The sequence below is a fragment of the Trinickia fusca genome, from assembly GCF_003628145.1.
GTDB lineage: Bacteria > Pseudomonadota > Gammaproteobacteria > Burkholderiales > Burkholderiaceae > Trinickia > Trinickia fusca.
The window spans coordinates 21588-72921 of record NZ_RBZV01000004.1 but is presented as its reverse complement, the minus strand read 5'-3'; the positions used below and the strand labels follow the sequence as shown (position 1 = coordinate 72921).

Below are 51334 nucleotides of genomic sequence, written 5' to 3'. Positions count from 1 at the left end.
ATTGGCGCGGGCATTGAGCTCCGCATAGGACAGGCGCTCATCGCCCGAGATCACCGCGGTGCCATCGGGCGTGCGCTCGACCTGCGCCTCGACGAGTTGATGCAGACACGCATGTTCGGGATAGGGCGCATCGGTCGCATTCCATGTTGCGAGCAGCAACGCTCGTTCGTCTTCGGGCACGACCAGCAGGTGCTCGAGTGTGACCGGCTCAGCGCCCGTCTCCGTTCCCGTGCGCTCGAACGCATCGGCCAGTTGCTCGAGCGCGCATTGCATATACGCGCATATCCGGTGCGGATCGATCGGCTCGACGACCTGAGCGGTCAGCGCAAGTGCATCGCCATAGTCTTCGACGGAGAGCGTCAGCGGATAGTTGGTGCGCTCGTGTGCGGCCAGCAGTTCGACGCCGAACAGCTGCGGCCCGTTCTCGGCTTGAGAGACCGGTGCGTTATGACGGTAGTTCAGCAGCGCGCTGAAGAGCGGATCATTGGTGCCCACCCCGCTACAGCGTTGGGCCAGCACGAGAGAAGCATGCTCATGCGCGAGCAGGGCCGCCAGCCGCATTTGCGTTTCGCGTACAGCTGCCCGCACGTCTATAGCATCGACGTCGATCCGCAACGGCAGCGTATTGATGTAAAGACCCATCGCGCGGTCGGCACCGGCGCCGGCCTCCATGCGCCCGAACAGCACGGTGCCGAACACGACGCGCCTCTGACCGCTCGTGCGGGCGAGGACGAGTGCCCAGGCGAGATGGCACAGCGTGGCCAGACTGACGCCGGCATGGCGCGCGTGCGCGAGCAGCCGGGCATGCAAGGTAAGCGGTAGCCTGCGCTGCGCCTCATGCACTTGCGCTGCGCCGCGATGATCAGGGGTGAGGCCGTATGGCAACGTGGGTGCGTCGATGTCCTCGAGCATCGATCGAAAGAACGTCTCATGTGCCTGAGCGGGCATCCCCAGGCGAGCCTGAGCGACGAGGTTGCGATACGGCTGCGGTTTGGGCAGCACGTGTTCCTGTCCATTCTCGATCGCCTGAACTTCCTCGTGAAGGATCTCGAGCGTCGTGTGATCCCCGACGAGGTGATGCAGCAACATCAAGGCGTGCCAGCGGCCGTCGGGCGCTGGGGCGATGGCAAAGTGCAGCAGCGGGGCCTGCGTCAGATCCATTCTGTAGCGCTGTGGATCGAAGCGGCCATGCAATTGCCGGGTGACCGGGGAGATGAGTTCATCGAGTGCCAGCTCGGTCACCTGTAGGCGGGCGCGTCGCCACACGACCTGCGCGGGCGTGCCGACATCTTCCCAGACGACGGCCGTGCGAAGGATGTCGTGTCTCTCGATGACGCGCTGCACCGCTTCAAGGTAGCGATCGAGGGCTACGCGATCGCGAAATGCCAGGTGCGCACTGAGCAAGTACGGGTCGCCTTCGGTACTGATCGCATGGTGAAAGAGGATGCCGTCCTGCAGCGGCGAGAGCGCATAGATGTCCTGAATATTGGCTACACCTTCAGGGACACGCGCCACGATGCAGTCGATATCCGCTTGCGAGAGATCGATGAGCGGCAACAACGCGGGCGTGAGCGCGGTTGTATCGTGTTCGATCCGGTTGGCCGGGATGACGACGTCGGCGGATTTGACGAGTGTGCGTGCGAGCGCCGCGAGGCCCGGATGCTCGAACAGATCGCGGATGGCGAGGGCGAGGCCCATGCGCCGCAGACGCTCGATCAACTGAACGGCAAGCAGCGAGTGTCCACCGAGGGAGAAGAAGTTGTCGTGTCGGCCGACGCGGTCCAGGGTCAGTAGCTCGCACCAGAGGCTAGCGAGGGCCGTTTCGATTTCGCCTTGCGGTGCTTCGTAGTGGGTGTGTGCTTGGGCGAAGGCCTGATCGTCGGGTTCGGGTAGTGCGCGGCGATCGAGCTTGCCGTTGGCCGTCAGCGGCATGGCGTCGAGCACGACGAAGGCGGCCGGCAGCATGTACTCGGGCAGGCGGTCGGCAAGATGGGCGCGCAGGTGCTGGGCGAGGTCGGCATCGGATGCGCTCGTGCGTGCGTCTTCCCGCATGGCGACGTAAGCGAGCAGACGCGCCTGGCCGCCCGCGTCGTAGCGTGCGACGAGGACTGCTTCGCGCACGGCTTCATGCGCGGCGAGTTGCGCTTCGATCTCGCCCAGCTCGATGCGAAAGCCGCGGATCTTCACCTGGTCGTCGTTGCGGCCGAGGAACAGGAGATTGCCGTCGGGCAGGTAGCGAGCGAGGTCGCCCGTGCGGTACATGCGGGCATCGGCATCGGCATCGGCGTCGGCATCGCCCGAGCCCGAGCCCGAGCCCGCTGCGCGTGCGAAGGGATCGGGCAAGAAGCGCTGGGCGGTGAGTTCGGGACGGTTCAGATAGCCGCGAGCGACGCCCGCCCCGCCAATATAAAGTTCGCCAACCGCGCCAATGGGCACCGGCGCGCGATGCTCGTCAAGCAGGTAGAGGCGCGTGTTCGCAATCGGCTTGCCGATGGAATGCACGGCCTCGCCTGGGGTGATCACCCCTGAGGTTGCGACGACGGTCGTCTCCGTGGGGCCGTAGTTGTTGACGATCTGCACGGAGGGCGGGAGGCCCGCGGGTAAGTTCGTGACGCGATCGCCGCCGATGAGCAGGTGCTGTAGCCCATCGGGTAGTCCAGCCTCCATCGCAAGCAAGGCCAGCGGGGTGACGAGGAACGCCGTCTCCATCGACTGGCCGCGCCACCACTGCAGCAAGGCAGCGGAGTCGAGTGCGCATTGAGCGGGAGCGAGCAGCAAGGTCGCCCCGCTGGTCAGCGCGGGCCAGATTTCCCAGGTGCAGGCGTCGAAGGCCAGGCCCGCTGCGGAAGGCACCTGGCACCCGGGACGCAAGTGAAAGCGCGTGATGTGCCAGGTCACGAGATTGGCGAGCTGGCGGTGCTCGACCATGACGCCCTTGGGGGTGCCGGTGGAGCCGGAGGTGTAGATGACGTAAGCCAAGTGCTGCGAAGTAAGGCGCAACGTGTGCGGCCCGATGTTGCTGGCAGGCTGTGCGGCCCAGACGCTCGCGTGGGCATCGAGGTCGATGAGCGTGAAGGTCGTGGGCGGGGCTTCGTCGAGCGGGCTCAGTAGCTCGCCCAGAGCATGGCGTCCGGCCGGATCGACGAAGATGACCGCAGGGGCGGCGTCGACGAGGATGTGCGCCAGGCGTGTGCTCGGATAGGCGGGATCGAGCGGCACATAGGCGCCACCGGCCTTCAAGATGGCCAGCAAGGCGACGACCATCGCGGGACTGCGTTCGAGGCAGACGGCCACACGCGTATCGGGGGTGATGCCGAGCGCGAGCAGATGGCGAGCGAGGCGATTGGCCTGAGCATTAAGCTCGGCATACGAGAGCCGCACGTCCCCCGAGATCAGCGCGATCGCCTTGGGCGTGCGCTGCGCCTGCGCCTCGACGAGTTCATGGATGCACAGATGCTCGGGATAAGGCGCATCGGTAGCGTTCCAAGTCTCGATCAGCAATCGACGCTCCTCGGCATCGAGCAGATCGATCTGACCGATCGGCAGCCAAGGGTCGGCGAGCGCAGCCTCGATGAAATGCAACAGGCGCCGCTTATGCGCCTCCACACTCGCTTCGTCGTACAGCTTTGCGTTGCCGTCGACGAACAAGGTGCAAGCAGGGTGGCCGGGGATGCCGTTCACGGTCACGGCGAAGTCGTTGACGAGGCCGTTGGCGAGCGAGTGAATGCTCGATGCGCCGCCGTCGAAGGTCCATCCGTTCTCGAACGGAATGATATTGATGCGGGGGCCGAAGATCGGTCCAGCGGCGATGCCCCACATCTGCTTGATTTCCTTCACGCGAAACTGCTGATGCTTCAAGTGCTTGAAGATCTCTGCGTTCGCAAGCTGCGTGAGCTCGGCAAGCGTGTGCTCCCCGGTCATGGGCAGCCGCAACGGCAGGATGTTCGCGAACGTCCCGGGCAGGGCGCGCGTCTCCTTCGTGCGGGCCGCGACCGGAAAGTCGAACACCGTTATCCGGCCGTTGCTCACGCGGAACAGATAAGCCGCCACGATGGCGGTGAGCACCTGCGGCCACTTGTGGCCGAGCTGTGCTTCGAGCGCTGCGAGCTTGTCGCCTAAAGCAACGGGAAGCGATGCGGAGGTCCGCCTGAAGAAGCCGCTCGAATCGGCTGGTGCACCCGATACCGTTTCAGCAGCCGGCAGCGTAGCGACGTAATCGTGCCAATAGAGACGATCGTTTGCGTAGCGCTGCGACTGCCGGTAGGCCGGATCGCCTTGCAGCATCGGCTCGATCGACCCGAAGTTCGCGGCCGGAACCGGCTGTTTGCACATCAGCGCCGTATAAATCTGTGCGACCCGGTCGATCGCGATCGACACGCTCGCGCCGTCCATGACGATGTGGTGATAGCGCTGATACCACACGTAACGCTCGTCGCCGAGCTTGAACAGCATGTGACTGAAAAGCGGCCCGTTGAGCAGGTCGTAGAGCTTGCTGGCCTCGGCCTGCATCGCATCCCAGCAAGTTATGAAAGGATCGGCTTCGCCCGATACGTCCACGAAGCGCAGCTCAGGCAGGGCGGGCTCGCCGAGCAGTTGCATGGGGCCCTTGGATGTTTCGACGAAATGGAAATGCAACGCCTGCGCATCCATGATGAAGCGGTGCAGCGCCTGCTCAAACACGTGTGAATCGATGGAGCCTCGAATATCAACATAAGCGCGGCTGTCAAAGAGTGGGTTCTGCGGTTCGAGCTGCTGAGCAAACCACATTTCCAGCTGGGGCGCGGTGAGCGTCTGGAGCTCATCGATTTTCGGTTTGTTCACGGATGCCACCCTCCGAACGGAGTCAGTCGAGTTGTCCTTGAATGGGGTGCGTTGCTTGCGGCGCGCCATGGCGACAGCAGCGAAAGGCCGAGCGCAAGCAGCCGCCAGCTTGGCGGCGGGTACGGCACTACGTAGCAGTAAGCAGAACGGCTAAATCGGTGCGGAGACGTTCAGCCGCACTGAGCCCGGTAAAAGGCTGTGTTGCGCGACGAATCGGCGCTTACGGGGTGAATTTCGTTGCAAAGAATGGAATATCGATCGACAGCGGAGGAATATAGCTGTTCCGCATCGATCAGGTTACGCATTCGATGTGACGAATCGATGATCGAATGCGAATCGTCATCTGATAAGGCGAGACAAATCCTTTCGATCGTTATTGTCTTTTCGCTGGGTTTTGTGGGCATGGATGCCTCCTGCCGGATAATGGGCTGCGGCAATTTTTTGTTCTGGCGTGAATTCTCCATAACCTAGCAAATGCGCAGCGTATAGGCAAATATGAAGAATAGTAGTGTCGACCGATAAAAGCCGCTTGCCTCGAAATGCTTGCTCTGCCTGTGCGTGCACGCACTACGGCGCGTCGTAGTAAGACAGACGTGTGCGTGCGTTATTGGGTGTTGATGTTGCGGAAAAAATGACTAACAAAAAAGAATGAAAATCGCGAAGGGTCAAATTTGCAGGTGTGGGCAATTTTTTATTGAATCGGGTTGTTGGGTGGGCGTTGAAAATTGAGTGTCGTCGATATTTTGATTTTTAGGAAATTGATATTAGCCATATCGGATATGAGGAGTGGGTTTCATTTCGGTGGTCGATAAAATATGCGTGACGCGTAACGGGGGATTTCTATGGGGCATTGATAGGAAAGCGGAGCCTGGTCGCCTTCCCGACGAATATTGCCTTTGCGTTCGATGACAAATTCGCACCGAGGACGGCCGCCGTATCTGGCTCTGCCTTCCTGACAGGTGATGGGCCGGCGCATTGACGCCGAGCCTCCGAGCTTGTGTGGCTCAAGGCGCTTCAATGGCTGACGCGACTGGTAACATGCGCGCCCACGAGGGCAGTTCGAGGCCAGGCCGATGATGCCGCACCCGGAGCCCTCGTCAGTCATTCGAACCAGCGCTTGGCGTCCTCACCATGCAACGACCCGCATTGCCGACCATCACCGCATACTTTCAGCTGTTGTCTTCGACAACGGTATTCCTGTTGTTCTACCGCATGCATGTCGCAGGGCGTTTCGCTACCGCCCCCCTCCTGCTTGGCTCTTCGCTCCCCGTAAACGTTCAATGGATCTGGCTCGGTATCGGGGCTGCCGCCAACGTAACGATCGCACTCGGGCTCATGCGCGGCTATCGTTGGGCAAGGTCTGGCCTGTACGTATCGACCGTCGCCAACGCATTGCTTGCAGCGATGACGTCCCACTCCACTTGGTCATGGCAATTGCTGGGAATTGCCATGGCAGCCATCCCGTGCGTCATGGCGGCGATATCTGCGCGACAGGTCGTGCAAAAGCGCGCGGGAGTCAACCGAACCCCATGGGAGGCCGTCAGGTACGTGGCCGGCATGAGCCTCTACTGGGCTGCTGCCTTCGTGATGTTCGTTGTTCTGACTTCGATGTTCGTGGGGGGCAGCGATCGGAATGCTACGGGAGGAGAAAACAACGGCCTCTTCATTGCGTTCGCACTGGTCATCATGCTGGCTGGTGCGGCACTGATGGGAAAGTGGGCGGGGGCTACACGGGAGGCCGCGTTGCTGCTCATTTCCCTGTCGTCGTTTCTGATCGTCTACTGCGTCTGGGAATTTCTGTGCTTCAGGCTGGCTACTCCGCGGTCCGACTGGCATTTCCAATGGGACCAGACATGGGCATGGCTGATGATGCTCGGCATGGGTGGGTTTGCGCTCATGGCAGCGGCGGATCGGATGCAGACGAAATAACTGCCGTACCGCGACCGAAGGGCTTTAGCCAAGCCTCGACTTGGCAGACAGTTGGAGATGTTGAGCGGAGCCCTTGAGCGAAATCCAAACAAGCGGAAACGCAGCCACAATCGCCCCTCCCATCATGTAGGCGCAATGCCGGCTGCCGTAGCGATCGAACAACGGGCCGGCCAACGCGGTACCCGTGCCCACGCCCAAGAACGTCACGACGACCGTTCGCGCGACGAGCGAGCCGTCCGGATCGATCTCCGACAGCAAGCCCGTGAGGAATGGAACGATCGCAAAGAACGCGCAGTTCAGCACGAGCTGGCTGACGAAGTACGACGTGGCGCCCGTCGATGCGAAGAACACCGTGATGCAGACGATCATGACGAGCTGCGCGAGCCCGATGATGGTGAGCCGATACGGGTGACACGCGCGTTGCATCGGCACGATCGCACCCGCGAAGCCAAGCAGAGACGAGACCGAAAGCAAAATGCCGATGGTCGTCTGCGACAAGCCTGCCCGCTCGCCGACGATACCGGCCACGGCCCATTGCGACGCCTGCGCGCCGTAGATCAGCACGGTCACGATCCAGAGCGCGACGACGAGCCGCTTCGGCAGTCTGGCCGGCGTGCCGGCGAGCGATAGACGACTCGTTTCGGCAAAGCGATCGATGCGCACGACGAAGGGCGCCAGGATCGCCACGATACCGGCGAGCAACGCGAACAGCCATCGGCCGAACCAGATCGGCGGCAGCAGCGACACCGCGACGAGCACACTGCCATTGATGCCGCCCGCGAGCACGTTGATCTTCCCCCAGATGCTGTCCGCACAGGCGCGGTGCGCGACGCTAGACGCAACCACGACGAACAGCATGCCCTCGAACACGCCGCTGACGGCGCGCGCCGCGCTCATGAGCGCGATGCTGGGCGCGAGGTCGCTGGCCACCTGTCCCACGATCGTGCCGACGGCGCCGGCGACGGCGAAGGCGTGTGCGCCACGCGCAATCCAGCGCGGCAATACCGCACAAGCGAGCGCGACGCCAAGGATCTCGACACCGGCTATCTGCGTCGCCATCCCTTCGTCGACATGAAGCCGCGTCATGATGGCGGTCACCAGAAACGGCATGAGGATCGTTCCGTTGATGGCGATCGCATAAGCGAGTGCGAGCCGCGCGGTGGCGTAGCCGGTCAGTTCGGGCCGTAATGTGGCGTCCGTGATCTCGGCGGGCGAATGCGTCGTATGCGTATGCGTCATGTCACGTCATCTCACGGTGTAGAAGAAGAGGCGGCATCGACCAATGCATCACGCCGTGGGCCGCGCTCGTGCTCCAAGCCGAACAGCGCGCGCAGATACGGCGTGAGGAACCTGCCATGCGGATCCATGCGCCGACGCAGCGCCAGAAAATCGTCCCAACGTGGATAGAGCTTGGCAAAGTCGCTACCGCGCAGCGAATGAACCTTGCCCCAATGCGGCCGGCCCTCGTAGCGCAGGCAGATGGCTTGTACGGCGTCGAAGTATTGCTCGAACGGCATGCCACGGTACTGGTGGACGGAGATGCGCACGCTGTCGCGTCCATAGTCGGGGCTTAGCCAGATGTCGTCGCCGCGCACCCAACGGTACTCGATCGGGAACATCAACGGAAACGTCTTTTTTGCAATCAGCGCGCCGATTTCGCGTAGCGCTTGCTCGCCCTGTTCGGCCGGCACCGACCACTCCATTTCGTTGAAGCGTACGCGGCGCGCCGTCGACAGCATGCGATGGCTCGCATCGACGTGCTCATCGTGCCCGAGCAACGACGCGCACAGGCGGCTCAGCGACGGACAGGTCGACGGCAAGCGCCGGCCGATGCCGCACAGCAAGCCGAACGCGGTGTTCTCGAGCAGATCGTCCGTGACGCGGCGTTTCCAGCTTCCGCGTGTCGGTGGCTCGTCAGTGATGTCCCATGCCTTGGTGAGGACGGCATCGGTATGGGGCAACCAGTAGAACTCGAACGAGCGATGACGTTGTACGAGCGCCGCGGCCTGAGCGAGACATTCGTCCAGCCCCATCTTGCCGCGTTGCAGCTTGAGCCGGAACGACGGCACGACGTTGAGCGCGAGCGCGGTCACGATCCCGAGCGCTCCAAGGCCGATGCGGCCACCTCTGAAGAGATCGGCGTGCTGCCGCGTATCGGCGACGATCTCGTTGCCGTCGGCGTCCATGATCGTGAAGCTCGCGATTTGCGTGGCCAGGTTGCCGAGCGTGATGCCCGTGCCATGCGTGCCGGTGCTGGTCGCGCCGGCGACCGATTGCACGTCGATATCGCCGAGGTTTTCCATCGCCAAGCCGTATCGGGCCAGCATCGCGCCGAACGTCGACAATCGGGTGCCAGCATGCACGCGCGCGATGCGCCGCGTCGTATCGACGTCGATGAGGCCTTGCAGGCGATCGAGCGACACGATCGTGCCGTCGGTTTGCACGAGCGGCGTGAACGAGTGACCCGCGCCGGCTACGCGTACGGACGTGCCGGTCTGCGCGGCGTTGGCCAGTAGTGCTGCCAGCGCGTCGCGCGAGTCGGGATGGGATACCGTCGCGTGCGGACAACTCACGTACCCGGACCAGTTGCGCCACATGGTGTAGGCCTCCTTTCTTCGGCGGTCAAAAGAAACTCTTGCCGGCGCCGCGATAAGTCGGCACGCGGTCGACAACGGCGCCGTCGGCGATCAGCAGCAACGTATTGAATCGCTCGCATAGCTCGCCGGCCTTCGCGTGGCGGAACAGCATCGGCGCGCCGATCTCGAACTTCACCGAAGGCGGATGACGGACGGGTGTCTGCACTTCGCCTGCAGCCTCGTTGGCGAGCAGGGCGCAGCCGCGCGGCAGCCACGGTTGCGGCAAGCGGCTTGGGTCGGGCGGGCCCGACGCGATGTAGCCACCACCCGAGCAGGTCACGATGCCGGGCCGCGGCATACGCGTGACGGGTAGTGCGAAGCCGGCCGCGGGCATCACGCGAAACGCGTCGTAGTGATCGAACAGCGTCGGCGCATAGAGCCCTGAGCCGGCTGCCAGTTCGGTAATCGAGGCATCAATGCGCGTCGACTCGAAACTGCCGGTCCCGCCGCCATTCACGAAGCGTAGAGGGAAGCCGGCCGCTGCCAGCGCGTCGACGACGCGGCGCCGCCGCTGTGCGACTTGTGGGATCGAGCGACGCTTCAGGTAGCGGATGACCGCGCTGCGCAGACGCGCGCCCGGTATGCGGTCCATCAATCCGGCGATTTGTCCTTCGTAGCCCATGACGCCGTCGAGCCGGACGCCGGCTCGGCTGGCGATGTGGTGCGCCAGCGCGAGCGCAGCGGTGGCATCGGCAATCGGCGAGCGATAGACGCCGAAGTGCAGGCCCGGGAATGCAACCGACATGTCGACGTCGATCGCCAGTGGAAACACGACGCGCTCGGCACGCGCGACGGCATCGATCGCGTCGACGTGCGCGGCGCAATCGACCATCAGCGTGATCGAGCGGCCGGCTCGCAACTGGGCGGCGACGGCACGCAGGTCGACGGGCTCGACCGACGGGTAGGCAACGACGATGTCGTCGAAGCCTTCGCCGGCGAGCCAGGCGGCTTCTGCCGCGCTATAGCACAGCAGACCACGCATGAATGGCGCTGCTTCGAAGATGTGCCGCATCACGGGCAGCGAACGAATCGACTTCGTGGCGAGCCGCACGGGCGCGCCGCCGGCGCGTGTGCCGAGGGTGGCCAGGTTCGTGTCGAGGCTGTCGAGGTCGACGAATGCGGCAGGCAGATGCTGCCCCTTCAGCACCTCGCGGTAGTAGGCGTAGTCGCGTGACTTTGTGGCAACGCGCACGGGTAAGGCCATTTCGCTCATGTCAGGGCTTCCGGGGAAGTGAGGCCGAGTCGCAGTTCGATCGCCGTTTTGCTCGCCAAGGCTATCGGGGGCGCTGGCGCGCTCCAAGGTGGAAGTTGGCCGTTCTGAGGGTCTTTTTCGGCCACCCCATGCGACTGTCGGCAACACGATGCCGCATGCCGCGCGGAACGTTCCGTTATGCGCAATCGCACCGACATGGCCGCGACGCACTCCGAAATGGCCGCTTTTGCCTTGGTATGCCGGAATTTGGCTCCGTAAGTTGTCATCGATCGCATGGCGACCATGCCGTCATGGTCGCAACGAGCCGACGAAGCCGAACCTCGAGGGGTACGCAATGGGGCGTGACAGGCAATGGCGGGTGATGCGCAAGGCGGCAGCCGGTGCGGGCCTGATGCTGTGTGGCGTCGGCGTGGCGCTCGCGCAGAGCAGCGTGACGCTGTATGGCGTGATCGACGTCGGCGTGCGCTATGAAACCCGAGGTGTCTCGTATGGTTCGGACGGCACGCCGGTCTCGACCGGCAACCGTGTCTCTATGACCGACGGTGGTGGCCTCGCCGAAAGCTACTGGGGCATCAAAGGGCAGGAGGATCTCGGCGCAGGCAATCAGGCGGTGTTCGACATCGAGAGCCATTTCGATCCGAGCAGTGGGACCGTCGTGCCGCAAGGGTCGGTCAACTTCTTCGAGGTCTCGTACGTCGGCCTGCTATCGCCCCGATTCGGCGAGCTCACGCTGGGCCGCCAATACAACGTTGCCTTCGAAGGTGTGACGCTCGCCTATGGGTCCAATATGTGGACCGGCGATCAGGATCCCTACGTCAATCTGTTCAAGCCTGAGCAGACGCTGCTGGGCGGCTCGCGGACGAGCAACATGGTGCAATACGACGCGCAGATCGGCCCGCTTGCGATTCTCGCGCAGTACGCGCCGGGCGGACAGGCCGGTGGAGGCGGAGCGGGCAGCCAGGCCGGCTTGGCATTCGCGTGGCTGCCGACCGATGGCCGCTACAAGCTCGACGTGGGCTTCTTGCGAACGCGCGACATGTTCAACAACGCCAAGTTCGACATCTATACGGCAGGCGGATCGGTCAGCATCGGCAAGCTCACGTTCAATGCCGGGTTCATCGGCAACTCGCGCGACAACGACTTCACGTCGTTCGACAACGGCCCGTTCTCGGCGACCGATCTTGCCGGGCTCGGCATCATCTCGCCGGCGCAGGTCGTCGACCCGACGGTGCCTGGCGGCTTCGAGAAGCGGCGCATGGTGCTGGCCGGCATCACGTATCGCGTGAGCCAGGCGTTCACGGTTGCCGTCAACGGCTGGTGGACCAGACAGACCGGATACACGCCCGATTTCGACGGCACGGCCCGGCAGTTTCAGGTCGTCGCCGGCTATAGCCTGTCCAAGCGCGACATGCTGTATGCCGAAGCCGATCGTTCGATCTATCACGGCGGGTTCGTCGGCGCGCAGCTGGTTGGCATTAACGGTCTGTCTCCGTCGACGAGCGTCACGCAAACCGGCGTGATGGTCGGGCTCAGACATTACTTCTAGCTTGCCTGCCAGGCGTGCGGTGGCCGGCGCATCAAGCGTCGGTCGACTGTCGTTTTCACCAAGCGACGCACCCGGCATCGTCCTCCTACACTCGACGTTCGACGGAACATCGAAGGGGCGATCATGCAGAACGGCACGCGCTATACGATGGCGAACTTGCAAGCCTATATGCTGCGATGTCTGGCCGACGTGAGTCCCGGATTCGGCATCGATCCCGAACGATTGTGTCTGGGCCTCGGGTTCGAGGTGGCGGACCTGGCCGACCCCGATTGCCGCCTCTCGTTTCGGCAGGCCAGCGAAATGATTCGCCGCGCCGTGACGCTGGCACCGGGGCGAGGCATCGGGCTCGAAGTCGCCAACCAGGAGACGATCAGCTCCATCGGCCTCGTCGGCTATGCGTTGATGACGAGCCCGACGTTCGGCGACGCGGTGCGTCTCGGCATGAGCCTGCAAAACCATGCGGGTGCCATGCTCGAGTTCGACTGCGTGGAAGAGGGAGCAACCATGTCGGTCGTCGCCGCGAATCGCTTTCACGAACCCGACATCGAAGTCTTTCTCGTGGAAGAGGCGTTCGGCAGCTTCATGACGATTGCGCGCACGTTGGCGGGCGGCGAGTTCAGGCCGTCGAGCATCGATTTCAGCTATGCGTGTCCCGCTTATGTCGCCCAATACGAGCGCACGTTCGACTGCCCGTTGCGTTTCGGGCAGAAGGACAACGTATTCTCTTGCGACCTGGCCTGGGCCAAGCGGCCCATTCCGACCTACGACCCATTGAGCCACCGTCAAGTCTTGAGCTTCTTCGACGAACTGCGGGCGCAGGAGGACGAGGATTCCGAGCTGATCGAGTCGGTCGAGCGCATCGTGCGGCGGGATTTGCGCCGGGCGCCGACGCTCGAGGCCGTCGCCGCTCAGTTGTGCATGAGCGAGCGCACGCTGCGAAGGAGATTGGCGCGCAGCGGCGTGTCGTTTCAGGCGCTGCTCGACGGCGTGCGCCAACGTCGGGCGACTGCGTTGCTGAGCAATCCGAGGCTATCCATCGAGGAGGTCGCTTACGAGGTCGGGTTCAGCGACTCTCACAACTTCCGGCGTGCGTTCAAGCGGTGGACCGGGCATGGGCCGAGAGGCGTGCGGTTCGCGGTATAGCGTTCGAGCAACCTTCTATACAATGCGTGGTTTTTGGGGCCGGCAATCGGTTCGCCAACTTCGAACCAGGGGAATCCATGATCATCAAACCGCGCGTGCGTGGCTTCATTTGCCTGACGACTCATCCGGCAGGCTGCGAGGCCAACGTCAAGAAGCAGATCGAATACGTGACTGCCCATGACCCGATCGTCAGTGGTCCGAAGAAAGTACTCGTGATCGGCGCATCGACGGGCTATGGCTTAGCCGCGCGCATCACGGCCGCTTTCGGTGCCGGTGCCGATACGCTCGGCGTCTTCTTCGAGCGAGCCGGCACGAGCGACAAGCCGGGCACGGCTGGCTGGTACAACACGGCGGCCTTCGAAAAATTCGCGACGGCGAAAGGTCGGTACGCGAGGAGCATCAACGGCGATGCATTCTCGAACGAAGTCAAGCAACAGACGATCGACGTCATCAAGCGCGATCTGGGGCAGGTCGACCTCGTAATCTACAGTCTCGCGGCACCGCGACGCACGCATCCGGTAACGGGGCAGGTGTTCGCGTCGACGCTGAAACCGATCGGCAAGGCCATCGACGTGCGCAGCATCGATACCGACAAGGAAGTCATCAAGGAGACCGTGCTCGAACCCGCTACGCAAAGCGAAATCGACAACACGGTGGCCGTGATGGGCGGCGAGGACTGGCAGATGTGGATCGACGCGCTGCTCGACGCCGGCGTGCTCGCCGAGGGGGCGAAGACCACGGCGTTCACGTATCTCGGCGAGGCGATGACGCGTGACATCTACTGGAACGGGTCGATCGGCGCAGCCAAGAAGGATCTCGATCTGCGGGTGCGTTCGATTCGCGAGAAGTTGGCGGCCAAGGGGGGCGACGCGCGCGTGTCGGTGCTCAAGGCGCTCGTCACGCAGGCCAGCTCCGCCATTCCGATGATGCCGCTGTACCTGTCGCTGCTCTTCAAGGTCATGAAGGAGAAGGGCACGCACGAGGGCTGCATCGAGCAGGTGTATGGGCTCTACCAGGACAGTCTCTACGGCGGTTCGCCTCATATCGATGAGGAAGGCCGTTTGCGGGCGGATTACAAGGAACTCGATCCCGACGTGCAAGCGCGCGTGAAGCAGTTGTGGAGTCAGGTCGACAACGACAACCTCTACGAGACTACGGATTTCGCGGGGTACAAGTCCGACTTCCTGCGTCTGTTCGGGTTCGAGATCGAGGGTGTCGACTATGAGGCCGACGTTAATCCCGAGGTGCCGATTCAGGGCCTCGTTCAGGTCTGAGTTCCGATTGGACTGATTGGGCTGATCGGGCCGCGCCGTTCGCTACCGTTCAGGTACGGGCGCGGCCCTCGCTACGCTTCATTTGGCGAACAACGAGGCCATGTCGGCAAACGCCTTTATCTCGATCGCGTTGCCCGACGGATCGAGGAAGAACATCGTCGCCTGCTCGCCAACCTCTCCCTTGAACCGGACGTGCGGCTCGATGACGAACTTCACGCCGGCTGCACTGAGCCGGTCCGCTAGACCCTGCCACTGATCCATCGACAGCACCACGCCAAAGTGACGCACAGGTACGGCGTCGCCATCGACGGCGCTGGTGCTGTGATGTCCGGCTTCGTCGGGTGCCAGATGCGCGACGATTTGATGGCCGTAAAAGTTGAAGTCGACCCAGTCGTCCGTGCTGCGCCCTTCCGGGCAGCCGAGCAAGTCACCATAAAACGCGCGCGCGGCAGCAATGTCGTGAACGGGGAATGCGAGATGGAAAGGCGGGAGGTGGGTGGGGGTATCGGTCATCGTTCGAACTCTTGCGGAATGGAATGCGAAGGAGGGGCGAGCGTACGCAGGTCCCACTGAGCCAAGTCTATGCTCGACGGAAATCGATGAATAGCGATATATTTTTGTCCTTGGTAGCAAAATTTTTGATCAATGCTCATAGGCCATGTTGCGAGAGCTCAGGACATTTCTGGCAGTGGTGCGTTTCGGCACATTCGCGAGCGCGGGCGCTAACGTCGGTTTGACGCAGTCCGCGGTCAGTGCACAGATCCATCGTCTCGAGGAGGAACTCGGGTTTCCGCTGTTCGATCGGACGGGGAGGGCCGCGACGCTCAACGAAGCGGGGCGCCGGACGGCGGACGTCGCCGAGGAGTTGTTGTCGGTGTACGAGCGGCTTCAGCAGCAAGGTGGTGAGACGCAGCGTTCGGGGCTGCTGCGCGTGGGGGCGATCGCCACGGCGCAGACGTCATTTCTTATCGATGCGATCGCGCGGTTTCGCCGCGATTCGCCGGGGTGGCAAATACGTCTCGTCCCCGGCGTCTCCCTGGACCTGTTGGCCAAGGTGGATGCCGGCGAGTTCGACTGTGCCGTTATCATCAGGCCTCCGTTCGCGTTGCCGCCCGAGTTGAAGTGGCACACGCTGACGACCGAGCCCTACGGATTGCTCGTGCCGCGTGCGTTGCGCAATCGTCCTTGGCGGGAGCTGTTGTCGAGCGAGCCGTTCATTCGTTACGACCGCCATTCGTTCGGCGGCGGTCTCGTCGATCGCTTCTTGCGCAAAATGCGCGTCACGGTGCACGATGCCATCGAGCTCGACGAGTTGCAGGGCATAGTCGGATTGGTCGGCAAGGGTGCTGGTGTCGCGCTGGTGCCGCTCTCGCAAGCGTTGAACATGCCGCGTAACGTCGCCACGTTGTCGCTCGGGACTGATACGTTCGTGCGCGAGATCGGCGTGCTCGAGCGCAGCGCGACGACGCAACGCGATGCGCTGACGAAGCTGCTCGCTTGCATCGAGGACGCAGTCGATCAGGCATGATGGTGGCGATCTTTATGGAATTACCGAAGGAAGCCGAAATGGCGTACTTTCAACCCGTGGCGCTCGAACATGCGAGCCGACTCGTCAATCATGGGTCGACGGTGCACTTGCGCGCCCGATAGTACGTGTTGGAACTGGCCTTCATGCCGATCAGGCACCCGCGTAGATACGAACGTCGTCACTCGAATGCGCTTGAGTTCGATATTTATTTTGCGTATTCGTATTCCACGGTTTATTTTTCGTTGTGCGGCGCAGCGAAAGCGGGGGCAAGTGGTTACCGAGGTGACGCAAAACGGCCGGTTTGCGACACTCGCTGGCGTGCTCTGAGGGACGCTCGAGCGGCTGCTCTGCATTTGCCAACGGACCTTCGAGCGTTGAGTCGAAAAAGCCGACTGCACTGGAGATTCGATCACCCGTTGCACACTCGCACTCAATGGCGAACGTCTTCGAGGTTGCATCACTGTCAAGCCGCCATTTTTCACATCAACAGTACGCTCATCCCTGGGCCATCATCTGAATCCACAGGTTTTCCATCCGATAGTCGATGGGCAAAGGGACCGCTTCGGTCGAAGGTTGCTCGTCCATCTTCGTGGCATTTTTCTTGTGATTAGGTCAGCTACGCGGTGGCCGCATTCGCCGCGTCGCGGTTTGCCAGCATTGATACCAGCAGCGTGTTCTGGTTATTTTCGAGTTCGCTGCGTACCAGTTTGAGCGCGTGTTCCTGCCTGTCGAAGAATTCTCGTGCGCTGCTGAGCGTAGGATGCCGGTGCAATGCCTCCAGAAACGTTGCCAGCACGGTTTTCAGATAGAACTCGAGGTTCGCACACAGCAGCGTCGCGTCGACCATGCGTTGTCCGCTATGCACGATGTCACACCGCGCCCGATAGATCCGCTGCACGTGCCATCGCATCCGGCGCTCGTGGTTCGACAGGGTTTTCAGCAGGGTACCTTTGTTGGTGAACGCCTCAAACAGCCGACGAAGATGAAGTCGCACAAATGGTGAATCCGCGCACGCATGTTCGATCGCATCGCGGTGTACCTGGTCCTGCAGCAGCGTGTAGAAGTCGGCGAGCCCCATGGCCTTGATTTCAATGGGCTTGCCCTTGGCATCCACAAGCGTGAGTTTCAGTTCGTTGACGAGAATATCGCGCAAGGCCACGAGGTGCTTGGGCAGGTAGGAAAGCGTCACAGTCGGCGCGAGCGATTGCTCGACGCCGTTGCCGATGCCGTCACTCCCACTTCCGCTGCCTTTGACCAGATATTCGACAGCCGTCCACCAGTTGACGAGTTTGTTCTCAAAATTTGAGGAGTCTGCCCCAGTCCGGTAGAGCCGGAACGCCGAGTAAATCCTATCCTTCGTCTCGGTCGCAAGCGTTCCGCTGGCCACCAGTTCCTGGAGCCGCCGCATGAACACCTCAAGTTGTGCCGCGCTGAGCGACGAGTCAGGATTGGGCACGCTGCCAGGCAATGGCAGCAGAATATGCTTGCCTGGCTTTTCCACGAGGAACGTGTCTGCGAGTTGGACGTTCTTGCGTTCATAGTCGTAACGGACGACATCCAGCACGCCGGCGATGTGATCGCTGGCAATCGAACCGGCAATGCGGCCATCCTGTGCTTCGACGGTCATCGTCGCAAAGAGCCTCCCGCCAAACGCGCGAGCATACCGCTGCACATAGCCGCTCGACGCGGCGCCGATTGGGGGCGGAGCCGTGGTGAACGCGATTGCGCCGACGTTTGGCGGAAAACTTGTCGGCTTGCTTACGCCATTGATCTGGAACGTGATGCGATAGGGCTTCGGGTCGCCGGTCAACCGCTTGAACACATCGCGCAGTGCATCGGCAAACGCATACGGCCTGCCTGGCGTTCCTGCGGCGGCAGGCAGCAGCATCTCACGGTATAGTTTGAACAGTGAGGGGAAACTCCACCCTTGGTTAACGAGCGTGCTCAACAGGGCTGACAGCACGTTTTCGACCTCCCTGAATTGCGACCCCTGTGCGTCGAACGTCGCCCCGTTGTCTGGAATCGCCAACTCAGTGGTCAGCCATGCGATGCTCCTCGGCACGAAATGCAACTCAAGCGCATGAGCTAGTTCTCGGCCGAAGGCATCGACCAGGAAACGGTTCTTCATTAACTGCGTTCCGGCAAGCTTCGCCGCGTCTGTGCTCTTCCCCCCGTCCTCTGACGCGGTTTTCACAGGCTTGCTGTTGGCCGCTTCCCTGAGCAGCGCAAGAAGCTGAGACGCGACCGGCTGAAAGGCCGAGTCTGTGAGAATGGAAGTGGTCGCAAGAACCTCGCACGCTTCCAGCGCGATCCGGCCGATGTCGGGTTCCTTCGCGTGCTCGACGTCGAACATGCGAAGCAGTTCGCGCGTGACATTTAGCGGGTTCATCGCACGGACGCGGAAGGCGTCCAACGATGCTTCGTGCACGAGGTTGAACCAGCAGTCGCAAAAGAAACGCTGGCGCGAGGACAATGCCTGCACGGTGCTAATCCGGCGGTCGGTGCGCATCAGTTGCCCGAGATGTGGAAAATGGCTATTCTATGCATACAGTCGGCACCCGATGGCGCCGGCGACAGAAAAAAGGGGTCAGGGTTTGTTGGTCTGGACGTCGTTCCGCGGCATTCTCCGCCCCGCCTATACTACGGCCTGCACGCGCAGGCCTTTTTTTGCATGTCTTCGACCGGCGCGCCAACCTGTGTGAAGTTACCTTGCGGCGATGCAGCACGCGGCGCAAGAGGCGCGTTGCCACGCGGCCAGTTGCAGCCGTTCGCCTGTGCGCACAGAGATGCACTCAAACGGCGGCTTCACACAGTTAACTGCCATTGAAGTGTCGCTGGGGTCGAGTGACGCTTGTGGGTCGAAATGAGCCCGCCGAGCAGCGCACGGTTAGCATGCCAAACTTTTGCTATGCAGCAGAGACCGCCGGTATCAACCACCGAATACCGATACCCTTTATTCTTTGACCCGCGTGGCCCCGAAAACATGGCAATCCCGCGCCTCCGGACCAAAAGCCGGGAGAACTGCCCATTTCCTTAGAATTCCCTCGTGCGTCAACCCCAACTTTTCGAGGACTCGTTTGGATCCAATATTTTCCGGATCGCAAAAGGTCCAAATACGTTGCGTATTAGGTGACTTCCACAATGCTTCTAAAGTGGCTTTTCCAGCTTCGGATGCCAAACCTTGTCCCCAAAAACGCTTTCCGATCCCGTAATGAAAATCCGTCTTGTGTCCATCGGGAAACGCCAAAAATAAGCCAATTGGCTCATCTGTTTCGCGTTTTGCTATCACCCAGGAAAATGGTGTCCCGGAGACATTCCACGCCTCGTCACAAAACTTCTGCAGCATGCTGTCTGTTTGAGACACCGTTGAGTGCGGTTTCCGCTGCAAAAAGTGGGAACAGTCCACATCGCTAGTGTAGTTGGAGAACAGAGTCTTGGCGTCGCCTCTTTGGGCTCTGCGTAGATGTAGGCGCTCTGTTATAAGTGCGGTCCGTTCAGGCAAAGAATATTTGCTGGCGGGTGCCTCACTATTATCGGCGGTCGAATTTTTTCTGAGGGTTAGGTCGCGCATCGACTTCTCGGTGAGTTTTTCCAAAGCCCCCCCCCTGTTTGGAATGCATGTTGAGCCTGCGCTTCTGGTGGCACCCTAGCGAAGGCTGTCTCGAGCATGAAAGCTCGTTAAATTATTTACCATAATCAGGCGTCGCGCAGCCTGTTTGTCGCGCGGGGCCGATACGTTCATGCGCTAGATCGGCGTGCACGCGTGCAGCGCGACGACGCAACGTGAGGCGCAGACGAAGTGGCTCGCTCGCATCGAGGGCGTACCCGATCAGGTACGATGGCCGCCATCTTTACCGAATTACCGAAGGAAGTTCATATGGCGTACTTTCAACCCGTAGCACTCGAACACGCGAGCCGACTCGTCAATCATGGACCGACGGTGCTCGTGACGAGCGCGAGTGACGGCCGACGCAACGTGATGGCGGCGGCATGGTCGATGCCGGTCGAGTTCACACCGCCGCGCATCGCGGTGGTCATCGACAAGAAGACGTTCACGCGCGAACTCATGATGGAGAGCGGCACGTTCGGCATCTGCGTGCCGGGTTCGGCGTTGATGGACATCACCTATGCCGTTGGCTCGGAGAGCGGGCGCGACGTCGACAAATACGCCAAGTACGGCATCACGCCGACAACAGGCCCGGTGCTGGGACTGCCGCTCATCGAGACTGGCTGCGCGGCATGGCTGGAATGCAAGCTGATCAGCGAGCCGCATACCGAAGAGGCGTACGACACCTGCTTCGGCGAAGTCGTGGCGGCTGCCGCCGATAGCCGCGTGTTCGACCGCGGACACTGGAAATTCGACGATTCGAACGCATCGCTTCATACGATTCACCACCTGGGCGCGGGCAACTTCGTGCGCGTGTCGGGTATGGTGGCGGCGAAGCGTTTGTAAAGTCGCGATACCGCGGTACATTCCCATCCCCGCAACCAGAAAGATAGAGAACAATGCGTCGTTTCCTGAGCAACCGCCCGCGCATCTTCATCGGCGTGATCTTCGGCATCCTCGTCTACCTGCTCGAGCCGTGGCACCTGCGGCCCATTCAACGCGCACTGCTGGGCTGGGACGCCGGCATGTGGCTGTTTCTGGTCATGATCTGGTTCAGGATGGTGACGGCCAGCCCCGACGAAGTGCAACGCGTGGCGGAGCGCGAAGACGAAGGCGCGACGACGGTGCTCACCCTCATCACCGGCGCCGCCGTCGCGAGCATCGCGGCAATCATCGTCGAGCTCGCCACTGCAAAGGGGCTGGGCCCGCGCGCGGCAAGCATCAACTATGGGCTGACGGCCGCCACGATGATCGGCGCATGGCTGCTGATTCCGACTATCTTCACGCTGCAATATGCGCGCTACTATCACCAGTCCGGCGATAAGACGTCGCTCAAGTTCCCCGATCAGGACGAGCCGCTAGACTACTGGGACTTCCTCTACTTCTCGTTCACGATCGCGGTGGCCTCGCAGACGTCCGACGTCTCGCTCTGTTCGCGTGAGGCGCGCCGCACGGCGCTCGTGCAATCGATCCTGTCGTTCTTCTTCAATGCCGCGGTGCTGGGCCTGTGCGTCAACATCGCCGCTGGCCTCGTAGGCTCGTAATGGCAAGGCCCGGCTGTGCGCCGCCTCGTATCATCGCGTCGCTGCTCCGTTTATCCGACGACACGCCACAGCGCATCCATATCGACACTCGCAGCGACCTCGTCGGCAAGCCGTTCGATCGAGGCGAGCCGGCGCGCGTCGTGGTCGATGCGCTCGGCCTCACGCAGCCCGGCCCAGCTCAGCAGCGCCTGGCATGCATCGGGCGCATCGAAGAGGCCATGCAGGTAAGTCGCGAGGATCTGGCCGTCGTCGGACAACGCCCCTTCGGCGCGCAGGGTGCCGTCTCTAGCACGCAGCCACATGGCTGGCCGTGCGAGGGCCGGGCCGTGCGTCGCCCCCATGTGGATTTCGTAGCCACGTACCGGCGCATCGTCGAACGCAAGCGTGCCTTGCGTCGTGACGAGCTGCTTCTCGGCTTCGAGCGTCGTCGTGAAGTCAAGCAAACCGAGCGCGCGCGCGCGTTCGACGCCGCTCTCGATGCCGTGCGGGTCCAGCAATTCGCGGCCCAGCATCTGCATGCCGCCGCAAATACCGATCACCTTGCCGCCGTAGCGAAGGTGGCGATAAAGGTAGGGTTCCCAACCCTGTTCTCGCAGCCAGGCGAGGTCGCGCTGCACGCTCTTGCTGCCGGGCAGCACAACGAGATCGGCGGCGGGCAGCGGCTCGCCGGCCCGCACGTAGCGGAAGTCGACTTGCGGGTGGGCGCGCAAGGCGTCGAAGTCGGTGTGGTTGCTGATGCGCGGCAACGCAGGCACGACGACGCGAATGGCATCTTCGCGCTGGGCTTGCGTGCGGCGCGCGGCGGGCAGCATGTCCTCGGCATCGAGCCACAGGCCGGGTACGAACGGCACCACACCGAACACGGGCTTGCCCGTGCGTGCCTCGACCCAGTCGATGCCGGGCTTGAGCAATGCGACGTCGCCGCGGAACTTGTTGATGACGATGCCTTTCACGCGCGTGCGCTCGGCCTCGCTCAAGCACGCGAGCGTGCCGACGATCTGTGCGAACACGCCGCCGCGATCGATGTCGGCCACGAGCACGACGGGACAGTCGGCGGCTTCGGCGAAACCCATGTTCGCGATGTCGCCCTCGCGCAGGTTGACCTCGGCGGGGCTGCCGGCACCTTCGACGACCACGAGGTCGCTCTTGGCGCGCAACCGTTCGAACGATTCGAGCACGGCTTGCATCGCCACGGGCTTGTACGCGTGATAGGCGCGGGCATCGAGATTGCCGCGCGCGCGGCCGTGCACGATGACTTGTGCGCCGATGTCGCTGTTCGGTTTGAGCAGCACCGGGTTCATGTCGATCTCGGGGGCGAGCCCTGCAGCGAGCGCTTGCCAGGCCTGCGCGCGACCGATTTCGCCACCGTCGACGGTGACCGCGCTGTTGAGCGACATGTTCTGCGGCTTGAACGGCGCCACGCGTTTGCCGGCACGCACCGCAAGCTTGCACAGCGCGCCCACGAGCGTGCTTTTTCCCGAGTCGGAGCTCGTTCCTTGAATCATCAATGCGCGGGACATCGAAGCATTCCTGGTGGTGTGGCGAGTGCGGCACGGCGCGCGCACGGAAGCGGGCACATAGCCCGCGCGAATGGGCCGCATTATGTCATCGTCGCGCATGAGCAGGAGGCCAAGCGATGATCGGAACGCTTTCGATCGCGGCCGTCTGCGCGCTCGCGTTTGCGGGTGTGGCGCTCGACAGGTTGTGGGGCGAGCCGCGTCGCGCGCATCCGCTGGTCGGCTTCGGGCGCGTGGCAAAGCGTCTAGAGGCGACGATGAATCCCGATCACGATGCGGGCCATGCCGATCCCGATGACGATGAGAACGGCGTGCCTGCCCGGCGTGCGTCATCGGTTGCGACACGCGTGCGTGGGGTCCTCGCTTGGCTCGTCGCCGTGGCGCCGCCCGTTGCGCTGTCGGCAATCGCCGTGCATGTGCTGCCTGTTGCGCTGGCCTGGGCACTGCACGCGCTGTTGTTGTGGTTTGCCCTTGGCGCACGCAGTCTTGCCGATCACATCGCGCCCGTCGAGGCGGCGCTCATCAAAGGCGACCTCGCCGACGCACGCATGCTGACATCACGCGTGGTCACGCGCGATCTGTCCGATGCCGACGAAGCAGCCGTCGCGCGCGCAGCGATCGAATCGGCGCTCGAGAACGGCAACGACGCGGTCTTCGGCGCGCTGTTCTGGTTCGTCGTCGCGGGCGGGCCCGGTGCGCTCGCGTTTCGTCTCGCAAACACGCTCGACGCGATGTGGGGCTATCGCACGCCGCGTCTGCGCTATTTCGGCTGGGCTGCGGCGCGGCTCGACGACGTTGCCAATTACGTGCCCGCGCGTTTGACAGCACTCACTTACGCCTTGTGCGGCGATGCGCGCACGGCGTTGCGTTGCTGGCGTATGCAGGCGCCAGCATGGGACAGCCCGAACGCTGGGCCCGTGATGGCGAGTGGCGCCGGGAGCCTCAACGTTGCCTGCGGCGGCGCGGCTCGCTATCACGGCGTCGACGAGGCACGGCCAATGCTTGGCGCTGGCGCGCCCCCGCTTGCGCGCGACGTGGGCCGTGCGCTGACGCTCGTGAAGCGCTCGCTCGCCGTCTGGCTGGCCGTGCTTGCAGTCGCGGCGGCTGCATCCGCTTTCATTTGAGTTGAACAAGAGATCATGTTGGACACCGCTCATCCTCCTCTAGTGCCGCACGGCGGCAATCTCGGCTATGCCGTGCGCCGCTATGGCATCGCGCGCGAGCACTGGATCGATTTGTCGACGGGTATCAACCCGCGCGGTTATCCGGTACCGGCCATCGACCCACAGGCATGGTTGCGTCTGCCCGACGACGACGACGGCCTCGAAGACATCGCCGCGCAACACTATGGTGCCTCGCGCGCACTGGCGGTGGCCGGCACACAGGCGGCCATCCGCATGTTGCCTGCGATACTGCCGGCCGGGCCGATCGGTGTCGGCTTGCTGACCTACGGCGAATACGCGCCGGCCTTCGCGCAAGCGGGGTTTCGTGTCGAACGTTTCGTGACCGAGGTGCTTGCCGATAGCGGCGCGCAAGCGGACTTCGTGCTCGAGCCGAGGCGTGCGCTCCCGACACACCTCAAGCACCTCGTCATCGTGAATCCCAACAATCCCGGCACGGAACTGTTCGAGCCGGAAGTATTGCTGGGCTGGCATCGGCAATTGGCCGCGCGTGGGGGCACGTTGATCGTCGACGAAGCGTTCGTCGAAGCGGTGCCGGGTTTTAGCGTGGCCTCGCAGGTCGACGTCGAAGGTCTCATCGTGCTGCGCTCGATCGGCAAGTTCTTCGGCATGGCCGGTGCGCGTGCGGGGTTTGTGTTGGCGAGTGCGTCGGTCGATCGAGCGATGCGCCACGCACGTGGTCCGTGGACGGTCGCCGGCCCCGCGCGTGCGGCCGTGCGCGCGGCGCTGCTGGACGGGGGCTGGCAACGCGAAACGCGCACCTATCTGGCCGAGGCCAGCGCAAGGCTCGCAAGTAGGCTCACGCAACATGGATTGAGCGTGCGTCATACGCCGTTCTTTGCGTGGGTATGCGATGCCGATGCGGAGCGCAGACAGGACGCGCTTGCGCGTCACGGCGTGTGGGTGCGTCGCTTCGACGTCGTGCCGGGCTTGCGGTTTGGATTGCCTGCCGATGAGCTCGCATGGGACAAACTCGATGCGGCGTTGCGCGCGGCATGTGACAAGGAGAACGCACGATGATCGATGACAGCTTGGAAGCGCTGTGCGCCGCGCGAGCGCGTGCCGTCGCTTTGGCGACCGAGTTGCGGCCCATCGGCTCACCGTGTTGCGGCGTGTGCCGGCTCGATCGCGAGACCGGCTACTGCGAAGGCTGCCTGCGCACGCGCGACGAGATCAAGGCATGGAAGACGATGACCGATGACGACAAACTGCGCGTCTTGAGCGTGCTTTCGGCGCGCAGCGATTGAGCCACACAGCGAGCCATCAAATCACGCCTTGCGCCTTCAGTTCGGCAATCTTGTCGGCGCTCAAGCCGAGCCGTGCTTCGAGGATCTGCTGGGTGGCATTGCCGAGCGGCGGCGGCGCATGACGGATCGGCATGCGCATGCCGTCGAAGCGGTAGGGCGGCGCGAGCACGGGTGTGCTGCCGGCCTCGGGGTGTGGCTGCATCGTGACGAGCCCGCCCGCCAGCGCGCGCGGCGAGGTCAATGCTTCATTGAGGCCGGCTACTTCGCCGCACGGGATGCACGCTGCGCTCAAGCGTGCCAGCAATTCTCGGCGTGGACGGCTTCTCAGTTCGCGATCGATTTCGGCCACCAGCACGGCCCGGTTCGCCGAGCGCTCGAGGTTGGTCTTGAAGCGCGCGTCATCGGCGAGATCGGGGCGTTCGATGACCTCGCGGCAAAACCGCTCGAACTGGCTGTTGTTGCCGACCGTGATGACGAGCGGACCATCGGCCGCATCGAACACGCCATAGGGGATGATCGACGGATGCGCGTTGCCGTAGCGCGGTGGGTCTTCGCCGCCCACGAGCGCCTCGAGGCCGTAGTAGGCCGTGATCATGAGACCGCAATCGAACAGCGCCATTTCGATGTGGCGTCCCTTGCCCGTGCGTTCGCGTTCGTATAACGCAGCCAGTACGGCTTGAGCCGCGTACATGCCCGTGAACAGATCGACAGCCGCCACGCCGAATTTCAGCGGCGGCCGGTCGGCTTCGCCGTTCAGTGCCATGAGGCCCGCCTCGCCCTGCACGACGAGGTCGTAGCCGGGACGTGCCGCTTCGGGACCGGTGCGGTCGTATCCCGAGATCGAACAATAGATGAGTCCGGGATGGTCGCTGCTCAGTTCCGCGTAGCCGAGGCCCATCTTCTCTGCGCCGCCGAACTTGAAATTCTGGATCACGACGTCGCTTTGTCGTGCCAGTTCGCGCGCGATCTGCTGGCCCTGCGGCGATTGCAGGTCGAGCGTCATCGATTCCTTGTTGCGGTTCACGCTGTTGAAATAGGTCGTCTGCGTCGAGCCGACCCGGATGCCCCAGTCGCGCGTATCGTCGCCGCGCTCGGGATGCTCGACCTTGACAACCTCGGCGCCGAGATCGGCCAACACCATTGCGCACCACGGCCCGGCCAGGACGCGCGACAAATCGAGGACTCGCACACCGGCGAGCGGCAGGGCGCGTGGCTGAACGGTGTCGCTCATTGATTGATCTCCGGGATCAGTAGATATCGAACAAGGCGGCGGCACCCATACCGCCCGCGATACACATGGTAACGACGGCACGCTTCGCGCCGCGGCGGCGGCCTTCGAGCAGCACATGGCCCGCCAGGCGCGCACCCGTCATACCGAATGGATGGCCGACGGAGATGGCCCCGCCGTCGACGTTGAGCAACGCTTCGGGAATGTCGAGCTGCTGCCGGCAATAGATGGCCTGCGACGCAAACGCCTCGTTGAGTTCCCACAAGTCGATGTCGGCCACCTTGAGTCCGTGGCGCGCGAGCAGCTTCGGCACCGCGTGGATGGGCCCGACGCCCATTTCGTCGGGCTCGCAGCCGGCGATCGCGAGGCCGCGGAAGGCGCCGAGCGGTTCGAGGTTGGCGCGCTCGGCCGCTTTCGCTTCCATCAACACGCAGGCCGATGCGCCGTCGGACAGCTGAGACGAGTTGCCGGCGGTGACGAACTGATCGGGGCCCCTGACGGGGGCCAGCTTGGCGAGCGTTTCATAGGTCGTGCCGGGGCGGTTGCAGGTGTCGGCCGAGACCGTCACCTCGCGCTCGTGCACGTCGCCGGTTTCCTTGTCAGTCATGGCCATCGTCGTCGTGACGGAGACGATCTCCTCATCGAAGCGGCCTGCCAGCTGCGCTTGCGCGGTCTTGCGCTGGCTCTCGACGGAGAAACGGTCTTGCGCTTCGCGGCTGATGCCGTAGCGACGCGCGACGATGTCGGCCGTTTCTATCATCGACAGATAGAGCTCGGGCTTGTGCTCGACGATCCACGGGTCGATGCCCGTCAGGCCATCCTCGCGCGTGCGGATGCCCGAGATGCTTTCGACGCCGCCTGCGATCATGGCCGGTGCGCCGTCGATTATGATGTGGCCCGCTGCGATCGCGATCGCTTGCAGGCCCGACGCGCAGAAGCGGTTGACGGTGGCGCCCGCGATCGAGATCGGCAAGCCGGCGCGCACGACGGCCTGCCGCGCGACGTTGCGGCCGGTCGTCCCTTCGGGATAGCCGCAGCCGAGGATCGCGTCCTCGATCAACTGTGGGTCGATGGCGGCCCGTTCGACCGCGGCGCGCACGGCGAACGCGGCGAGCGTCGGGCCCGGCGTGATGTTGAATTCGCCGCGATGCGCTTTGGTCAGCGGCGTACGGGCGGTGGAGACGATGACGGCTTCGCGCATGATGAGGTCCTCGGATGAGCGAGACGATGCGAAGCAGTGTCGCCGTGCGAACGTTCGTTGACAATCCCATTGCTCATTGACAGACTGTCAAAATCTATTTGACGGTCCGGATGCAATGGACGTAAACGCCTTGACCCTGCTCGTCGAGATTCTCGATGCGGGCAACCTTAGCGAAGCCGCGCGCCGGCTCAAGATGACACGTGCGAACGTCAGCTATCACCTGAATCAGCTCGAACGGTCGATCGGGCTGCAACTGGTGCGGCGTACCACGCGCCGCGTCGAGCCGACCGAGGTCGGTCTGCGGCTCTACGAGCATGGCCGCACGATCCAGAATGCGCTGCTGGCGGCGCAGGAGTCGGTGTCGCAGCTGGGCCAGAGCTTGCAGGGGCGGGTGCGGCTCAGCGTGCCGAGCGGCTATGGGCAGCTCGTGATGTCGAAGTGGCTGATCGCGTTCAAGCGGCTCTATCCCGACATCGTGCTCGACGTGATGTTCGAAAACCGCGTCGATGATTTGTTGCGCGATGAGGTCGACATCGCCGTGCGCGTGATGTCGGAGCCGCCGCAGAACGTCGTGGCGCGTGATATGGGTTCGGTCCGCTACGTGGCCTGCGCGTCGCACGAGTATGCGAAGGCGCACGGCATGCCGGAACAGCTCGACGCTTTGCGGACTGCACCGCTGATCACGTCGGCCGTGGTGGGCCGGCAGTTGCGCGTGGCGGCTTATCTGGGGGGCGAGCGGCATGAGGTACTGCTCGAGCCGTCGATCATTTCGGAGAACTTTCTTTTTCTTCGTGAGGCGATTCTTGCCGGGCTCGGCGTCGGGATCGTGCCCGACTACGTCGTGCAGGAAGACCTGCGGCGCGGCGAAGTGGTGACGACGCTCGATGCATGGCGACTCAGCATCTTCGGCACTCAGATGTACATGCTTTACATGCCCAATCGTCATCAGACGCTGGCCGCATCGACGTTCATCGAGTTCATTCTTGGTGCTGCGAGTGAAGCGGGGCGTGGTGAGGGGAAGCGTGTGGGGGGTTCATCCGTCGATTGACGAAGAAGACGGTCTGTGGGATTTGTGGCAATCCAATCATCGCTCCGCTTGATTCGCCCGTTAGACGGGCGCTTTCTGGGCAATACGGGGACGGGACTGCTTGTGATGGAGGCTAGGAAAAGATATGGCAACGCGTTATCGACACTACAAGGGTGGCATCTACGAACTCGTGTGCGAGGCTACGATGGAGGCGGACCATACGCCGATCGTCGTGTATCGGGCGGCTAACGGCTCGATTTGGTGTCGACCGAAGGCGGTGTTCTTCGAACTTGTAGACGTGGACGGAGTGCAAGTCCAACGTTTCCAAGCGATACCCGATCTCCCTGTGGGCGACGACTGAACAACGGCCGTCGGCCTGGCGTGATACGCGTATGGGTATATCGACGCAGCGTTGAATTTGGACAAGGAAAAATGGAAAGCACGCTATGGTGAAGGGCAAAATTCCAGACGAAGAGGCGCGCGAACGGCTGATCCTCTGGATTCGGCGTCGCATGGCCGAGTTCGGGATCACCCCGCAAGCCCTTGCCGACTCGATCCAGCACGATCTGGATCACCGCCCCCTGTACCGCGACGCGCGCGGGAACGAGTGGAACGGACAAGGAGAGATGCCCGATTGGCTGCGCGCCGCAAAGAATGCGGGTGTGAGTCCCGACTTCTTCCGCATCGACCCAACGCGCCAAGATGCAGCCGCCAGCAGCAAGATAGACCCGCGCCAACTCGACCTTTTCTTCTAGCCGTCGATAGGATGACAAACGCGTCCACAAAACCTATCGCGCTGTGCAGCCTGGCGGCGTCGTGCGGACGTCTGGAGAAGCAAGCAATAGCAGAAAAAGGCGATGGTCCGCTAAATCGCCCTAAACCTAAAACGCCGCCCCGCTGAAAAGCGCCGCAGCCAACGCGGGATTCGACGGCCAGTAGCCGTGCATGTAGGTCGCGACGATCGAGCCGTGACGGAACACCGCTTCGCCGGCTGCGCTCGTTTGGGCACGTTTGGCCGTGGTCACGGGCACGAGCGGCGTGTGCATCTGCGAGTAATGGAACGTGTGGCCCGTCATCGATCCGTGCGCACTATCGATCTGCTGCATGCCGAGCGCGGCCAGCCTCGTCAGCATCGTCGCCTGACCGGGCATGAGGCCGAGCATCGGCGTCGTCGTGCCTTCGACGTCGGTTAGTCGCTCGAGTAGATACAGCATGCCGCCGCATTCCGCGACGACCGGCTTGCCGTCCGCCACATGCGCGTTGATCGAGCTGGCGCTGCGTGTGCAGCGCGCGAGTGTGGCCGCGTGTAGTTCAGGGTAGCCGCCTGGCAAGTACAGTGCATCGGCCGTGCCGGGGACCGGCTCGTCGGCGAGCGGCGAGAAGAAGCTCACACGTGCGCCGAGCGCTTCGAGCAGACCCACGTTCGCCGGGTAGATGAAAGCGAACGCAGCATCGCGTGCGATGGCGACATGCCGGCCTGCCAGCAAAGGCCGCAATGCCGCGGGTGCAGGCGCGGCGAATTCGATCGCCGGCGGCAGCTCGGCCAACGCAGTGCCGGCGAGCGCATCGGCTGCGCGCTCGATGCGTGCGTCGAGGTCCGCGATTTCGTTGGCTTGGTGCAGGCCGAGATGGCGTTCGGGCAGTTCGAGATCGTCAGCACCTTCGACATGCCCGAGCCAGCGGATATCGGAGGGCAACGCATCGACGAGCATCTGCGCATGGCGCGCGGAACCTACGCGATTGGCGAGCACGCCATGAAACGGCACGTCGGGCCGGAACCGCGCGAGGCCGAATGCGATGGCGCCGAACGTTTGCGCCATGGCTTTGGCCGAGATCACGGCCGCGACGGGCACACCGAACGTGCAAGCCAGATCGGCGCTGCTCGGTGTGCCGTCGAACAGCCCCATCACGCCTTCGATGAGGATGAGGTCGGCTTCTTGCGCCGCTTCGGCGAGCAACCGGCGACACGCCTCTTCGCCGACCATCCATAAGTCGAGCGACTCGACCTGCGCGCCGCTCGCGCGCGCGAGGATCATCGGGTCGAGGAAATCGGGGCCCGTCTTGAACACGCGCACGCGCCGCCCTTGCCGACGATGCAGCCGCGCAAGGCCGGCCGTGATCGTCGTCTTGCCTTGTCCCGAGGCGGGCGCGCTGATGAACAGGGCCGGGCATGACGCCATCGTCAGAACTCCACGCCGCGCTGCGCTTTCACGCCTTGCTCGCGATACGGATGCTTGACGAGACGCATCTCGGTGACGAGATCGGCCGCGTCGATCAACGCGTCGGGTGCATGGCGGCCCGTGATTACCACATGCACCATCGGCTCGCGGGCTTGCAGGACGGCGAGCACTTCATCGAGCGGCAGGTACTCGTACTTGAGTACCGTGTTCAGCTCGTCGAGGATCACCATGCGGTACTCGCCGCTTTCGATCATGCGGCGCGCTTCGTCCCAGCCCTTGCGGGCGGTGGCGATGTCGGCTTCGCGGTTCTGCGTGTTCCAGGTGTAGCCGTCACCCATTGTGACGAAGTCGCATTGCGCGTGGCTGCCGAGGAAATCGCGCTCGGACGTATGCAGCGCGCCCTTGATGAACTGCACGACGCCGATGCGCTGGTCGTGCCCGAGCATGCGCACGGCCATGCCGAATGCCGCCGTGCTTTTGCCTTTGCCGTTGCCCGTGTGCACGATCAGCAGGCCTTTCTCGACCGTGGCGGCGGCCTGCTTCTTGACGTGGCCTTCTTGACGCCGTTGCGTCATCCGTTGATGCGATTCGGGATCGGTTTTCATGAGGTCCTTTGTGGAGCGTATTCGCCGTCGCGTTGGGTTTCGTCGACTGTGGGGTTCGTCATTCGGATAGCGGATGCTGCGGCGATGTCCACCGCCGCCGCGACCGTCACGCCGTCGTGCGCATGTTTGCGGACCAACAGATGGCCGCCGGGAGCCGCGAGCAGTGCGCACGGCTCGCATACGCCGTCGACGTGTGCATGGGCATGCACCGTGGCCGAGCGGGCTAGCGTTTCATGTCGGGCCAGACATGCTTCGATATCCTGAATGCCGAACGTGACGAGCGGCAGTGCCCGGCGCGCACAGTATTCGATCAGTGCCGGCTCGTCCGCCTTCGCGGCGATCGTCGCGACTCGCACGATGCGGTGCGTCGCACGCGCGCCGAGCGCGGCATGCACGGCTGCCTCGATTTGCGCGACCGTCACGCCGCGTTTGCAACCGATGCCGAGCGTCAGGGCGAATGGCGCATCGTGCGGGCTCCCGACAGAGGGCGCTGCATCGACGCTGCTGGCCAGCGACACGACTTCACCGATCACGACAATCGCGGGCGCGCCGAGCTGGGCATCGGCGACTGCGCGCGGCAGCGCTTCGAGCGAAGCGAGCACATGACGCTGAGCGGGCAGCGTGGCTGAAGCGATCGCGGCGCATGGGGTGCCGGGCGTCATGCCGGCTTGCAGTAGCTGTGCGACGATTGCATCGAGCCGCCGCATGCCCATATAGATGACGAGCGTGAGCCGAGTGGCCGCAAGTGCGCGCCAATCGGGCTCGTCTTCACCGGCACCGTGGCCCGTCACGAACACGGCGCCCTGTGCGAAACCGCGGTGCGTGACAGGGACGCCGAGTGCGGCCGGCGCTGCGATGCCGGCTGTGATGCCGCTTACGATCTCGACCTGCACGCCGGCCTCGCGCAGTGCTTGTAGCTCTTCGCCACCGCGGCCGAACACGAACGGGTCGCCGCCCTTCAAACGCGCCACGCTGCGGCCCGCGCACAGGTGCGTGAGCATCATCGCGACGATGTCGGCCTGTGGCGTTGACGGCTGGCCGCCGCGCTTGCCGACGTGCACGATCTGCGCGTCGACGCGCGCCCATTGCAGAACGTCGGGGTTGACGAGGTCGTCGACCAGTACGACGTCAGCCTGAGCTAATGCACGAACGGCCTTCAGCGTCAGCAGCTCGGCGTCGCCGGGGCCGGCTCCGATGAGCCAGGCGCGGGCAGTGGTGCCGTCGGTGGGGGCGGATGGGGGGCGGCTCATGGGTGCGCACGATACCACGCAACCGGCAATGCCCCTTCCTTGACGCTTCCCCCCCACCCCCCTAAACTCCCACCCATTCTGGTGCTCGCGTGCGCGTTCTGGCGCACGCAGTTAAACGGGAAACAGGGCGCTCCCTATGCCGCGCGACGGCATGGCGCGAGCCAACCTGTGCTGCCCCCGCAACGGTAAGCGAACGCATCGGCAACGATGCAGAGCCGACTTCGACCCATACGCGCAAGGCCGTGTATGGGATGCAACCACTGCGCAAGAAACATCATGACTCGCGCGGGAAGGTGAAGCGGCGCTTTCGCTAGCCCGGATACCGGCCGGAAAAGAGGATTGGCGCCGCGGGGAAGCGGTGTTCATCCGCGACTTCATGGCGTTTCTCCGTAGCCGCATCGCGGCACATCGTCTTTTGCTTCATCGTGCTGCATTCGGCAGGAGAGGCGTCGTGTGGTCCGTGTCCCTATCGACAGCAAACGTCGACCATTCACGAGGAGCGAACGTGCTCAAACTGGTTTTCCGGCTTTTCGATGACAGCCCGGCCACCTTGCGCCGCAAGATCGTCGGCATCTATGCCTTGCTGATTGCTTTCAACGTGGGCGCCTGGATTTGGGCGTTCATCGCATTTCGTGGCCAACCCGTGCTGCTCGGCACAGCGCTGCTCGCCTATACGTTCGGGCTGCGCCATGCCGTCGACGCCGACCACATCGCCGCGATCGACAACGTCACGCGCAAGATGCTGCAGGAGCGACGAAGCCCGCTTGGCGTCGGCTTCTTCTTCTCGCTCGGGCATTCGACGATCGTCGTCGCGATGTCGATCGCGGTGGCGCTGACGGCGGCCACCTTGACGACGCACTTCTCGCAGATGAAGGACCTCGGCGGCGTGATCAGCACGTGTGTGTCGGCGTTCTTTCTGCTGCTGCTCGGCTCGGCCAATCTGACGATTCTCGTGTCGGTCTTCAAAACGTTTCGCGCGGTGCAGCGCGGCGAGCCGCTCGTCGAAGAGGATCTGGACCTGTTGCTCGGCAACCGCGGCTTCCTCGCGCGTTTGTTCCGCCCGCTGTTCCGTCTGGCGTCGCGTAGCTGGCATATGTATCCGATCGGTTTTCTGTTCGGCCTCGGCTTCGATACGGCCACCGAAGTCGCGCTATTCGGCATCTCCGCGTCGCAGGCATCGGGCGGCATGTCGGTGTGGTCGATCTTGGCGCTGCCGCTGCTGTTCACGGCCGGCATGTCGCTCGTCGATACCACCGACGGCATTCTCATGATGGGCGCCTATCGATGGGCGTTCGTGCGGCCGATCCGCAAGATCTACTACAACATGACGATCACGTTCGTGTCGGTGCTCGTCGCGTTCGTGATCGGTGGTGTCGAGGCGCTCGCGCTCGCAGCCGATAAACTCTCGCTCAAAGGGCCGTTCTGGGATGCCATGGGCGCCATTGCCGATCACTTCGGCTTGCTCGGCTACTTCGTCATCGGCCTGTTCCTGCTGAGCTGGATCGTCTCGGCGCTCATCTATCGCATCAAGCGTTACGACGAAATCGACGTCAAGCTGTCGGTGTGAACCCGGTCGCTCACGATAACCAAGAATGGGAAACAACATGCAGACATCCATGCGCAAGATTCCGGTGACGATCGTCACGGGCTTTCTCGGCAGCGGCAAGACGACGCTGCTGCGTCATATCCTCAAGCACGCAGGCGGCTTGCGTATCGCCGTCATCGTCAATGAGTTCGGTGAACTCGGCATCGACGGCGAGATCCTCAAGGGCTGCGGCATCGGCTGCGACGAAACGGGCCGCGAGGTCGAAGGCCAGCTTTACGAACTCGCCAATGGCTGCCTGTGCTGCACGGTGCAGGAGGAGTTCTTCCCGGTGATGGAGGAACTCGTGGAGCGCCGCGGGCAAATCGATCACGTGCTGATCGAGACGTCGGGCCTCGCGCTGCCCAAGCCGCTCGTGCAGGCGTTCAATTGGCCGGCGATCAAGAACAGCTTTACCGTCGATGCAGTGGTGACGGTCGTCGACGGCCCTGCTGCCGCCAGCGGCCAGTTCGCAGCCGACCCGCATGCCGTCGACGCGCAGCGCCAAGCCGATCCGAATCTCGATCATGAATCGCCGCTGCACGAGCTGTTCGAGGATCAGTTGAGCGCGGCCGATCTCGTGATCGTGAACAAAACCGACCTCATCGACGAAGCGCAGCAGGCGGCCGTGGAAGCGCTCGTGCGCGAGGAGATTCCGCCGCAAGTCAAGATCGTGCGCGCGCAGATGGCCCAGCTCGATCTGCACACGCTGCTGGGTCTGAACGCCGCGTCTGAAGAGACGATTCATCTGCGTCACGATCATCATGGCTCGGCCGACGACCCGGATCATGCCGATCATCATCACGACGAGTTCGATTCCGTCGTCGTGGAAGGGCGCGTGAGTTCGCGCGAGGCTGCCATCCACGCCTTGCAGCAGCTCGTGCAGACCCACACGATCTATCGCGTGAAGGGCTTCGCGGCACTGCCGGGGGCGCCGATGCGGCTCGTCATTCAGGGCGTCGGGCGCCGGTTCGACAGCTACTTCGACAGGCGTTGGCAAGCGGACGAAACCTTGCTGACGCTGAGCCGCTTCGTGCTGATCGGCGAGGACCTCGAGCAAGCAGCGCTGCAACGCGCGTTCGACGCCGCGCTCGGCGGTGCGGATGCGGTCGGTGGTGCGGCGCATGAGGCCGCTGCTCTACGCGAGGCCTGAGCGCGTCATGCATCTTCTGCGCACTGTCCCGGGCGGCTTCGTCGACGATACGGCTGGCGTCGTTCGCATCGACCAGCGGCCCGGCGACATCGTCGTGATGAGCTCGGCCGATACGACGCTGTCGCTGCTTGCGAGCGTGGTCGAGCGGCTGGGCCCGGGCTTTCCCAGCGTTCGGCTGACGAACGTCACCTATCTGCGGCAGCCGGCTTCCGTCGATTTCTACGTCGACGATGTGCTCCAGCACGCGCGTGTAGTCGTCGTCGATCACCTGGGCGGTGAGGCTTACTGGCCCTACGGCATCGAGCAGGTCGTCATGCTCGCACGACGCAAGCAGCAGACGCTCGCGATGTTCTCAGGTGACTTGCAGGAAGATCCGAACCTGGTCGCAAAGAGCACGGCGCCGGCATTGCTGTGCCAACAATTGTGGCGCTATCTGCGCGAAGGCGGCGCGCGCAATGCCGAGGCGTTCCTGCGCGCGATCGCCTGGCATGCGTTCGGCTGGGGTAGCGAGCCGGCGCCGCCGATCCCGCTGCCGGCCGCGTCGCTCTATCACCCCGCGCGCGACGTGCCGACCATCGCCGACTGGCAGGCGCGTTGGCGGGCCAATGCTCCCTGCGTGGCGATCTTGTTCTACAAGGCCCACTTGCAAGCGGCCAACACGGCCGTGTTCGATGCGCTCATCGAAGCGCTCGAGCTACGTGGCCTCAACGCGCTGCCGGTCGCCATCACGTCGCTGAAGGACACGGTGAGCCGCGAGGTGATCGCGCAATTGTGCGAGCAGCACGAGGTTGCGCTCGTGCTCAATACAACCGCCTTCGCGGCATCGGCCATCGACGACCCGGCGCCGCTCGCGCTTGCCGGCGACGCCCCGGTCTTGCAGGTCATTCTGAGCGGCGGCAATCGCGAGAGCTGGGAGCAGGACAACCACGGCCTCAATTCGCGTGACATCGCGATGCATGTCGCGCTGCCCGAAGTCGATGGGCGCATCGTCACGCGCGCCGTCAGCTTCAAGGGGCTCGCGTATCGATGCCCGCACACGGAGGTCGACGTCGTGCGGTATCAGCCCGATACCGAGCGTGTTGCGTTCGTTGCGGAGCTTGCGAGCCGCTGGTGCCGGCTGCGTGGACTGGGCAACGACGAGAAGAAACTCGCGTTGATCCTCGCGAACTATCCGACGAGTGAAGGGCGTATCGGTAACGGCGTCGGCCTCGATACGCCGGCGTCGGTCGTCGGCATCATGACGATGTTGCGCGATGAAGGCTACCGTGTAGCAGAACTGCCCGAGGACGGCGACGGGCTGATGCGCCTGCTCACGCAAGGCGTGACCAACGATGCGCAGACACGCGCGCTGCGTCCCGCCTGGCAAAGTCTTGCGCTCGACGACTACCTTACGCATTTCAATGCGTTGCCCGTGAGCGTGCGCGAGGCATTGAACGCCCGTTGGGGCCCCCCCGAAGCGGACCCGACCGTACGTCGCGGCCGCTTCATGATCGCAGGCTGGCGCTGCGGGCACGTCTTCGTCGGCATTCAGCCCGCTCGCACACGCGAGGCCGGGGACTACGCGAGCTATCACGATGCGGAGCTCGTACCGCCGCATGCGTATCTGGCGTTCTACTTCTGGCTGCGCCATTCGTTCGGCGTCGATGCGATCGTGCACGTCGGCAAGCACGGCAATCTCGAATGGTTGCCCGGCAAGAGCGTGGCGCTGAGCGGGGAATGCTGGCCTGATCTGACGCTCGGGCCGATGCCGCATCTTTATCCGTTCATCGTCAACGATCCCGGTGAGGGCAGTCAGGCGAAGCGCCGCGCACAGGCCGTCATCATCGACCACCTGATGCCGCCGCTCACGAGGGCCGAAACGTATGGCCCTTTGCAGGATCTCGAGCGTCAGGTCGACGAGTACTATGACGCGCTGATGGTCGATGCCCGCCGCGCCAAGCTGCTGCGCGGCACGATCCTCGCGACGATCGTCGAGCATCGACTGCACGAAGAGCTCAGCATTTCCGTGCCAGACAACCAGGATGCCGAGGATGCGTTGCTCACGCGCGTCGACGCCTGGTTGTGCGAACTGAAGGAAGCGCAGATTCGCGATGGCCTGCATACGTTCGGTTGCTCGCCGCAAGACGTGCAGCGACGCGACACGCTGCTCGCGCTCGGGCGCTTTCCGATCGGCGACGGGCAGGGCGCGAACGCGGGTCTCATCGACGCGCTGGCGAAGGATCTCGCGATCGATCATCTGTTCGATCCGCTGACGGCCGAGTGGTCGACGCCGTGGCAAGGACCGCGTCCCGCGCTGCTCGAGCAAGCGAGCGAGGCGCCCTGGCGTCACAACGGCGATACGCGTGAGCGGCTCGAACTGTTGGCATCCATGCTGCTGACCGGCCTATGTGACGGACGCATGCCGACGACGCTCGAAGTGCTGCCGCACGCGGCGTGCGTGCTCGGGCGCTTGAAGAATGATGTGCTGCCGAGGCTCGACGCGTGCGGGGACGAAGAGCTGCGGCAACTGAAGCGCGGGCTCGAAGGGCGGTTCGTGCCGCCAGGCCCGAGCGGTTCGCCCTCGCGCGGACGCCCTGACGTGCTGCCGACGGGCCGCAACTTCTATTCGGTCGATACGCGGGCGATCCCGACGCAGGCGGCTTGGTCGCTCGGCGTGAAGTCGGCGCGACAGTTGATCGAACGTCATCTGCAGGAGCATGGCGACTACCCGCGTGCCGTGGGCTTGTCGGTGTGGGGCACGGCAACGATGCGCACGGGCGGCGACGACGTCGCGCAAGCGTTCGCGCTGATGGGCGTGCGGCCGAAGTGGGCGCCGGGCAGTCATCGCGTGACCGACTTCGAGATTCTGCCGGCCGGCGTGCTCGAGCGTCCGCGCGTCGACGTGACGCTGCGCGTGTCGGGGTTCTTCCGCGATGCGTTTCCGAACGTCATGCATCTGTTCGATGCAGCGGTGCAGGCCGTGGCGGAGCTCGACGACGAGCCCGAGGACGTGAACCCGATCCGCTCGCGCGTGCTGCGCGAGCGTGATGCCTGGGTCGCGCGCGGCCTCGATGCGAAAGAGGCGCGTAAGCGAGCGGGCTGGCGCGTGTTCAGCGCGCGGCCCGGCGCGTACGGTGCCGGTTTGCAGCAGACGATCGACGACGGTAACTGGCAGACCGATGCGGATCTGGCCGATGCCTACGTTGCGTGGGGCGGCTATGCCTACGCGCAGCAGAGCGCGGGCGAGGCGGCGCGCGGTGCGTTCGGCACGCGGCTCGCCACACTCGATGTCGTGCTGCAGAACCAGGACAACCGCGAACACGACTTGCTCGACTCGAACGACTACTACCAGTTTCAGGGTGGCATGGTGGCGGCCGTGAGGCACTTGGCGGGCCGCCAGCCGCATATCTATCACGCCGATCACAGCAATCCGACCGCGCCACGCGTGCGCACGCTCAGCGAGGAAATCGCGCGCGTGATCCGCTCGCGCGTGGTCAATCCGAAATGGCTCGAGGGCGTCAAACGTCATGGCTACAAGGGAGCGGCCGAGATTGCGGCGACTGTCGACTATTTATACGGCTATGACGCGACCGCGCGCGTGATCGCCGATCATCAATACGCGCTCGTGGCCGATGCCTATGTGAACGATGCCGATACCCGCACGTTCTTGCAGCAGCACAATCCGCATGCGTTGCGCTCGATCTGCGAGCGTTTGCTCGAAGCGATGCAACGCGGGTTGTGGCAGCAGCCCGGCGACTATCGTGCGCAGGTCGAACAGCACTTGCTCGCGAACGAACAGCATCTCGAAGGAATCACTCAATGAATGGCGCTTTGCCTTCCTCGTTGCCCAAGCCGTTTCCGTTCAGCGCGCTGATCGGGCAGGCGGCCTTGCAGCAGGCCTTGCTGCTGGCCGCGATCGATCCCGGTATCGGCGGCGTGCTCGTCACGGGGCCGCGCGGTACCGCGAAATCGACTGCTGCACGCGCCTTGGCCGAGCTGTTGCCAGAAGGGCGCTTCGTCACGCTGCCGCTCGGTGCCAGCGAGGAGCGATTGATCGGCACGCTCGATCTCGATGAAGTGCTACGCGGCGGCGCCGTGAAGTTTTCGCCGGGGCTGCTGGCTGCCGCGCATCGCGGTGTGCTGTACGTCGACGAAATCAATTTGTTGCCCGATGCGCTCGTCGACGCATTGCTCGATGCGGCGGCAAGCGGTGTGAATGTGATCGAGCGCGACGGCGTTTCGCACAGCCATGAGGCGCGCTTCGTGCTTGTGGGCACGATGAATCCTGAAGAGGGCGAGCTGCGACCTCAACTCATCGATCGCTTCGGTTTGATGGTCGAGCTCGAGAACTGCTTCGATGCAGAGGTGCGGCAGGGCATCGTCAAGGCTCGGCTGGCATTCGATATGGATGCCGAAGCATTTCGTGTCGCGTATGCGTCGAAGCAGCAGGGACTGGTCGAGCGTATTCGCGCTGCGCGTGCTTTGCTGCCCATGCTTACGTTTAGCGACGATGTGCATGCTCGTGTCAGCGCACATTGCATCGAAGCCGCCGTTGACGGCGTGCGCGCCGATCTCGTGATGTTGCGTGCGGCGCGTGCGTTGGCTGCGTTCGAAGGGGCCGATGCGGTGACGCGCGAGCACGTCGAGCGTGTCGCGCAAGCGGTGCTGCTGCATCGCAGGCGGGAGCATGGGGAGGCGCCGCGATCGGGTATGGCTCACGATGACACACCGGCGCATGGCGATGACCGCCGCAATGGTGCTGATGCTTCATCGTCGGCCGGCGCATCATCGCCGCAGGAAAGGACTCAGTCGACTTCAACAGATGCAGGCGGAGATCGGTGGGGCTATCTACCGCCCGAGCCCGCAGGCATGGCCTCCGTCAAAGGCGTGATTCCGCTGACGCCAAAAAAACGCTGAGCCATCGAAGCGGCGCCGCCGCGGACTCGCTTCGCGGTTTTCGATGGCTAGAAGGTGCGGGACAGGCAGCACGACGCGATGCCGGGCCTCGTGCCGGCAAGCGCATTGCGTGGCCCGCTACGCTGGCACGCAAGCGGAGCGACCCGTTGTGTGCCGAGCATGTGCGCTTCCTGGCCGAGGAGTCGAAGGGTGGAGTACTCCATTGTTTCGCACTCGATTGTTCGGCTTCGATGCTGGCCGGCGAACGGCTTGCGCTGGCTAAGGGGCTGCTGACGGCATTGTTCGATCGTGCGGGGGCTGAACGGGCTGAGGCGGCACTCATTTGCTTCGGCGGTATGCGTGCGGACGTGCGCTTCGGGCCGGCTGTGCCGCGCTGGTGGAACGAGCGCTGGTTGAGCCCTGTCGGCGGTGCGGGCGGGACGCCCCTCGCGCTCGGCGTCGACACTGCCGGACAAGTGTTGGCGCGCGCTGCTCGTACGCAGCCGGCGCAGCAGCGCGTGTTATGGGTGCTAACGGATGGTCGCAGTAACGACCGACCTGTAAGGCCGACCGCAGTCGACCGGATCGTGCTCGTCGATTTCGAGCGCGATGCGATACGGCTCGGGCGGTGTGCGCAGCTTGCCCGCGAATGGGGCGCTGAGTGTGTGCGGCCTGAGGAGTTGATCGCTTTGTCCTGAGCAAGCCGTCGTGCAATCGATGGCCGTCACATCCGCGCGCATGGCGATTCCTCGAGGTTCACGGGCTTCGGTCAGCGTCGATTCAGCGAGCAGCCATCACGCTGCTCTCCATTCCGCCGTGGTCAGCTTGGCGATGAAGAAGTCGGCCAGGGCGCTGACCTTTGCGGGTCGTGCGCGGGCCGTGGGGGTGACGAAATAAAGGCCGCCTTCGGGCAAGCGCCAGTCAGTCAAGATCGGTTCAAGCTGATTGCCAGGGAAGTACTGCGTGGCAACGAATTCAGGAAGTTCGGTGATGGCAAGCCCTGCGAGGACCGTGGGCAGCAAGGCTTCCACACTCGTTCCTCGCAACGCGCCGGTAGGGGTGACCGCGCACTCCTCGCCACTCTCGTGAGTAAAGCGCCATACGTCGCGTCGGCTCCGGTTAGCGTAGGTCAGGCACTGGTGGGTGCCGAGATCACGCGGGTGCTGCGGTCGGCCGCAGCGAGACAGATAGGCGGGCGATGCGACGACGAATCGGCGCACTGGCGCGATGAGGCGTGCGACGAGTGACGAGTCCTCCAGGATGGCGATGCGCAGCGCGGCATCGAAACCTTCCCCAATCAGATCGGCATGGGCATCCGTGAGATGTAGCTCCACGGAGATATCCGGATAGGTCCGGAAGAACTCGGGCAGCAGCGGGGCGACCCATCTCGCGCCAAAGGAGAGCGGCGCCGCGAGCTTGACGAGACCACGCGGTCGGCTCGAGGTCTCCCGTGCGAAATCCTCTGTTTCCTCGGCCTCGGCGTAGATTCTCGCCGCTCGCTCGGCGAGCGTGTGGCCATAGTCCGTGAGGGCAAGTCGTCGGGAGGTCCGGTTGAACAGTCGGCCTCCCAGCCGTGCTTCGAGGCGGGTGACGGCCCGGGAGACCGTGGCCACCGAGACCCCCATGGCGGTTGCCGCCGCAGCGAACGAACCTTCTTCGGCGACCTTCGCGAACATCGCAAGCCCTTCAAAATCCGGCAGCTTCGACATCTGCAATCATGCAACGATGATTTGCGTTCATTTCTATTTCGAAAAATAGCATGTCGCCATAAATTTGTCTCACCTCAACCACAGGCGATCAATCGCCAAGGACATTGCCATGCGCAACCCGACCTACGTTCAGTCCGAGATCATGCCCTCGGCCACTTCCAGTGCTGTCACCACGATTGTTCCGGCCCTGGGCCGCGTGATGATCAGCGCAATTTTCATCCTGGCCGGGTTTTCGAAGCTCGCCGCGCCCGCGATGACGATCGGCTACATCCAGTCCGTCGGACTGCCGCTGCCGACGGTCGCGTTCGGTGTCGCTGCGTTCATCGAGATCGTCGGCGGGACCGCGCTGCTGCTCGGCTACCGCACTCGACTTGTCGCGAGTGTTCTTTTTCTGTTCGCGCTGGTGACCGCCGCGTTTTTCCACCGCCATTTCGCCGACCAGGACCAGTTCATCCATTTCTTCAAGAACGTCGCGATGGCGGGTGGCTTGCTGCACGTCGTCGCTTTCGGTGGTGGCCGCGTCAGCCTCGACGGCCGCCGCTCCTGATACCTCGGCTGGCGCGGCGCCAGCCGTTCCGGTCGGCAATCGATCGCCAGGGAGAACTGTTATGCATGACCGTATCCATGAATTGCTTCATCGCAACCTTCAGGAGGTCTTTGGTGAAGGGGATGCAGCGCGCCGTCGCAAGGCCATCGAGGCGCTCTATACGGAAGACTGCGTGCTCTACGTGCCGCTGGGCGCGTTGATTGGGCACGACGCACTCGACAAATTCGCCGGCGATCTTCGTACGACGCATCCGCATTTTGCCTATACGCCGCACGGCGAACCCCAAGCGCTACACAATGCCGGTCGCCTGGCTTGGGGCTCCGGCCCGCGTGGCGAAGCACCTGACTATACGGGCTTGGATGTGATCATCGTTCGCGATGGGAAGATTGCGGCGCTGTACGTCTTTCTCGATTCCGTGCAGTAACGGGGAAGGGCGCGCGAGGCTTCTGGGATTTGCTCGCTTACCGGGCCATCGCGGGCATCGGCCTTGGCGGCGAATTCGGCATCGATGACCTAGCGGATACGGTGTGTCAGTACGACGGAGCCCCAGCACCGATTCGCTCGGTTTGCGCGAGCACGAATGCGTAAACGTCCACGAGCGACGAAACGATTCGCGTATCCGGCGCGACCCCATCGAAGGCGTCGGCCGCGCCGATGCAGATCAGTGGCTTGGCAAAGCGCGTCGCGAGGCGGATCTCGTCGAGCGTGCCCTGGCTGCCAGGCAGCGCTACGACGACGTCGCTCGTCAACACGTTCACGAAGTTGCGGCTCAGTGCATCGTCCGGTTCGCCGGCTTGCTTGCGCGGCAGTGGCGTCAAGATCGGCAGATCGATGAACGGATTCGGATAGCCGGCGACCGGCACGAAGCCGAGCACAGGATGCGTTTCGCTCGGCACGATGCCGATCGAGCGGCCCTTGCGTCCTTGCGTCGTCGAGAACGCTCGCGCGGTAGATAGCATCACGCCGCGGCCTGCGCCCGTCAGCAGGTCGAATCCCCGTTCGGCGATCCACGTTCCCAGGGGCGCCGCCAGCTCTGGCCACTCATTTTTGCCAGAGCCCATCACGCCAATGATTGCCATCGTGTTCTCCTGGTTGATTGGAGTAATTAGGGTAAGCCCTAAAGAATACGTGTTTCGAGCCGTAAAGGAGGTGTGCCGATGCCAGATGGGTAGGTAGACATGCCCAACTGAGCATCGTTTTTTTTTGGTTGATCCAAATCTACGGGGACCTTTGAATGAAGAAACTCTATCGCACGCTATTGCTCTCGGCCGGCGTGGCATTGCTTGCAGCAGGCTGTGCATCGGGACCGCAGTACAAGGACGTGGCAGCTTCGATACCGACGCTTGCCGCCGATCATGGTCGTATCTATTTCTTCCGTGAGAGCGCCTTCGGTGGGGGGATGATCCAGCCGGAGATCAAGCTTAACGATCAGGTCGTCGGTCGTTCGATACCAGGTGGATTCTTCTATGTCGACGAAACCCCGGGCGATTACACCGTGTCGACTTCTACCGAGGTGAAGCGGGAAGTGAAGTTCAGCTTGCATGCCGGCGACACGAAATACGTGCGCACCTCCGTCAGCATGGGGCTGCTGGTTGGACATATCACGCCAACGCTGGATGATCCGGAAACCGCGCCGAAGGAAGTCGAGAAGCTCAAATATACGGGTGCGCAAACCGCTGCGGTCACGCAATAGAGATTTTTGATACTCGGAAGTGCTAGATGGGCGGTGTAGCCGCCCATCTGTGGAGCCGCTTCCGACTCCTTCGTTCTATGGACCTCACTTCTATCTAGTCACTGATATTTTTCAATGACTTGTGGTGGTCGCTTGTCCCGGCCGTACATAGGCATGCCGTGCTCCGGGCGATCGCTCGGCCAGCGACACACCAATTCGCGCGCAGCGTTTTTGATCCGCGTCAATATTACGAATTATTTCAACGGCACCCGTCTCGATGAAAATCGCATCGGGATTTTGGGTTGAAAAAGCTTGTAAAAATATGCATCCCACATTTCGCCTTCCTATTCCCTTTTCCTGATTTGCTGCGGCACGCAAACGCTTGCGCATAAGCCGTCGGACATGGGGTGGGCGCGCGCAGCGGTTTTGTAGACAAAAAATCTGTATTTACTTAAAACAATCAAGGCTCGGGTTATTACGTAGATGATCTGAAGTTCATTGCGTCGTAATAATGCGTCGGATAATATTCAGACGAAACCAGCTAAATGGAGCATTCCGGCCGTAATCAATAGTCGAGCCGATCGATATCCGGCCGCGTTCACTCATTCACGTTGAGAGGCGATCTTCGTGGAACCTTCCGTCGCCGTGGCATCCGGCTTGACCGATCAGATCGAAGAAGACCGTATCCGCCTACGTGCCGCAACGGCCGCGGATAGCGACTTTCTTCATGCGGTCTTTGCCTCCACACGGTTCGACGAGTTCCAAAACGCGGGTTGGAACGCGAAGGAAATCGACGACCTGCTCGCCAGCCAGTTCTCGATGCAGGACGCGTACTACCGCCGCCACTACCCGTCGGGCCGGTTCGACGTCATCGTGCACGGCGTGACCGGTATCGGCCGGCTCTATCACGATTGGAGCGATGACGCGGCGCGCGTCATCGACATTGCGCTGTTGCCAGCCTATCGCGGCAAGGGCGTGGGTACGCGGCTCATGCGGGCGATTGTGGCCGAGGCGGCCAGGCGGGCGCTGCCGGTGCATCTCTACGTCGAATTCGACAATCCCGTGCGTGCGCTGTACCACCGGCTCGGCTTTGCCGGCGTCGGCGAGAACGGGCTCTATGAGCGGATGTGCAGAGAGGCCGGGCCATTCGAAGTCGAAGGCCCGATCGACTCGATAGCAGGACTGCATGACGGAGCCGAATAACGCAGCGCGTTTCGGTGGCCTGCGACGGATGGACAACTTGGCCGCGGCGACGGCCGCAATCGAAGCGGGGGAGGGATAGCCGTGCATTCGATTCCTAGTCATGACGCGCTCATCGCGTCGATCGGTCAGTCGTTCACGTTCAGCACGCCGCAGGGACGGGAGATCGAGGCGCGCCTGGTCGCCGCGCCCACCGGCACGCCGATGGATGACGACTACGTCTGCTACGCGGCCACATTCGAACTGCCCGCTGGCATCCAGCTTCCACAAGACGTCTACCGTATCGCGGCGTCCGACGGCGCCGCTTGGGATTTGCTCGCCACGCCGACCCGGCCGAGCGCCGATGGCAAGGCGAACCTGACCGTGGTGGTGCACTGCCTGCGCGGCTAGCGCCGCGGGCTTTGCAGCATCAGGGAGCCGTCACGCCGCTCGCGTGACTTTGTCTGTCCATGATCCGTAACGAATCAGGAGGCAGTGATGAGCGATCCGTATCTCGGCGAAATCCGCATGGTCGGCTTCAACTTCGCGCCGTACGGCTGGGCGCTTTGCCAGGGCCAGATCTTACCGGTCAGCCAAAATCAGGCGTTGTTCTCGTTGCTCGGCACGACGTTCGGCGGCAACGGCTCGTCCAACTTCGGCCTGCCCGACCTCCAGGGCCGTGGCCCGATAGGCACGGGCACCGGCACCGGGTTGTCGCCGATCACATGGGGCGAAGTCGGCGGTCAGGAGGAGGTCACCCTCACCACCAACCAACTGCCCACGCACACCCACGCTTCGCAATCGTCGAGCAGCAGCATGACGTCGACGGGCACGATCTCGATTCCGGCCACCACCTCGTCGACAGGCGGTACCGGAACGCCGTCGGCAACCACGGTGCTCGGCCCGATGTCCCAGGGCGGCCGCGCCGGTGAGCTCTACAGCACGTCGGCACCGAACGTCACGCTAGCGCCGTTCGGCGTGACCGTCATGGGCGATGCGCCGCGCGTCACGATCGGCACGACCGGCAACAGTCTGCCGACGCCGCTGCGCAATCCGTACCTCGGCCTTACCTGCATCGTCGCGCTGCAGGGCATTTTCCCGACACGAGGGTAAGCGCTCTCGCGGGAAATCAAGCCGCTTCGGCGCGGGGTCGTCGAAGCGGCGGTGCCGCCGGCGCTCCGGGTGGCGGCATGTTTCGGAGGTTCATCACCATGAAGTTCGCTGCCAGGTTGTTGAAGTACTTCGCGGCTCGGCCCGCGCCACGCGTCACGGCCGTCGCGCCGGCTCCGCTGTTGCTCGCGCTCGAGCCGCGTATCGTCTACGACGCGTCCGTGGCGGCCGTAGGCGCGGCGGCCCGGCATCATGTCGAGCCGGGCGCCGACGCGGCGCACAGGATCGGCGAAGCCGTGGCGCACGGCCGGCCTGCGCAGAACGATAGTGTTACGCCCGCGAACGGCGGCGCAGACCGGCATACGAACCAGGCGAACCCGGCGCAGCGCAACGTCATGGCGGACGCCGTGCAGGGCAGCACGCAGGTGGTGTTCGTCGACCCCGCGGTGACCGGCTATCAGACCCTCCTCGCGGGACTGCCCGCCGGCACGCAGGTGGTCATGCTGAACGCGAACACCGATGGATTCGCGCAGATCGCGCAGTATCTGCAGCAGCACCCGGGCGTCAGCGCGATCCACCTGCTCTCGCACGGCGCGGAAGGCGACGTGCAGGCGGGCTCGGCGTGGCTCGACCCCGCGAACTTCTCGAAGTACAGCGCGGAGCTCGCGCAGATCGGCGCGGCGATGCAGCCGGGCGGCGACTTCCTGATCTATGGTTGCGACGTCGCCGAAGGCGCGGACGGCCGCCTGCTCGTGCAGGAGATCGCGGCGGCGACGCACCTGAACGTGGCGGCATCGACGGACCTGACGGGTGCGGCGTCGCTCGGCGGCAACTGGACGCTCGAGTACCAGGTCGGCAACGTGCAGACGCCGGTGATTTTCTCGGCGGCAGCCGAACAGCAGTATGGCTCCCTGCTCTCGGAGACGATCGAGGACTACACGAGCGCGGCCGCGTCGAGCCTGAATACCGGCGACGTGACGAGCTTCAGCCTCGACGGCATCACGTATACGTACAACGTGGCGAACGCCACGACCGTCGGGCCAGACAGCAACCTGCAGTCGCTGCCCGACGAGAATGGGTCGAGCGAGTCGCTGGTGGTCAATCAGGACGGCGTCTCGGGCCTGACGTCGATCACGATCACGATGCAGGACGGCAAGGCGTTCAGGATGTCGAGTTTCGACATCGACATCGTCACGAACACCGTTGCCACGATCGAGGCGAACGGCAGCACGTTGAACGACATCACCATTACGTCGAACGGGGTGTTCCAGACGGAGACGGTCGATCTGACCGGCGACTCCGCCTTCGACGTCACCAACAGCATCACCATCACGTTCCAGAGCAACTCGATCGTCAACCTCGGCCATCTCGTCTACCAGGAAGTCACGCCACCGGTCGTCACGGCCACGGGCGGCGCCACGACGTTCACGTCGGTGGACAGCAGCACCGCAACGCCGGTCGCGGTCGATTCCGGCGTGACCGTTTCCGACACCGAAAGCGGGACGATGAGCAGCGCCACGGTCGCGATTACGGGCAATTTTCACAGCGGCCAGGACGTGCTGGCGTTCACCAACACGAGCAGCGTGATTTACGGCAGCATCTCCGGCTCGTACAACGCGACGACGGGCGTACTGACGCTGTCCGGCGCGGGCACCACGGCGCAATATCAGGCGGCGCTCGAAGCCGTGACGTATCTCGACACCGCTGGCACGCCGAACACGTCGGCGCGCACGATCAGCTTCAGCGTCAATGACGGAATAGCGTCGAGCACCGTCGTGACGAAGACGGTCGACGTCGATTCCCCACCGGTCGTGACGACGACGGGCGGCACGACGAACTATTACGGCGGCACAAGTGCGACCGCGGTGGACAGCGGCGTAAGCGTCACCGATGCGAGCCAGGGCACGCAGGCGTCGGGCACGGTGACGATCACGAGCGGCTACGACAGCAGCAACGACACGCTTGCGTTCACGAACACGAGCCTCACGCTGTTCGGCAACATCTCGGCCTCTTTCAATTCGTCGACGGGCGTGCTGACGCTGAGCTCGTCCGGCTCGACGGCCACCGACGCACAGTGGGCGAACGCGTTCGAAGCGGTGATGTTCTCGAGCGCAAGCACGACCTACGGCAACCGGACGATTTCGTTCGTCGTCAACGACGGCACCGACAACAGCGTGGCCGCGACGAAAATCGTCGACGTGCTCAATCCCTCTCCCGTCGTGACGGCCGATTCGGGGTCGGCTGCGTTCACGGCGGGCGACAACACGACGTCGACGCCGGTGGCGATCGACTCGGGCTTGACGGTGACGGACGGCAACAGTTCGACGCTGGCCTCGGCGACGATCGCGATCACGGGCAACTTCCATAGCGGCCAGGATGTGCTGGCGTTCACGAACAACGGCTCGACGATGGGCAATATCGCGGGCGCGTACAACGCGACGACAGGTGTGCTGACGCTGACCTCGGCAGGTGGGATCGCGACGCTCGCGCAGTGGCAGGCGGCGCTCGATGCGGTGACTTATACCGACACGGCGATTACGCCGAACAACGCGACGCGCACGATCAGCTTCACGGCCAGCGACGGCGTGAACACGAGCAATACGGCCACGCGCACGGTGACGGTGGCCGACGTCGACCAGACGCCGATCGTGACGACCACGGGCGGCACGACGAACTACGTCGGCGGTGCGAGCGCGACGACGGTCGATGGCGGCGTGACGGTGAGCGACCTCGACAACGCGACGCAGGCGTCCGGGACGGTGTCGATCGGAAGTGGCTTCCACAGTGGCGACACGCTGTCGTTCACGAACACGAGCCTCACGCTGTTCGGCAACATCTCGGCTTCTTACAACTCGGGGACGGGCGTGCTGACGCTGAGCTCGTCCGGCGCGACGGCCACAGATGCACAGTGGGCGAACGCGTTCGACGCAGTGACGTTCTCGAGCACGAGCACGACTTACGGCAATCGCACCGTGTCGTTCGTCGTCAACGACGGGACCGAGAACAGCGCGGCGGCGACGAAGACCGTCGACGTCATCAATCCCAATCCGGTCGTGACGACCGATTCGGGCTCGGCGGCGTTTACGGCGGGCGACAACACGACGTCGACGCCGGTCGTGATCGATTCGGGCTTGACGGTGACGGACGGCAACAGTTCGACGCTGGCCTCGGCGACGATCGCGATCACGGGCAATTTCCACAGTGGCCAGGACGTGCTGGCGTTCACGAACGATGGCTCGACGATGGGCAACATCGCGGGCGCGTACAACGCGACGACGGGCGTGCTGACGTTGACCTCGGCAGGTGGGATCGCGACGCTCGCGCAGTGGCAGGCGGCGCTTGACTCGGTGACCTATACCGACACGGCGGTCACGCCGAACAACGCGACGCGTACGATCAGCTTCACGGCCAGCGATGGCGTGAACACGAGCAGTACGGCCACGCGCACGGTGACGGTGGCCGACGTCGACCAGACGCCGATCGTGACGACCACGGGCGGCACGACGACCTACACCGCTGGCGCGAGCGCGACGACGGTCGACGGCGGCGTGACGGTGAGCGACCTCGACAACACGACGCAGGCGTCCGGGACGGTGACGATCGGAAGCGGCTTCCATAGTGGTGACACGCTATCGTTCACGAACACGAGCCTTACGCTGTTCGGCAACATCGTCGCGGTCTACAACTCGGGGACGGGCGTGCTGACGCTGAGCTCGTCCGGTGCATCCGCCACCGACGCACAGTGGGCAAATGCCTTCGACGCGGTGACGTTCTCGGCGGGTGCGTCGGCAACGACAGGCAACCGCACGATCTCGTTCGTCGTCAACGACGGCACGGAGAACAGCGCGGCCGCGACGAAGACCGTTGACGTGCTGGGGCCACCGACGGTGACGACCGATTCGGGCTCGGCGGCGTTCACGGCGGGCGACAACGTCACGTCGACGCCGGTGACGATCGATTCGGGCTTGACGGTGACGGACGGCAGCAGTTCGACACTGGCCTCGGCGACGATCGCGATCACGGGCAACTTTCACAGTGGCCAGGACGTGCTGGCGTTCACGAACGATGGCTCGACGATGGGCAACATCGCGGGCGCGTACAACGCGACGACGGGCGTGCTGACGCTTACCTCGGCAGGTGGGATCGCGACGCTCGCGCAGTGGCAAGCTGCGCTCGATGCGGTGACGTATACCGATACAGCGGTCACGCCGAACAACGCGACGCGCACGATCAGCTTCACGACCAACGACGGCGTGAACACGAGCAACACGGCTACGCGCACGGTGACGGTGGCCGACGTCGACCAGACGCCGATCGTGACGACCACAGGCGGCACGACGAACTACGTTGGCGGGACGAGTGCGACGGCGGTCGATGGCGGCGTGACGGTGAGTGACCGCGATAACACCACGCAGTCGAGTGGGACGGTATCGATCGGAAGCGGCTTCCACAGCGGCGACACACTGTCGTTCACGAACACGAGTTCCTTGCTGTTCGGCAACATCGTCGCGTCCTACAACGCGGGGACGGGCGTGCTGACGCTGAGCTCGTCCGGGGCATCCGCTACCGACGCACAATGGGCGAACGCGTTCGACGCGGTGACGTTCTCGGCGGGTGCGTCGGCAACGACAGGCAACCGCACGATCTCGTTCGTCGTCAACGACGGCACCGAGAACAGCGCGGCCGCGACGAAGACCGTCGACGTGCTGGGACCGCCGACGGTGACGACCGATTCGGGTTCGGCGGCGTTCACGGCGGGTGACAACGTTACATCGACGCCGGTCGTGATCGATTCGGGCTTGACGGTGACGGACGGCAGCAGCTCGACAC

Annotated in this window: 41 protein-coding genes, 1 pseudogene and 1 riboswitch; of the genes and pseudogenes, 25 read left to right on the top strand and 17 right to left on the bottom strand. The window is 63.5% G+C overall.

What is annotated here, in order from left to right; genetic code table 11:
* A partial coding sequence (locus D7S89_RS12375) for a non-ribosomal peptide synthetase (protein ID WP_183085170.1) occupies window positions 1–4821 on the bottom strand: 4821 nt, incomplete at its 3' end.
* A gap of 1131 nt (window positions 4822–5952) precedes the next feature.
* Here D7S89_RS12375 and D7S89_RS12370 point away from each other — a divergent pair.
* On the top strand, window positions 5953–6750 hold the full coding sequence (locus tag D7S89_RS12370; protein ID WP_121277993.1) for a hypothetical protein: 798 nt from the start codon (window positions 5953–5955) through the stop codon (window positions 6748–6750).
* Between the two features lie 24 nt (window positions 6751–6774).
* Here the strand turns inward: D7S89_RS12370 and D7S89_RS12365 are convergent, their stop codons facing one another.
* The 3 genes from D7S89_RS12365 to D7S89_RS12355 are packed head-to-tail and all read right to left on the bottom strand — an operon-like array spanning window position 6775 to window position 10599.
* On the bottom strand, window positions 6775–7989 hold the full coding sequence (locus D7S89_RS12365) for an MFS transporter (protein ID WP_183085169.1): 1215 nt from the start codon (window positions 7987–7989) through the stop codon (window positions 6775–6777).
* 11 nt (window positions 7990–8000) lie between these two features.
* Window positions 8001–9347, bottom strand: coding sequence for a D-arabinono-1,4-lactone oxidase (locus D7S89_RS12360; protein WP_121277992.1), 1347 nt, complete (start codon window positions 9345–9347; stop codon window positions 8001–8003).
* Window positions 9348–9372: 25 nt separating this feature from the next.
* Window positions 9373–10599, bottom strand: coding sequence for an amino acid deaminase/aldolase (locus D7S89_RS12355; RefSeq protein WP_121277991.1), 1227 nt, complete (start codon window positions 10597–10599; stop codon window positions 9373–9375).
* Window positions 10600–10933: 334 nt separating this feature from the next.
* Between D7S89_RS12355 and D7S89_RS12350 the strand changes: the two genes are divergently transcribed.
* The 3 genes from D7S89_RS12350 to fabV all read left to right on the top strand — a co-directional run bounded on the left by D7S89_RS12350 (window position 10934) and on the right by fabV (window position 14562).
* Complete coding sequence (locus D7S89_RS12350) at window positions 10934–12145, top strand: porin (protein ID WP_245982845.1); 1212 nt, start codon at window positions 10934–10936, stop codon at window positions 12143–12145.
* Between the two features lie 123 nt (window positions 12146–12268).
* Entirely contained in the window at window positions 12269–13288 is a 1020-nt protein-coding gene (locus D7S89_RS12345) for an AraC family transcriptional regulator (protein WP_121277990.1), read from the top strand.
* Window positions 13289–13365: 77 nt separating this feature from the next.
* Window positions 13366–14562, top strand: coding sequence for an enoyl-ACP reductase FabV (gene fabV / locus D7S89_RS12340; protein ID WP_121277989.1), 1197 nt, complete (start codon window positions 13366–13368; stop codon window positions 14560–14562).
* A gap of 78 nt (window positions 14563–14640) precedes the next feature.
* Here the strand turns inward: fabV and D7S89_RS12335 are convergent, their stop codons facing one another.
* A complete protein-coding gene (locus D7S89_RS12335) occupies window positions 14641–15075 on the bottom strand; it encodes a VOC family protein (protein ID WP_121277988.1) in 435 nt (144 codons plus the stop codon).
* Window positions 15076–15220: 145 nt separating this feature from the next.
* Between D7S89_RS12335 and D7S89_RS12330 the strand changes: the two genes are divergently transcribed.
* Entirely contained in the window at window positions 15221–16090 is an 870-nt protein-coding gene (locus D7S89_RS12330) for a LysR family transcriptional regulator (RefSeq protein WP_121277987.1), read from the top strand.
* Window positions 16091–16706: 616 nt separating this feature from the next.
* On the opposite strand, the gene D7S89_RS12325 is transcribed toward D7S89_RS12330, so the two are convergent.
* Together D7S89_RS12325 and D7S89_RS12320 are read right to left on the bottom strand one after the other, a co-directional pair.
* Window positions 16707–18599: a hypothetical protein gene (locus tag D7S89_RS12325; RefSeq protein ID WP_121277986.1), complete on the bottom strand. Its 1893-nt coding sequence runs from the start codon at window positions 18597–18599 to the stop codon at window positions 16707–16709.
* Between the two features lie 444 nt (window positions 18600–19043).
* Window positions 19044–19685, bottom strand: a complete 642-nt coding sequence (locus D7S89_RS12320; RefSeq protein ID WP_121277985.1) for a GNAT family N-acetyltransferase — start codon at window positions 19683–19685, stop codon at window positions 19044–19046.
* A gap of 282 nt (window positions 19686–19967) precedes the next feature.
* On the opposite strand from D7S89_RS12320, the gene D7S89_RS12315 reads away from it, so the two are divergent.
* Together D7S89_RS12315 and D7S89_RS12310 are read left to right on the top strand one after the other, a co-directional pair.
* Complete coding sequence (locus tag D7S89_RS12315; RefSeq protein ID WP_121278301.1) at window positions 19968–20543, top strand: flavin reductase family protein; 576 nt, start codon at window positions 19968–19970, stop codon at window positions 20541–20543.
* 53 nt (window positions 20544–20596) lie between these two features.
* Window positions 20597–21241, top strand: a complete 645-nt coding sequence (locus tag D7S89_RS12310) for a DUF1345 domain-containing protein (RefSeq protein WP_121277984.1) — start codon at window positions 20597–20599, stop codon at window positions 21239–21241.
* 50 nt (window positions 21242–21291) lie between these two features.
* On the opposite strand, the gene D7S89_RS12305 is transcribed toward D7S89_RS12310, so the two are convergent.
* On the bottom strand, window positions 21292–22761 hold the full coding sequence (locus D7S89_RS12305; protein WP_121278300.1) for a cobyric acid synthase: 1470 nt from the start codon (window positions 22759–22761) through the stop codon (window positions 21292–21294).
* A 116-nt stretch (window positions 22762–22877) separates the two neighbouring features.
* Between D7S89_RS12305 and D7S89_RS12300 the strand changes: the two genes are divergently transcribed.
* The 3 genes from D7S89_RS12300 to D7S89_RS12290 are packed head-to-tail and all read left to right on the top strand — an operon-like array spanning window position 22878 to window position 25186.
* Window positions 22878–23882 (top strand): CobD/CbiB family cobalamin biosynthesis protein, encoded by a 1005-nt coding sequence (locus D7S89_RS12300; protein ID WP_425470789.1) that lies wholly within the window; start codon window positions 22878–22880, stop codon window positions 23880–23882.
* 15 nt (window positions 23883–23897) lie between these two features.
* Complete coding sequence (cobD, locus tag D7S89_RS12295) at window positions 23898–24959, top strand: threonine-phosphate decarboxylase CobD (protein WP_121277983.1); 1062 nt, start codon at window positions 23898–23900, stop codon at window positions 24957–24959.
* Window positions 24956–25186, top strand: coding sequence for a DUF1289 domain-containing protein (locus D7S89_RS12290; RefSeq protein ID WP_121277982.1), 231 nt, complete (start codon window positions 24956–24958; stop codon window positions 25184–25186). Before cobD ends, D7S89_RS12290 begins: the two co-directional genes overlap by 4 nt.
* Before the next feature lie 16 nt (window positions 25187–25202).
* On the opposite strand, the gene D7S89_RS12285 is transcribed toward D7S89_RS12290, so the two are convergent.
* Complete coding sequence (locus D7S89_RS12285) at window positions 25203–26417, bottom strand: CaiB/BaiF CoA transferase family protein (protein ID WP_121277981.1); 1215 nt, start codon at window positions 26415–26417, stop codon at window positions 25203–25205.
* 16 nt (window positions 26418–26433) lie between these two features.
* Window positions 26434–27615, bottom strand: coding sequence for an acetyl-CoA C-acyltransferase (locus tag D7S89_RS12280; protein ID WP_121277980.1), 1182 nt, complete (start codon window positions 27613–27615; stop codon window positions 26434–26436).
* A 115-nt stretch (window positions 27616–27730) separates the two neighbouring features.
* On the opposite strand from D7S89_RS12280, the gene D7S89_RS12275 reads away from it, so the two are divergent.
* The 3 genes from D7S89_RS12275 to D7S89_RS12265 all read left to right on the top strand — a co-directional run bounded on the left by D7S89_RS12275 (window position 27731) and on the right by D7S89_RS12265 (window position 29397).
* Entirely contained in the window at window positions 27731–28663 is a 933-nt protein-coding gene (locus D7S89_RS12275) for a LysR family transcriptional regulator (RefSeq protein WP_121277979.1), read from the top strand.
* 124 nt (window positions 28664–28787) lie between these two features.
* Complete coding sequence (locus D7S89_RS12270; RefSeq protein ID WP_121277978.1) at window positions 28788–29003, top strand: DUF1653 domain-containing protein; 216 nt, start codon at window positions 28788–28790, stop codon at window positions 29001–29003.
* Between the two features lie 85 nt (window positions 29004–29088).
* On the top strand, window positions 29089–29397 hold the full coding sequence (locus D7S89_RS12265) for an H-NS family nucleoid-associated regulatory protein (protein WP_121277977.1): 309 nt from the start codon (window positions 29089–29091) through the stop codon (window positions 29395–29397).
* A gap of 126 nt (window positions 29398–29523) precedes the next feature.
* Here the strand turns inward: D7S89_RS12265 and D7S89_RS12260 are convergent, their stop codons facing one another.
* From D7S89_RS12260 to cobA, 4 genes and pseudogenes are all read right to left on the bottom strand, one after another.
* Window positions 29524–30822: a cobyrinic acid a,c-diamide synthase CobB gene (locus D7S89_RS12260; protein ID WP_121277976.1), complete on the bottom strand. Its 1299-nt coding sequence runs from the start codon at window positions 30820–30822 to the stop codon at window positions 29524–29526.
* 2 nt (window positions 30823–30824) lie between these two features.
* Window positions 30825–31427, bottom strand: a complete 603-nt coding sequence (gene cobO / locus D7S89_RS12255) for a cob(I)yrinic acid a,c-diamide adenosyltransferase (protein ID WP_121277975.1) — start codon at window positions 31425–31427, stop codon at window positions 30825–30827.
* Window positions 31424–31867, bottom strand: coding sequence for a cobalamin biosynthesis protein (locus tag D7S89_RS27775; protein WP_281273124.1), 444 nt, complete (start codon window positions 31865–31867; stop codon window positions 31424–31426). The genes cobO and D7S89_RS27775 overlap by 4 nt, the downstream gene beginning before the upstream one ends.
* 36 nt (window positions 31868–31903) lie before the next feature.
* Window positions 31904–32677, bottom strand: a pseudogene (gene cobA, locus D7S89_RS27770) (uroporphyrinogen-III C-methyltransferase); the annotation flags it as partial.
* Window positions 32678–32739: 62 nt separating this feature from the next.
* A riboswitch (cobalamin riboswitch) is annotated at window positions 32740–33022 on the top strand.
* Window positions 33023–33182: 160 nt separating this feature from the next.
* On the opposite strand from cobA, the gene D7S89_RS12245 reads away from it, so the two are divergent.
* The 5 genes from D7S89_RS12245 (at window position 33183) to D7S89_RS12225 (ending at window position 40985) form a co-directional block, all read left to right on the top strand.
* Window positions 33183–34244, top strand: coding sequence for a HoxN/HupN/NixA family nickel/cobalt transporter (locus D7S89_RS12245; protein WP_121278298.1), 1062 nt, complete (start codon window positions 33183–33185; stop codon window positions 34242–34244).
* Window positions 34245–34269: 25 nt separating this feature from the next.
* Window positions 34270–35412, top strand: coding sequence for a cobalamin biosynthesis protein CobW (cobW, locus tag D7S89_RS12240; protein WP_281273108.1), 1143 nt, complete (start codon window positions 34270–34272; stop codon window positions 35410–35412).
* Window positions 35413–35419: 7 nt separating this feature from the next.
* Window positions 35420–39214, top strand: coding sequence for a cobaltochelatase subunit CobN (gene cobN, locus D7S89_RS12235; RefSeq protein WP_121278297.1), 3795 nt, complete (start codon window positions 35420–35422; stop codon window positions 39212–39214).
* The gene (locus D7S89_RS12230; protein WP_121277972.1) at window positions 39211–40308 is read left to right on the top strand and encodes a magnesium chelatase ATPase subunit I; all 1098 of its coding nucleotides are present in this window, start codon (window positions 39211–39213) and stop codon (window positions 40306–40308) included. Before cobN ends, D7S89_RS12230 begins: the two co-directional genes overlap by 4 nt.
* Window positions 40309–40454: 146 nt before the next feature.
* Window positions 40455–40985: a vWA domain-containing protein gene (locus tag D7S89_RS12225; protein ID WP_425470788.1), complete on the top strand. Its 531-nt coding sequence runs from the start codon at window positions 40455–40457 to the stop codon at window positions 40983–40985.
* 96 nt (window positions 40986–41081) lie between these two features.
* Here D7S89_RS12225 and D7S89_RS12220 read toward each other — a convergent pair whose 3' ends face one another.
* Complete coding sequence (locus tag D7S89_RS12220) at window positions 41082–41996, bottom strand: LysR family transcriptional regulator (protein ID WP_121278295.1); 915 nt, start codon at window positions 41994–41996, stop codon at window positions 41082–41084.
* 109 nt (window positions 41997–42105) lie between these two features.
* Here D7S89_RS12220 and D7S89_RS12215 point away from each other — a divergent pair, with 109 nt between their 5' ends.
* Window positions 42106–42543, top strand: coding sequence for a DoxX family protein (locus D7S89_RS12215; RefSeq protein ID WP_245982842.1), 438 nt, complete (start codon window positions 42106–42108; stop codon window positions 42541–42543).
* 61 nt (window positions 42544–42604) lie between these two features.
* On the top strand, window positions 42605–42967 hold the full coding sequence (locus D7S89_RS12210) for a nuclear transport factor 2 family protein (RefSeq protein ID WP_121277971.1): 363 nt from the start codon (window positions 42605–42607) through the stop codon (window positions 42965–42967).
* A 106-nt stretch (window positions 42968–43073) separates the two neighbouring features.
* Here D7S89_RS12210 and D7S89_RS12205 read toward each other — a convergent pair whose 3' ends face one another.
* On the bottom strand, window positions 43074–43622 hold the full coding sequence (locus D7S89_RS12205) for an SLOG cluster 4 domain-containing protein (RefSeq protein ID WP_121277970.1): 549 nt from the start codon (window positions 43620–43622) through the stop codon (window positions 43074–43076).
* A 155-nt stretch (window positions 43623–43777) separates the two neighbouring features.
* Here D7S89_RS12205 and D7S89_RS12200 point away from each other — a divergent pair, with 155 nt between their 5' ends.
* Window positions 43778–44236 carry a DUF2846 domain-containing protein gene (locus tag D7S89_RS12200; RefSeq protein ID WP_121277969.1) on the top strand — a complete coding sequence of 153 codons (459 nt, stop codon included), beginning with the start codon at window positions 43778–43780 and terminating at the stop codon, window positions 44234–44236.
* Window positions 44237–44347: 111 nt separating this feature from the next.
* Here the strand turns inward: D7S89_RS12200 and D7S89_RS27170 are convergent, their stop codons facing one another.
* The gene (locus D7S89_RS27170) at window positions 44348–44605 is read right to left on the bottom strand and encodes a hypothetical protein (protein ID WP_147426638.1); all 258 of its coding nucleotides are present in this window, start codon (window positions 44603–44605) and stop codon (window positions 44348–44350) included.
* A 237-nt stretch (window positions 44606–44842) separates the two neighbouring features.
* Here D7S89_RS27170 and D7S89_RS12195 point away from each other — a divergent pair, with 237 nt between their 5' ends.
* The 4 genes from D7S89_RS12195 to D7S89_RS12180 all read left to right on the top strand — a co-directional run.
* Window positions 44843–45418, top strand: a complete 576-nt coding sequence (locus tag D7S89_RS12195; protein ID WP_121277968.1) for a GNAT family N-acetyltransferase — start codon at window positions 44843–44845, stop codon at window positions 45416–45418.
* Between the two features lie 81 nt (window positions 45419–45499).
* Window positions 45500–45805 (top strand): DUF6916 family protein, encoded by a 306-nt coding sequence (locus D7S89_RS12190; protein ID WP_121277967.1) that lies wholly within the window; start codon window positions 45500–45502, stop codon window positions 45803–45805.
* A gap of 87 nt (window positions 45806–45892) precedes the next feature.
* Complete coding sequence (locus D7S89_RS12185; protein WP_121277966.1) at window positions 45893–46507, top strand: phage tail protein; 615 nt, start codon at window positions 45893–45895, stop codon at window positions 46505–46507.
* Between the two features lie 98 nt (window positions 46508–46605).
* Window positions 46606–51334: DUF4347 domain-containing protein (locus D7S89_RS12180; protein WP_121277965.1), on the top strand; the 4729-nt coding region annotated here is incomplete at its 3' end.

Excerpts from the sequence above, each read along its gene's own strand:
- D7S89_RS27170 (WP_147426638.1), bottom strand. The coding sequence starts at position 44,605 with ATGCGCAAGCGTTTGCGTGCCGCAGCAAATCAGGAAAAGGGAATAGGA.
- D7S89_RS12305 (WP_121278300.1), bottom strand. The coding sequence starts at position 22,761 with ATGTCCCGCGCATTGATGATTCAAGGAACGAGCTCCGACTCGGGAAAA.
- D7S89_RS12185 (WP_121277966.1), top strand. The coding sequence starts at position 45,893 with ATGAGCGATCCGTATCTCGGCGAAATCCGCATGGTCGGCTTCAACTTC.
- cobD (WP_121277983.1), top strand. The coding sequence starts at position 23,898 with ATGTTGGACACCGCTCATCCTCCTCTAGTGCCGCACGGCGGCAATCTC.
- D7S89_RS12350 (WP_245982845.1), top strand. The coding sequence starts at position 10,934 with ATGGGGCGTGACAGGCAATGGCGGGTGATGCGCAAGGCGGCAGCCGGT.
- D7S89_RS12205 (WP_121277970.1), bottom strand. The coding sequence starts at position 43,622 with ATGGCAATCATTGGCGTGATGGGCTCTGGCAAAAATGAGTGGCCAGAG.
- D7S89_RS12310 (WP_121277984.1), top strand. The coding sequence starts at position 20,597 with ATGCGTCGTTTCCTGAGCAACCGCCCGCGCATCTTCATCGGCGTGATC.
- D7S89_RS12345 (WP_121277990.1), top strand. The coding sequence starts at position 12,269 with ATGCAGAACGGCACGCGCTATACGATGGCGAACTTGCAAGCCTATATG.
- D7S89_RS12200 (WP_121277969.1), top strand. The coding sequence starts at position 43,778 with ATGAAGAAACTCTATCGCACGCTATTGCTCTCGGCCGGCGTGGCATTG.
- D7S89_RS12275 (WP_121277979.1), top strand. The coding sequence starts at position 27,731 with ATGGACGTAAACGCCTTGACCCTGCTCGTCGAGATTCTCGATGCGGGC.
- D7S89_RS12265 (WP_121277977.1), top strand. The coding sequence starts at position 29,089 with ATGGTGAAGGGCAAAATTCCAGACGAAGAGGCGCGCGAACGGCTGATC.
- D7S89_RS12335 (WP_121277988.1), bottom strand. The coding sequence starts at position 15,075 with ATGACCGATACCCCCACCCACCTCCCGCCTTTCCATCTCGCATTCCCC.
- D7S89_RS12215 (WP_245982842.1), top strand. The coding sequence starts at position 42,106 with ATGCGCAACCCGACCTACGTTCAGTCCGAGATCATGCCCTCGGCCACT.
- D7S89_RS12210 (WP_121277971.1), top strand. The coding sequence starts at position 42,605 with ATGCATGACCGTATCCATGAATTGCTTCATCGCAACCTTCAGGAGGTC.
- D7S89_RS12365 (WP_183085169.1), bottom strand. The coding sequence starts at position 7,989 with ATGACGCATACGCATACGACGCATTCGCCCGCCGAGATCACGGACGCC.
- D7S89_RS12370 (WP_121277993.1), top strand. The coding sequence starts at position 5,953 with ATGCAACGACCCGCATTGCCGACCATCACCGCATACTTTCAGCTGTTG.
- D7S89_RS12280 (WP_121277980.1), bottom strand. The coding sequence starts at position 27,615 with ATGCGCGAAGCCGTCATCGTCTCCACCGCCCGTACGCCGCTGACCAAA.
- cobW (WP_281273108.1), top strand. The coding sequence starts at position 34,270 with ATGGGAAACAACATGCAGACATCCATGCGCAAGATTCCGGTGACGATC.
- D7S89_RS12260 (WP_121277976.1), bottom strand. The coding sequence starts at position 30,822 with ATGGCGTCATGCCCGGCCCTGTTCATCAGCGCGCCCGCCTCGGGACAA.
- D7S89_RS12290 (WP_121277982.1), top strand. The coding sequence starts at position 24,956 with ATGATCGATGACAGCTTGGAAGCGCTGTGCGCCGCGCGAGCGCGTGCC.
- D7S89_RS12330 (WP_121277987.1), top strand. The coding sequence starts at position 15,221 with ATGTTGCGAGAGCTCAGGACATTTCTGGCAGTGGTGCGTTTCGGCACA.
- cobN (WP_121278297.1), top strand. The coding sequence starts at position 35,420 with ATGCATCTTCTGCGCACTGTCCCGGGCGGCTTCGTCGACGATACGGCT.
- D7S89_RS12285 (WP_121277981.1), bottom strand. The coding sequence starts at position 26,417 with ATGAGCGACACCGTTCAGCCACGCGCCCTGCCGCTCGCCGGTGTGCGA.
- D7S89_RS12230 (WP_121277972.1), top strand. The coding sequence starts at position 39,211 with ATGAATGGCGCTTTGCCTTCCTCGTTGCCCAAGCCGTTTCCGTTCAGC.
- D7S89_RS12300 (WP_425470789.1), top strand. The coding sequence starts at position 22,878 with ATGATCGGAACGCTTTCGATCGCGGCCGTCTGCGCGCTCGCGTTTGCG.
- D7S89_RS12315 (WP_121278301.1), top strand. The coding sequence starts at position 19,968 with ATGGCGTACTTTCAACCCGTAGCACTCGAACACGCGAGCCGACTCGTC.
- D7S89_RS12220 (WP_121278295.1), bottom strand. The coding sequence starts at position 41,996 with ATGTCGAAGCTGCCGGATTTTGAAGGGCTTGCGATGTTCGCGAAGGTC.
- D7S89_RS12355 (WP_121277991.1), bottom strand. The coding sequence starts at position 10,599 with ATGAGCGAAATGGCCTTACCCGTGCGCGTTGCCACAAAGTCACGCGAC.
- D7S89_RS12325 (WP_121277986.1), bottom strand. The coding sequence starts at position 18,599 with ATGCGCACCGACCGCCGGATTAGCACCGTGCAGGCATTGTCCTCGCGC.
- fabV (WP_121277989.1), top strand. The coding sequence starts at position 13,366 with ATGATCATCAAACCGCGCGTGCGTGGCTTCATTTGCCTGACGACTCAT.
- cobO (WP_121277975.1), bottom strand. The coding sequence starts at position 31,427 with ATGAAAACCGATCCCGAATCGCATCAACGGATGACGCAACGGCGTCAA.
- D7S89_RS12270 (WP_121277978.1), top strand. The coding sequence starts at position 28,788 with ATGGCAACGCGTTATCGACACTACAAGGGTGGCATCTACGAACTCGTG.
- D7S89_RS12360 (WP_121277992.1), bottom strand. The coding sequence starts at position 9,347 with ATGTGGCGCAACTGGTCCGGGTACGTGAGTTGTCCGCACGCGACGGTA.